This is a genomic window from Vibrio ouci, assembly GCF_004551525.1.
GTDB lineage: Bacteria > Pseudomonadota > Gammaproteobacteria > Enterobacterales > Vibrionaceae > Vibrio > Vibrio ouci.
In genome coordinates, this window is the sequence record NZ_SATR01000029.1 from 1 (window position 1) to 57,671 (window position 57,671).

At 45.6% G+C, this 57,671-nt stretch carries 52 protein-coding genes (1 of these 52 running past the window's edge); 19 read left to right on the top strand and 33 right to left on the bottom strand.

Annotation, left to right across the window (positions count from 1 at the left end):
• Positions 1-180 precede the first annotated feature (180 nt).
• Positions 181-684: a CpxP family protein gene (locus ELS82_RS16985; protein WP_134836532.1), complete on the bottom strand. Its 504-nt coding sequence runs from the start codon at positions 682-684 to the stop codon at positions 181-183.
• Between the two features lie 188 nt (positions 685-872).
• Between ELS82_RS16985 and ELS82_RS16990 the strand changes: the two genes are divergently transcribed.
• The 4 genes from ELS82_RS16990 to trmL all read left to right on the top strand — a co-directional run bounded on the left by ELS82_RS16990 (position 873) and on the right by trmL (position 4,218).
• A complete protein-coding gene (locus tag ELS82_RS16990) occupies positions 873-1,565 on the top strand; it encodes a response regulator (protein WP_134836533.1) in 693 nt (230 codons plus the stop codon).
• Positions 1,565-2,950, top strand: coding sequence for an envelope stress sensor histidine kinase CpxA (gene cpxA, locus ELS82_RS16995; RefSeq protein WP_134836534.1), 1,386 nt, complete (start codon positions 1,565-1,567; stop codon positions 2,948-2,950). Before ELS82_RS16990 ends, cpxA begins: the two co-directional genes overlap by 1 nt.
• A gap of 73 nt (positions 2,951-3,023) precedes the next feature.
• Positions 3,024-3,641, top strand: coding sequence for a superoxide dismutase (locus ELS82_RS17000; protein ID WP_134836535.1), 618 nt, complete (start codon positions 3,024-3,026; stop codon positions 3,639-3,641).
• A 100-nt stretch (positions 3,642-3,741) separates the two neighbouring features.
• Complete coding sequence (gene trmL / locus ELS82_RS17005; RefSeq protein ID WP_134836536.1) at positions 3,742-4,218, top strand: tRNA (uridine(34)/cytosine(34)/5-carboxymethylaminomethyluridine(34)-2'-O)-methyltransferase TrmL; 477 nt, start codon at positions 3,742-3,744, stop codon at positions 4,216-4,218.
• 217 nt (positions 4,219-4,435) lie between these two features.
• On the opposite strand, the gene trpS is transcribed toward trmL, so the two are convergent.
• From trpS to pilM, 12 genes are all read right to left on the bottom strand, one after another.
• Positions 4,436-5,473 (bottom strand): tryptophan--tRNA ligase, encoded by a 1,038-nt coding sequence (trpS, locus tag ELS82_RS17010; protein WP_134836537.1) that lies wholly within the window; start codon positions 5,471-5,473, stop codon positions 4,436-4,438.
• A gap of 124 nt (positions 5,474-5,597) precedes the next feature.
• Positions 5,598-6,284, bottom strand: a complete 687-nt coding sequence (locus tag ELS82_RS17015; protein WP_134836538.1) for a phosphoglycolate phosphatase — start codon at positions 6,282-6,284, stop codon at positions 5,598-5,600.
• A gap of 4 nt (positions 6,285-6,288) precedes the next feature.
• Positions 6,289-6,960: a ribulose-phosphate 3-epimerase gene (gene rpe / locus ELS82_RS17020; RefSeq protein WP_004415927.1), complete on the bottom strand. Its 672-nt coding sequence runs from the start codon at positions 6,958-6,960 to the stop codon at positions 6,289-6,291.
• A 106-nt stretch (positions 6,961-7,066) separates the two neighbouring features.
• Entirely contained in the window at positions 7,067-7,894 is an 828-nt protein-coding gene (locus tag ELS82_RS17025; protein WP_134836539.1) for a Dam family site-specific DNA-(adenine-N6)-methyltransferase, read from the bottom strand.
• A gap of 102 nt (positions 7,895-7,996) precedes the next feature.
• On the bottom strand, positions 7,997-9,478 hold the full coding sequence (locus tag ELS82_RS17030) for an SPOR domain-containing protein (RefSeq protein ID WP_134836540.1): 1,482 nt from the start codon (positions 9,476-9,478) through the stop codon (positions 7,997-7,999).
• A 75-nt stretch (positions 9,479-9,553) separates the two neighbouring features.
• On the bottom strand, positions 9,554-10,642 hold the full coding sequence (gene aroB / locus ELS82_RS17035; protein WP_134836541.1) for a 3-dehydroquinate synthase: 1,089 nt from the start codon (positions 10,640-10,642) through the stop codon (positions 9,554-9,556).
• 27 nt (positions 10,643-10,669) lie between these two features.
• Entirely contained in the window at positions 10,670-11,188 is a 519-nt protein-coding gene (gene aroK, locus ELS82_RS17040) for a shikimate kinase AroK (protein ID WP_134836542.1), read from the bottom strand.
• A gap of 176 nt (positions 11,189-11,364) precedes the next feature.
• Positions 11,365-13,056 (bottom strand): type IV pilus secretin PilQ, encoded by a 1,692-nt coding sequence (locus ELS82_RS17045; protein WP_134836543.1) that lies wholly within the window; start codon positions 13,054-13,056, stop codon positions 11,365-11,367.
• Positions 13,057-13,078: 22 nt separating this feature from the next.
• Positions 13,079-13,594, bottom strand: a complete 516-nt coding sequence (locus ELS82_RS17050) for a pilus assembly protein PilP (RefSeq protein ID WP_134836544.1) — start codon at positions 13,592-13,594, stop codon at positions 13,079-13,081.
• On the bottom strand, positions 13,584-14,174 hold the full coding sequence (locus ELS82_RS17055; RefSeq protein WP_134836545.1) for a type IV pilus inner membrane component PilO: 591 nt from the start codon (positions 14,172-14,174) through the stop codon (positions 13,584-13,586). Before ELS82_RS17055 ends, ELS82_RS17050 begins: the two co-directional genes overlap by 11 nt.
• Positions 14,174-14,743 carry a PilN domain-containing protein gene (locus ELS82_RS17060; protein WP_134836546.1) on the bottom strand — a complete coding sequence of 190 codons (570 nt, stop codon included), beginning with the start codon at positions 14,741-14,743 and terminating at the stop codon, positions 14,174-14,176. Before ELS82_RS17060 ends, ELS82_RS17055 begins: the two co-directional genes overlap by 1 nt.
• The gene (pilM, locus tag ELS82_RS17065; protein WP_134836547.1) at positions 14,733-15,728 is read right to left on the bottom strand and encodes a type IV pilus assembly protein PilM; all 996 of its coding nucleotides are present in this window, start codon (positions 15,726-15,728) and stop codon (positions 14,733-14,735) included. The genes ELS82_RS17060 and pilM overlap by 11 nt, the downstream gene beginning before the upstream one ends.
• Positions 15,729-15,868: 140 nt before the next feature.
• On the opposite strand from pilM, the gene ELS82_RS17070 reads away from it, so the two are divergent.
• Positions 15,869-18,400 (top strand): penicillin-binding protein 1A, encoded by a 2,532-nt coding sequence (locus ELS82_RS17070; protein ID WP_134836548.1) that lies wholly within the window; start codon positions 15,869-15,871, stop codon positions 18,398-18,400.
• 73 nt (positions 18,401-18,473) lie between these two features.
• Here ELS82_RS17070 and oxyR read toward each other — a convergent pair whose 3' ends face one another.
• The gene (oxyR, locus tag ELS82_RS17075; RefSeq protein WP_134836549.1) at positions 18,474-19,361 is read right to left on the bottom strand and encodes a DNA-binding transcriptional regulator OxyR; all 888 of its coding nucleotides are present in this window, start codon (positions 19,359-19,361) and stop codon (positions 18,474-18,476) included.
• Positions 19,362-19,534: 173 nt separating this feature from the next.
• Here oxyR and ELS82_RS17080 point away from each other — a divergent pair, with 173 nt between their 5' ends.
• Complete coding sequence (locus ELS82_RS17080; RefSeq protein ID WP_134836550.1) at positions 19,535-20,263, top strand: glutathione peroxidase; 729 nt, start codon at positions 19,535-19,537, stop codon at positions 20,261-20,263.
• A gap of 76 nt (positions 20,264-20,339) precedes the next feature.
• Here ELS82_RS17080 and ELS82_RS17085 read toward each other — a convergent pair whose 3' ends face one another.
• Positions 20,340-20,702 carry a RidA family protein gene (locus ELS82_RS17085; RefSeq protein ID WP_134836551.1) on the bottom strand — a complete coding sequence of 121 codons (363 nt, stop codon included), beginning with the start codon at positions 20,700-20,702 and terminating at the stop codon, positions 20,340-20,342.
• Positions 20,703-20,767: 65 nt separating this feature from the next.
• On the opposite strand from ELS82_RS17085, the gene ELS82_RS17090 reads away from it, so the two are divergent.
• The gene (locus tag ELS82_RS17090; RefSeq protein WP_134836552.1) at positions 20,768-21,025 is read left to right on the top strand and encodes a DUF3624 domain-containing protein; all 258 of its coding nucleotides are present in this window, start codon (positions 20,768-20,770) and stop codon (positions 21,023-21,025) included.
• Between the two features lie 287 nt (positions 21,026-21,312).
• Here ELS82_RS17090 and argH read toward each other — a convergent pair whose 3' ends face one another.
• From argH to argC, 4 genes are all read right to left on the bottom strand, one after another.
• Entirely contained in the window at positions 21,313-23,187 is a 1,875-nt protein-coding gene (gene argH, locus ELS82_RS17095) for an argininosuccinate lyase (protein WP_134836553.1), read from the bottom strand.
• A gap of 247 nt (positions 23,188-23,434) precedes the next feature.
• Positions 23,435-24,649, bottom strand: coding sequence for an argininosuccinate synthase (locus ELS82_RS17100; RefSeq protein WP_004415953.1), 1,215 nt, complete (start codon positions 24,647-24,649; stop codon positions 23,435-23,437).
• 115 nt (positions 24,650-24,764) lie between these two features.
• Positions 24,765-25,556, bottom strand: coding sequence for an acetylglutamate kinase (gene argB, locus ELS82_RS17105; RefSeq protein WP_134836554.1), 792 nt, complete (start codon positions 25,554-25,556; stop codon positions 24,765-24,767).
• Between the two features lie 22 nt (positions 25,557-25,578).
• On the bottom strand, positions 25,579-26,583 hold the full coding sequence (argC, locus tag ELS82_RS17110) for an N-acetyl-gamma-glutamyl-phosphate reductase (protein ID WP_134836555.1): 1,005 nt from the start codon (positions 26,581-26,583) through the stop codon (positions 25,579-25,581).
• A gap of 154 nt (positions 26,584-26,737) precedes the next feature.
• Here argC and argE point away from each other — a divergent pair, with 154 nt between their 5' ends.
• The 3 genes from argE (at position 26,738) to ELS82_RS17125 (ending at position 31,902) form a co-directional block, all read left to right on the top strand.
• Positions 26,738-27,874 (top strand): acetylornithine deacetylase, encoded by a 1,137-nt coding sequence (gene argE / locus ELS82_RS17115; protein WP_134836556.1) that lies wholly within the window; start codon positions 26,738-26,740, stop codon positions 27,872-27,874.
• A gap of 426 nt (positions 27,875-28,300) precedes the next feature.
• Positions 28,301-30,934 (top strand): phosphoenolpyruvate carboxylase, encoded by a 2,634-nt coding sequence (gene ppc, locus ELS82_RS17120; protein WP_134836557.1) that lies wholly within the window; start codon positions 28,301-28,303, stop codon positions 30,932-30,934.
• A 428-nt stretch (positions 30,935-31,362) separates the two neighbouring features.
• Complete coding sequence (locus ELS82_RS17125; protein ID WP_134836558.1) at positions 31,363-31,902, top strand: PadR family transcriptional regulator; 540 nt, start codon at positions 31,363-31,365, stop codon at positions 31,900-31,902.
• 62 nt (positions 31,903-31,964) lie between these two features.
• On the opposite strand, the gene cysE is transcribed toward ELS82_RS17125, so the two are convergent.
• From cysE to ELS82_RS17160, 7 genes are all read right to left on the bottom strand, one after another.
• The gene (gene cysE / locus ELS82_RS17130; RefSeq protein WP_134836559.1) at positions 31,965-32,786 is read right to left on the bottom strand and encodes a serine O-acetyltransferase; all 822 of its coding nucleotides are present in this window, start codon (positions 32,784-32,786) and stop codon (positions 31,965-31,967) included.
• Positions 32,787-32,840: 54 nt separating this feature from the next.
• A complete protein-coding gene (gpsA, locus tag ELS82_RS17135; RefSeq protein ID WP_134836560.1) occupies positions 32,841-33,872 on the bottom strand; it encodes an NAD(P)H-dependent glycerol-3-phosphate dehydrogenase in 1,032 nt (343 codons plus the stop codon).
• A 188-nt stretch (positions 33,873-34,060) separates the two neighbouring features.
• Positions 34,061-34,528: a protein-export chaperone SecB gene (gene secB / locus ELS82_RS17140; protein ID WP_053441434.1), complete on the bottom strand. Its 468-nt coding sequence runs from the start codon at positions 34,526-34,528 to the stop codon at positions 34,061-34,063.
• A 157-nt stretch (positions 34,529-34,685) separates the two neighbouring features.
• Positions 34,686-35,120 carry a rhodanese-like domain-containing protein gene (locus tag ELS82_RS17145; protein ID WP_004415969.1) on the bottom strand — a complete coding sequence of 145 codons (435 nt, stop codon included), beginning with the start codon at positions 35,118-35,120 and terminating at the stop codon, positions 34,686-34,688.
• 136 nt (positions 35,121-35,256) lie between these two features.
• A complete protein-coding gene (locus ELS82_RS17150; protein WP_134836561.1) occupies positions 35,257-36,219 on the bottom strand; it encodes a Wzz/FepE/Etk N-terminal domain-containing protein in 963 nt (320 codons plus the stop codon).
• A 50-nt stretch (positions 36,220-36,269) separates the two neighbouring features.
• Positions 36,270-38,876: an SLBB domain-containing protein gene (locus ELS82_RS17155; protein ID WP_440870481.1), complete on the bottom strand. Its 2,607-nt coding sequence runs from the start codon at positions 38,874-38,876 to the stop codon at positions 36,270-36,272.
• A gap of 52 nt (positions 38,877-38,928) precedes the next feature.
• Positions 38,929-40,221 carry a capsule assembly Wzi family protein gene (locus tag ELS82_RS17160; RefSeq protein WP_134836562.1) on the bottom strand — a complete coding sequence of 431 codons (1,293 nt, stop codon included), beginning with the start codon at positions 40,219-40,221 and terminating at the stop codon, positions 38,929-38,931.
• A gap of 190 nt (positions 40,222-40,411) precedes the next feature.
• Between ELS82_RS17160 and ELS82_RS17165 the strand changes: the two genes are divergently transcribed.
• The 4 genes from ELS82_RS17165 (at position 40,412) to ELS82_RS17180 (ending at position 44,324) form a co-directional block, all read left to right on the top strand.
• Positions 40,412-40,657, top strand: coding sequence for a hypothetical protein (locus ELS82_RS17165; RefSeq protein WP_134836563.1), 246 nt, complete (start codon positions 40,412-40,414; stop codon positions 40,655-40,657).
• Positions 40,658-40,733: 76 nt separating this feature from the next.
• Complete coding sequence (locus tag ELS82_RS17170; protein ID WP_244230800.1) at positions 40,734-41,390, top strand: YjbF family lipoprotein; 657 nt, start codon at positions 40,734-40,736, stop codon at positions 41,388-41,390.
• A gap of 4 nt (positions 41,391-41,394) precedes the next feature.
• Positions 41,395-42,132: a capsule biosynthesis GfcC family protein gene (locus ELS82_RS17175; protein WP_134836564.1), complete on the top strand. Its 738-nt coding sequence runs from the start codon at positions 41,395-41,397 to the stop codon at positions 42,130-42,132.
• Positions 42,129-44,324 carry a YjbH domain-containing protein gene (locus tag ELS82_RS17180; protein ID WP_134836565.1) on the top strand — a complete coding sequence of 732 codons (2,196 nt, stop codon included), beginning with the start codon at positions 42,129-42,131 and terminating at the stop codon, positions 44,322-44,324. The genes ELS82_RS17175 and ELS82_RS17180 overlap by 4 nt, the downstream gene beginning before the upstream one ends.
• Positions 44,325-44,367: 43 nt before the next feature.
• On the opposite strand, the gene epmA is transcribed toward ELS82_RS17180, so the two are convergent.
• Positions 44,368-45,339 (bottom strand): elongation factor P--(R)-beta-lysine ligase, encoded by a 972-nt coding sequence (gene epmA, locus ELS82_RS17185; RefSeq protein ID WP_134836566.1) that lies wholly within the window; start codon positions 45,337-45,339, stop codon positions 44,368-44,370.
• A gap of 414 nt (positions 45,340-45,753) precedes the next feature.
• Here epmA and frdA point away from each other — a divergent pair, with 414 nt between their 5' ends.
• Genes frdA through frdD form a run of 4 tightly spaced genes read left to right on the top strand, consistent with a single transcriptional unit; the run spans position 45,754 to position 49,110 of the window.
• On the top strand, positions 45,754-47,571 hold the full coding sequence (gene frdA, locus ELS82_RS17190) for a fumarate reductase (quinol) flavoprotein subunit (protein WP_134836567.1): 1,818 nt from the start codon (positions 45,754-45,756) through the stop codon (positions 47,569-47,571).
• Positions 47,571-48,335: a succinate dehydrogenase/fumarate reductase iron-sulfur subunit gene (locus tag ELS82_RS17195; protein WP_053441438.1), complete on the top strand. Its 765-nt coding sequence runs from the start codon at positions 47,571-47,573 to the stop codon at positions 48,333-48,335. The genes frdA and ELS82_RS17195 overlap by 1 nt, the downstream gene beginning before the upstream one ends.
• A 1-nt stretch (position 48,336) precedes the next feature.
• Positions 48,337-48,720, top strand: a complete 384-nt coding sequence (gene frdC, locus ELS82_RS17200) for a fumarate reductase subunit FrdC (protein WP_053441439.1) — start codon at positions 48,337-48,339, stop codon at positions 48,718-48,720.
• Positions 48,721-48,732: 12 nt separating this feature from the next.
• Complete coding sequence (frdD, locus tag ELS82_RS17205; protein WP_134836568.1) at positions 48,733-49,110, top strand: fumarate reductase subunit FrdD; 378 nt, start codon at positions 48,733-48,735, stop codon at positions 49,108-49,110.
• Positions 49,111-49,156: 46 nt separating this feature from the next.
• Here the strand turns inward: frdD and ELS82_RS17210 are convergent, their stop codons facing one another.
• The 6 genes from ELS82_RS17210 to priA form a co-directional block, all read right to left on the bottom strand.
• Positions 49,157-50,758 carry a BCCT family transporter gene (locus tag ELS82_RS17210; protein ID WP_134836569.1) on the bottom strand — a complete coding sequence of 534 codons (1,602 nt, stop codon included), beginning with the start codon at positions 50,756-50,758 and terminating at the stop codon, positions 49,157-49,159.
• A gap of 282 nt (positions 50,759-51,040) precedes the next feature.
• Positions 51,041-52,375, bottom strand: a complete 1,335-nt coding sequence (gene hslU / locus ELS82_RS17215; RefSeq protein ID WP_134836570.1) for an ATP-dependent protease ATPase subunit HslU — start codon at positions 52,373-52,375, stop codon at positions 51,041-51,043.
• Positions 52,376-52,426: 51 nt separating this feature from the next.
• Complete coding sequence (gene hslV / locus ELS82_RS17220; protein ID WP_004415984.1) at positions 52,427-52,969, bottom strand: ATP-dependent protease subunit HslV; 543 nt, start codon at positions 52,967-52,969, stop codon at positions 52,427-52,429.
• 131 nt (positions 52,970-53,100) lie between these two features.
• The gene (gene ftsN, locus ELS82_RS17225; protein ID WP_134836571.1) at positions 53,101-53,643 is read right to left on the bottom strand and encodes a cell division protein FtsN; all 543 of its coding nucleotides are present in this window, start codon (positions 53,641-53,643) and stop codon (positions 53,101-53,103) included.
• Between the two features lie 117 nt (positions 53,644-53,760).
• Positions 53,761-54,768, bottom strand: coding sequence for a DNA-binding transcriptional regulator CytR (gene cytR, locus ELS82_RS17230; RefSeq protein ID WP_053441444.1), 1,008 nt, complete (start codon positions 54,766-54,768; stop codon positions 53,761-53,763).
• A 354-nt stretch (positions 54,769-55,122) separates the two neighbouring features.
• A complete protein-coding gene (priA, locus tag ELS82_RS17235; RefSeq protein WP_134836572.1) occupies positions 55,123-57,324 on the bottom strand; it encodes a primosomal protein N' in 2,202 nt (733 codons plus the stop codon).
• A 281-nt stretch (positions 57,325-57,605) separates the two neighbouring features.
• Here priA and rpmE point away from each other — a divergent pair, with 281 nt between their 5' ends.
• Positions 57,606-57,671: the 5' end (the start) of a 50S ribosomal protein L31 gene (gene rpmE, locus ELS82_RS17245; protein WP_053410189.1), read on the top strand. The gene runs 153 nt beyond the window's last position; only the first 66 of its 219 coding nucleotides appear in the window; it begins with the start codon at positions 57,606-57,608; its stop codon lies beyond the right edge, outside the window.

The window sequence follows — 57,671 nt, forward strand, 5'->3', positions numbered from 1 at the left end:
ACCGAATTGCTTTTGCGCCCAAAGAGTTGGCTCTATATAAGTCATGGTAATCATCCTTGTCATTGCTTAGATGATCAGATCATGGAACATGCAATTAGTTCAAAAAAATCCCCAAGCTGTGGCTTGGGGAATTGTGTATAAGAGACAGGCGTATTGGCCGCCTTTTTTGTTTGCTACAGATTAGTTGTTTGCAAAGCGCTCTTGCATTTTCTCAGCACACTTGTCTGCACGCGCTTGAGATAACTCGACAAACTTCGCTTTCTGCTCTGGCGTTAGAATGCTTAGCATTTGGTGCTGCTTCTCAAGCATCTTCACTTTACGCTCGCTCTGTTTCTCTACCATCGCTTTAGCGAGCTCGTTTGCTTGTGCTTGGTCAAAGTTGTCAGCCAGCACTAGCTCTTGAACTTTCGCTTTGTGCGCTTGCATTTCAGCATGGCGCGTTTCAAAGTTGTCTTTGAAGTTAGCTTTCATCTCTTTCTTGCCCGCTTCACGCATCTCTTTAAGCTGATCTTTTTGTGCGTCAGTTAGGTCAAGCTTACGCATGATGCTACGGTCAAAACCGCCACCACATTCACCGTGGCCACCTTTCTTATGATCTTTACCACCGAATGCGAAGGCACTTGCAGTACCTAGAGTTAGTGGAACAACAACGGCTGCTAATACTAATTTTTTTGCTAATTTCATAATCGTACCTTTCACTTAATCTATTGGATTGTGCTGCGGTTCTCTGCAGCGCTTGAGTGTAGAATACGACCTGGGACGTAAAGGAACGTCTAGGGAGCGTAAAGATTCGTAAAGAGCTACATTGCCCCTAAATCTATTGCACAATTAGCAGTAATATAACCATATCAGAATTACCTAGAGACTTTGCTATGCCACACATTTTATTAATCGATGATGATACCGAGCTGACCAGCCTACTTAAGGAAGTGCTGTCGTTTGAAGGCTTTGAAGTCTCTGAGGCAAACAATGGCGAAGAAGGTCTCGCGCTATTAAGTGATCAAATCGACCTGATCTTACTCGACGTAATGATGCCCAAACTCAACGGCATGGAAACCCTGAAGCGACTGCGTGAAACATGGGAGACCCCAGTATTGATGTTGACCGCCAAGGGAGAAGAGATTGATCGCGTGATCGGCCTAGAGTTGGGTGCCGATGACTATCTACCCAAACCTTTTAGCGACCGAGAATTGATGGCGCGTATCCGTGCGATTTTACGCCGCACCCAATCATCAAATGGCAAAGCGACGAAAAACTCTGACTGCATTGAATACCAAGATATTCAGGTTTTTCCGGGCAAGCAAGAAGCCTATTGCCAAGGTAAACTGATGGACTTAACCACCACTGAGTTTGCTCTATTAGCGCACTTTATTCAGCATCCGGGTGACACCTTAACCAAGGAAGCCCTCAGTTTAGATGTACTAGGCAAGCGTCTAGCCGCTTTCGACCGAGCCATTGATATGCACGTCTCCAATCTACGTAAAAAGCTTCCTGAACGTAGCGATGGTAAATCTCGCATTAAAACTATTCGTGGTCGCGGCTACCTATTGGTTGAGGAGGGTTGATGCGCCTACCTAAGATCACCAGCTTATATGGCCGTATCTTTGCCATTTTTTGGTTCACGATGTTTTTGGTCTTGGTCGCCGTGCTATCACTACCTCACCTTGATCCGAGGAAAGCACGTGATATTCCAGCCGATCATTACGACCGACTGATCGATATAAAAACCAAAATAGAAAACAAATATCGTAACGCAGACAATCTCGCACGAGTGCTCTACAAGCTTGAAGGTCCAAGACACTCCCCGAAAGACCCTCGGCCACGCTTTTTTGTCACCGATCTTGAAGGCAATATTCTCACCACTCAAGATAGGAAAAATTATAAGTATCGTGCACTACAAAACTTTATCACCAGTGTTGAAGTGCCAGGACAACCTCAGCAAAAACTCTACGGTCACTATATGGTGGCTGGCCCGCTGCCGGTCACTTTGGCCAAAGAAGACCTGCTCCTGTATATCGGCGTTAAGTGGACCCAACCACCACCATTTTTACTGCGTATGTTTGATAAGCCGTTCCAGCTACTCTTTGCTGTAATGCTGGTCAGTACCCCGTTACTGCTGTGGCTCGCTTGGGCACTCAGTCAACCGGCGCGCAAATTAGAACGTGCGGCAAAGCGAGTAGCGAAAGGGGAATTTGTCGTCGATCCTGCGCTAGAAAAAGGCACCAGTGAGTTCCGTCAGGCGGGCGCGAGCTTTAACCAGATGGTTGAAGCAGTCAATCAGATGATTTCAGGTCAGCAGCGACTGCTTTCTGATATTTCTCATGAGCTACGTTCGCCGCTGACTCGCTTAAGAATGGCCAATGCCCTAGCCACTCGCAAACAAGGTGAGAGCCCAGAACTAACCCGCATCGACACCGAAGCACAGCGTCTGGAACAAATGATCGCCGAGTTACTTGAGCTCTCAAGAATGCAAGTCGACAGTCACCTCACCCGTGAAGAGCAACCAATGGTCAGCCTGTGGGAAGCGATCTTGTCCGATGCTCAGTTTGAAGCTGAGCAGATGAACAAGACCCTGACCTTTAACGCCATACCAGAGCAGGTCATCTCGGGTAATCCTAAACTGTTGATGAGCGCATTGGACAACATCGTGCGTAATGCGATCTATTACGGCAAAGATCGTATTGAAGTTGAGATGTCTACCTCTGAAGGCCACATTGTCATTGCTGTTGATGATAATGGCGAAGGGGTCCCTGAACAGGAGCTGGACGCAATATTCCGTCCGTTCTATCGCGTATCCACCGCCCGTGATCGACACAGTGGTGGTACCGGCCTAGGGCTTACCATAACGGAGAGTGCTATTCGCCAGCACAGTGGTAGCATCATAGCCAAGCGCAGTGAGCTTGGCGGTCTAAGAGTAGAAATCACTCTGCCTCTGGGTGGCCCTGAATAACCTTACAAACAGACAGTTGATAATAGATCTCATTATCATTTAAAGTAAGTCCTTCAATAATGGAGGATTTACTATGTCTCATGTTTTCCCAGAACTTCCCTACTCATACGATGCGCTAGAGCCGTATATTGATGCTAAGACAATGGAAGTCCACTACAGCAAGCATCACCGAACTTACTTTGATAAGTTTATTACTGCAATAAAAGGCAGCGAGCTAGAGTCCACCAGCCTCAATGACATCTTTGCTCAAATCTCTCAGCAATCTCCAGCAGTGCGCAATAATGGTGGTGGCTACTACAACCATATTCTCTACTGGAACTGCATGGCACCTAACGGCGGCGGCACACCAACCGGGGAACTCGCTGAAGCTATCATCACTACCTTTGGCAGCTATAAACAGTTCCAAGAGTTATTTGCTCAAGCCGCGATTAATACATTTGGTTCAGGCTTCGCGTGGCTAATCGTCAAAGATGGCGCCCTGCATATCACCTCTACTACTAATCAAGACAACCCGTTAATGGATGTGGCAGAGGCTCAAGGTGAACCGATCTTAGCACTTGATGTCTGGGAGCACGCCTACTACATCAGCTATCAAAATCGCCGCCCTGATTATATTGACGCTTGGTGGAACGTGGTCAACTGGGAAGCCGTCAGTGAAAACTATGCTATCGCGCTCACCCAAGGCAAATAGTGCCAACCATAGATAAAAACTCACAACGTCAGACTTGGCGGTTTATCTAAGCCGCCTTATACTTTCTAGCCTTTCTCCAATCAGCTAAAAAGAAATCAATATGTTTGATATTGCGCTATACGAACCTGAAATTGCACCGAACACCGGTAACATTATCCGCCTATGTGCCAATTGTGGGGCGAACCTTCACCTAATTGAACCTTTAGGTTTTGATTTAGAAGAGAAAAAAGTGCGCCGAGCTGGATTGGATTACCATGACCTTGCGCGAGTCACTCGCCATAAAGACTACCAAGCTTTTGTTGAGTATCTAGAAGAGAATCGTAAAGGCTATCGCATCTTTGCTTGTACTACCAAAACAACCGGCCACCATGTAGATGCTAATTTCCAAAAAGGCGATGTACTGCTATTTGGCCCAGAAACACGCGGATTACCTGCTGAGCTAATCGAAAGCATGCCGATGGAGCAGCGCATTCGTATTCCAATGATGCCGGATGCACGTAGCTTGAACCTGTCAAACGCAGTCGCGATTATTGCCTTTGAGGCATGGCGCCAAATGGGCTTTGAAGGCGCTCAGTAAGAACTATCTGAATATGAAAGGGCTGGCGTTTTTGCCAGCCCTTTTTTCTGCTGTCATCCTCAAGAGTGAGGAACGAATTGGGGAGCTCTTCAAGTAGTCACAAACCTTAAAAGATTCCCTACTCGCTCCTGCGTCACTCTATGGAATGACAAAATACTCAAACAAAAAAAACGGACTCTAATGAGTCCGTTTTTTTGTTTATTGAAAACAGCTAGGTCTATGGACGCGCCACAAAACCAACTGCTTCGTATGCTTTCTTCAGCGTTTCCGCTGCGCGAGCGGACGCTTTCTCTGCACCTTGCTTCATCACTTGGTCCATGTAAGCACGGTCAGCACGAATGCGGTGGTACTCAGATTGAATTGGCTCAAGCATGGCAACCAGTGCTTCACCGACATCTTTCTTAAATGGACCGTACATTTCAACGCCTTGGTACTTCGCTTCAATCTCTTCGAAGCTCATACCCGTCGCCGCTGAGTAAAGACCCATTAGGTTAGAGATACCTGCTTTGTTGTCCCAGTCGTGAGCAATACGCGGTGGCGTCTCTGCATCAGTTTGAGCTTTATTAATCTTCTTGATGATTGATTTCGGCTCTTCAAGCAGAGTAATCACGTTCTTACGATTATCGTCAGACTTAGACATCTTCTTCGTTGCATCTTGCAGGCTCATTACACGCGCATTCACTGTTGGAATGTACGGTTCTGGCACTTGGAAGATTGGCTGCTCTGGCGAATAGATATTGTTGAAGCGGTTAGCGATATCACGCGCTAGCTCAAGGTGTTGCTTCTGGTCACTACCTACAGGCACTTGATGCGCGCCGTATAGTAGGATGTCTGCTGCCATCAACACTGGGTAATCGAACAGACCTACGTTTACATCACCAAACTGGCTAGAGGTGTCTTTCGAGTAACGTGCTGATTTATCTTTAAACTGAGTCATACGGCCCAGTTCACCCATTTGGGTGTAACAGTTAAGAAGCCAACCAAGTTGAGCATGCTCTGGTACGTGTGACTGAACAAATAGCGTGCTCTTTTGCGGGTCAACACCAACAGCCAGACAAATTGCTAGTGCGTCTAGAGTCGCTTCATGCAGTGCTTTCGGATCTTGACGAACCGTAACCGCGTGAAGGTCTACGACACAGTATTGGCAATCGTAATCGTCTTGCATCTGCTGCCATTGACGTAGAGCACCCAAGTAGTTACCGATACTTAGTTCACCTGATGGTTGAACACCACTCAATACGATGGGTTTGCTCATGGGAATAGTTCCTTTGACTTCTTAATCTAAATAAATGAAAAAACCGTGTCGACTTAGGGATTAATCACCTAGAAACACGGTTTACTCAGTGTACTCATTAACGAGTATTTTGGAAGACCTTTTATTAGGCTTCAGTACAAACAGCGACAGCTTCCACTAAATCTGCGATGGTGTCCGCGACATAATCAGGTTGAGATGCCGAGATGGGTTCACCGTGGTTGTAGCCGTAAGTCAAACCAAACGAGTGACAGCCAGCATTTTTCGCCGCTTTGATGTCGTTGCTTGAGTCACCAACCATCATCATCTCTTGTGGCTGACAGCCATGTTTCTCTAGCAGCCAGTTTAGAGCCATCGGATTTGGTTTTTTCTCAGGGAAGGTATCGCCGCCAATCACATCAACAAAATACTTATCAATGCAGTGCTTAGCTAACACCTCTGGGACAAACTTCGATGGCTTGTTGGTCACAAGTGCCATAGTAAAGCCCGCTTTATCTAGCTCAGCTAGCGTCTCTTTTACCGCAGGGTAAAGGTGGCTAAGCTTGTGACCACTCTTTTCGTAGTAATCATCAAACATCACACGCGCTTTGGCATGCAGTTCAGGATCAAGCTCAGGAGATACCGTCAAGCTGCGGCTTAATGCGCGGCCGATTAAGATATCTGCGCCATTACCCACGTAATCGCGAACCTGCTCTTCTGTTACCGCTGGGTAACCCAGAGCTTGTACTGCTTGGTCCGCTGCAACCGCCAAATCTGGCACGCTATCAAGCAGCGTACCATCTAAATCAAAAGCGATAAGTTTAATACTGCTCATCGAATTACTTTACCTTTGCTAGCTCAGCGCGCATTTGGTCGATAACTTGTTTGTAATCCGGCTGATTAAAGATAGCTGAACCTGCAACGAACATATCCGCGCCCGCTTCTGCGATCTCTTTGATGTTATCAACCTTTACACCACCGTCGATTTCTAGACGAATATCGCGGCCAGACTCATCAATCATCTTGCGAACTGCGCGCAGTTTATCAAGCGTATTAGGAATGAATGATTGACCACCAAAACCTGGGTTTACTGACATCAGTAGAATCATGTCTACTTTATCCATGATGTACTCAAGGTGCGACAGTGGCGTTGCAGGGTTTAGTACCACGCCCGCTTTACAGCCGTGTTCTTTGATCAGTTGCAGAGTACGGTCAACGTGCTCTGAAGCTTCAATGTGGAAAGTGATCATCGACGCACCCGCTTTGGCAAAATCAGGAATGATGCGATCAACTGGCTTCACCATTAGGTGAACATCAATTGGAGCCGTGATGCCGTAGTCACGTAGCGCCTGACAGATTGGCGCACCGAAGGTCAGGTTTGGTACGTAGTGGTTGTCCATTACGTCGAAATGAACCACATCAGCGCCGGCTGCGAGTACTTTTTCTACGTCTTCGCCTAAGCGAGCCATATCTGCAGACAGAATCGATGGAGCGATAAGGAAATCTTTCATACCTGACCTCTAGGTTAAATTGGGCATCATTGCACACTGAAGAAACTTTGCGCGCAATTCTACCTAAGCTAGAGATCAGAAGATAGAGAAGTGTGATGAAATGTGATTATTTGCCTTCAACAGGCTTAAACAGCGCAAGAAGTTCATCAACTTTGTTGCGACCAGCGCCATTGCGGCTGATGGTTCGTTTCACCTTAACCACGTTAAGCTCAGCACCGTGGTACAAACGACGCGTCAAAGTGGTGTCGTGGTTTGAGATCAGCACTGGAATACCACGCTCTGTCGCCGCTTTCTCGGCTACATCAGCCAAGGCTGCTTGGTCATCTAAGCTAAAGCCATTACCTGCATAAGAGGTAAAGTTAGCTGTGTTAGACAGTGGCGCATATGGCGGATCGCAGTAAACCACACTGCCCTTACGCGCGCGCTTAAATGTCTCATGGTAACCTTCGCAGACAAACGTCGCCTTCTTGGCTTTTTCGGCAAAAAATTCTAATTCTGCTTCAGGGAAGTAAGGTTTTTTGTACGATCCAAATGGTACATTGAAGCCGCCTTTTTTGTTGTAACGACATAGGCCATTAAAACCAAAACGGTTCATGTAAAGGAATGCTAAAGAGCGATACATCACATCATCGGTAGCATTAAATTGCTCACGGATATGTAAGTAAGCTTCTTTACGATTGTTCTCTGGGCAGAACCAGCGCTTAGACTCAGAGATATACTCTTGCGGGTTCTCTTTAAGCAGGTTGTAGAGGTTAATCAGGTCTGGGTTGATATCAGCCAGTAAGTACTGCTCATAGTCAGTATTGAGAAAAACAGAACCAGCACCTACGAACGGCTCCACCAGCTTACGTGCTTCTGGCAAGTGACGCTGGATATCTTCGACAAGTCCGTATTTTCCACCTGCCCATTTCAGGAAGGCACGCTGCTTCTTCATCTACTGCTCTATTTATCAACCACAAATTAAGGCTGCGGAATGTAACATATTTTGTAATTAATCTCAGACTATTTTCTGGCTCAAAGGCAGAATCAAGCCTTCTTAGTTACCACGCTCAATTTCACGTTGAACTTGGTTAAGAGATTTAGCCCAAGGGTCAAGGTTTTGCAGCTCGCTAGAAAGCCCTTGTACGGCGTCACGAGCGACCTGAATAGTTGGGTAATTACTGTAAGTTACGATATACCAATCCACATCATTACGAATGGTTGGATAAATAAAAACTTGGTTGCTCAGCTGATATTGGTCAATGAACTTCTGCACCTCTTCCAGCGACTGCACCGCTGCAAGCTGTAAGGTGTAACTGCGCGGAGAAAAGCTCTTAAGCTCATCTTTAGTAAATGAGAATTTAATAACGGTTTCCGCTGGCTGTTCTTGAGTTGCTGGTTCGCCAGTCACTTCAGGCTCAGCTACGGGTTCGGTAACTGTTGACTGCTCAACAACAGCTTTAATCTCACTGGTATCAACCGTTTCTGGTTTATTCTCCAACAAGGCATCCACCACATCAGAAGTAATTACCACACGTTGGTGATCATCGTCAGCATTGCCAACACTCGATACCTGCTCGGTAACATCTGGCGGTAAGGCGCTAGAGTCATCTTCAGCACCAGCTAAACTCGGGTCAATGCTCGCCTCAGGTTCAACCACTTGCGAGGTCGCGTCCGCTGAAGAAACTTCAGGCAACGTTGGAATCACGGTTTGTTCCATCGTCTCTGTAATTTGCTGAGCTTTATCATCAGGTGATGGCTGAGACATCATCCACCAATATCCGCCACCGATAATCATCAGTAGTATCACCACTAACATAGCGATATTGGTAGGCGAGCCTACTATCGAGCGGATAATAATCCTTTTTTCCACTTTTTGTTCCCCTAATGCCATGATTTCGCCAGGGCGGCGCGCCACGGTTCGATATGCATTGCGAACCCGTTTTTCCATATCGTCTTCGACAAAACGAATCACCAAATGTTCAAAAAAACGGTCCGCTTCTTGTTGGCTAAGTGCTTCAATTTCCAGATCAATCGGCTTGTGTTCTTGACCATAACTCAGGCGAGTTAACAAGGCATCTAAACTGCTTGGTTGAGCAAACAGTAACACATTGATCGTCCAGCCCGGATGAATCTGCGCTTCCAGCACCAGCATCCACAGTTCTGAAATAAAGGACTCACTGAGCAGATGAGCATCATCAACCGCGATTACCACATCGCAATTTTCACCTTCCATCAAACGCGAAAAAGACTCCGCTATGGAGTCCGCAGGGTCGAATAACGGCTCTGAAAGAAGTTGAGTCAGAATGGTAGAACGGCGCTGTTGATCATCTTGATTGGGGTAACACATCAACAAAGATTGGTTTTTGTCTTGCGCCCAAGCTTCAAGGTAGTACTGCGCTAACCACGTTTTTCCCGCCCCTTTGTCACCACCAATAGTGACGAGGTTGGAACCAAAATTGGTCAGTAGTTGCAATCGCTCTAGCAGTTCAACCTGCGAGTCTAACTCCAACACACGTGGATCACGCGCTAAGCTCATTTCACAAAATCCTAATGATCAATTAAGTAGTATCAATCACAGCTAAATGTGGATTGATACTACAAACAAAAAGACTTAAACGGTGCGAGCGAAGTCGATGGCTTGTTCAATAATCGACTCTGGCACACCTTTCACTACGTCAGCTGTACCTATGCTGGTAGGTAAGACTAAGCGAAGCTCACCAGCTAACACCTTCTTATCGCGCATCATATGCTTCATAAAATCAGCAAAAGACATTTGCTCAGGTGTATGTACCGGCAGTTTTGCTCTCTTCAGTATAGAGAGAATTCGCTCAACTTGCTCTTCACTGATAAGCCCTTGAAGCTGCGCAGTTTTTGCGGCCATTACCGTGCCAGAAGAAACCGCTTCGCCATGTAGCCACTTACCATAACCCAACTCTGCTTCGATCGCATGACCAAATGTATGACCTAGGTTCAGTAAAGCGCGAATACCTGACTCTTTTTCATCTTTTGCGACCACTTCAGCTTTGATTTCACAGCAACGAGCGATGGCATAAGTCAGTGCTTGCTCATCGAGAGCGTAAAGCTTATCAAGGTTCTCTTCTAACCAAACAAAAAACGCCTGATCGTAAATGATGCCGTATTTGATCACTTCCGCAATACCAGCGGCAAATTCACGTTCAGGGAGTGTTTTAAGACAATCAGTATCAATTACCACCGCTTTTGGTTGGTAAAATGCGCCGATCATATTCTTACCCAATGGGTGGTTAACCGCAGTTTTACCACCAACAGATGAGTCTACTTGAGACAGCAATGTAGTCGGAATCTGAATGAAATCGACACCGCGTTGGTAACAAGCAGCTGAGAAACCAACTAAATCACCAATCACACCGCCACCAAGGGCAATCACCACCACATCACGGGCAAAATTACCTTCGAGTAGGTAGCTCATGACTGAGTTGAATGTCTCTAATGATTTGTATTGCTCGCCATCAGGTAGTTCCAGTAACGATGCGTCACAACCTAATTGCTTTAAGAGAGAGAAGATTTTATCGGCATAAAGAGGGGCAACAGTGACGTTAGAAATCACTACTACTTTTTGCTTGCTCGATAAGAAAGAAAGGTGGGCCGGATCATCAAATAATCCGGCACCAATTGAGATTGGATAGCTACGTTCGCCTAAGCTGACCGTAATCCGTTCCATGGGTATTCTCCAATTGCTAAAAAAGTCTTAACGTTCTTCTAGCATTTTTACGATCTGGTTGGCTACCACTTTTGCACTTTGATCGTCTGTACGTACTGTGTAATCCGCAATTTCTTCGTAAAGTGGGTTGCGTTCTCCAGCTAGAGACTCTAACACTTCACGTGGATCATCAGTTCGTAATAATGGGCGCTTCTTGTCGCGGTTAGTGCGAGCAAGTTGCTTTTCAATTGTTGTCTCTAGATAAACAACAATACCGCGCGCAGAAAGACGGTTACGGTTTTCTTTGCTCTTAATTGAACCACCGCCTGTTGCAAGTACGATACCTTGCTCATCAGTTAGATCATTAATTACAGATTCTTCGCGTTTGCGGAAACCGTCTTCGCCTTCAACATCAAATACCCAAGCGATATCTGCGCCAGTGCGTTCTTCAATAACGGTATCAGAATCAACAAACTCCATATGAAGTTGTTGAGCTAGGTGTCTACCGATTGTGCTCTTGCCGGCACCCATTGGGCCTACAAGGAAAATATTGCGTTTCTCAGCCATGTTTAGCAGTAATTTACAACGTTAATTCAATGACATCGCCACAAGAGAAGCCAGTTTATAACTAGCAGTAGAAATGCTTGTGGCACCTATTCCTCACAGATAATTCGTGATAAGACCCGAAATTATCTAGATAAGGTGCCCTTAATGCAAATTTATTTTTTCAAGTAAGGTAATTCTTACTCAATTACAACTTTGGGGGTAACGAAAATCAGCAGCTCGCTTTTACCCATTTGTTGGTAGGTTCGCCGAAAAAGTGCCCCAAGTAGCGGAAGGTCACCGAGCATAGGCACTTTCTCTACCGCGTCAGTCACACTGTGCTGGAAGATCCCGCCTAAAACCACAGTTTCACCGTTTTCCACCAACACTTGGGTGCCAATCCGCTGAGTATTAATCGCTACCGCTTCACCGGTACCCGTTTTGACGATATCACCTGGCCTATCTTGAGTAACACTGAGATCGAGTACTAGTCGGTTGTCTGGGGTGATTTGTGGAATCACTTTGAGACTTAATACTGCCTTTTTAAACGCCACACTGGTTGCCCCACTGGAAGAGGATTCTAAGTAGGGAATCTCGCTGCCTTGTTCAATGTAAGCGGGCTTTTTATTGGTGGTAATAAGCCGCGGGCTTGAAATTACTTCAGCTTTGGACTCACGCTGCAGTGCTGAGAGTTCTAAGTCGAGCAACATATCCGAACCCAGCTTAGCCACTTGAAAGGCGATGCTCGATGCATTGGCTGAGGTGGCAGCCAAGTTCACATTCAGCATGTCATCAATCGGTACCGAGCCAAACACGTTGTCTTCGATACTCGCGCCAAGCGTGGTACTGCCATTGGTGTTGTGATAACCCCAACGCACACCGAGCTCATCTAAGTTACCCTCATTAACGGTGACGATTCGCGCCTCTATCTGCACCTGTTTAACCGGAATATCCAGTTCATCAATGATGGCTCGAATAACATCAATATTGGGTTGTAAATCGCGGATAAGTAACGCATTGGTTCGTTCATCGACACTTAATGCCCCGCGCGAAGAGAGCATACTTATCGCCCCTTCCCCACCTATCATCTCAGCAATGTCCGATGCCTTGGCGAACTTTACTTTGACGAGCTCAGAACGTAGCTCCCCTAACTCTTCCTCCAGACGAGCCTTTTCTAGCCTCTCTCGTTGGCGTGCATCCAGTTCTGCTTTAGGCGCAATCAACACCACGTTGCCAGTCGTGCGCTTATCCAATCCTTTCACCTGCAAAATGATATCGAGTACCTGCTGCCAAGGCACCCCATCTAGACGCAAGGTTAAATTACCGCTGACAGAGTCAGAGACCACAAGGTTGAAGTCGTTATAGTCAGCAATCAGTTGAAGGACATGTCGCACCGGAATGTCTTGGAAATTAATTGATATCTTTTTGCCTTCCCGCTCCAGCTCACCAGTTTGCTTTGATAGCGATTGCTCAGTGCGCGCCATAACCTCAACGTGTAAATCATTGCCTTCGATTTTGTAGTCATAACTGTATTGACCATCAATCGTAGCTACCAAACGTGCACTCGTTTGGTGGCGAAACACTTCAATGGCGCCCACATTGGTCGAAAAGTCTGTTACATCGACAAGGTAGAGTTGTTCGTCTGGTACCTGAGTATTGAGCAGTTCTATTTGCAAGCCCTGCGGCGTTTTGCGTACATCCACCACAACTTGCGGATGTTGCAAATGAATAATGATCGTCGCTTGTTGCTCACTGCCGACTCTAAAATCAATCCCTTGCAATGCGTTCTGCATCTCTTGCTTGGCCATACTAACAACAGAATAACTGCTGCAGCACAGCAACAACATCATGTTCATATAGCAAGAATAGCGACGAATAAATCCCTTAATCATGTTCGTTTCTAACCTTTGATATCTACTTGAGCGCTAGCTTAACCTTGCGCTGATTCCAGCACCCTAGGCCATCGGGAAGGGGTTCGTTTATCTGCACATACTCTGCGGTGACCTTAGTGACCTTGCCGTTATTCACACCGATAAATTGGCCCGCGTTAACTTTTATCAGCTGACCGTTTGGTGTTTGTACCAGCGCCGACACTTTGTCATTGCGACTCATCACTCCCTTCAGGCGCAGCTTGGCTAACGGATAACGCTCTAACTCCCCCGCCTTTTCGGTCTTAGCAGGCTGCCAGCAATCTTTGTTGTGCTGAGATGGCGTCGATACGATTGCCTCTTGCGGTAAAACAAAGGGCTCGCGCATCTGATGAGCTTTATAACTACGAACATTCAATGTGACGCTTGGCATCAGAGCAACCACATCCCTATCCGCCTGACGTTCAATATCATCGATATAATCATCAAGTGCCCCTTGGTTAGCTTTGCAAGCACTCAGGCTTAGCACGAGCACGACTATGGCTAAGGATTTAAGGTTCATCTCTCACCTCTGGCTTGAGCTGATAAGTGTAGGCCTGCACGCGAAAATGCAGCGTGCTGCTCTCTTGGCTCACTCGCTGCCAATTAACATCGTCAAAATGAATCATGCGCGATAGCTGGGCAATCGCTTGACTAAAGTCACCGATGTTGTGATAGCTCCCGGTCAGCTCGATGTTGAGTGGTAATCGGTAGAGAAATGGTTGGCTTTGTTTCTGTCCCCAATCGATACGAGTAAACGTCAGTGAGTTCTTAAGCCCAACTTCGTTGACCGAGGCCAGCATGCTGGCCAACTCTTTTTGCGCGGGTAACTGCTGCGATAGGTAATCATATCGCTGTGACAACTCTGCTAACTGAGCCTGCAACTTGGGTATTACCGCCGCTTGATTGGCTTTTATCAATGCGGTCGCTTTCAAGGTTTGCTCTTGAGCCTTAAACTCTTCAATACGCTCTGTTTGAGGCATTAAGTAGAACCAGTAACCAAAACCTTGTAGCAACATAATTAATACTATCAGCGCAACAAGTTGAGCCTGCAGCGGCCACTCGGCTATCTCTTCAATATCTAAATCGGAGTAGTCCTTCATTACTGCACACCCACCGCTTGTGATGGTGATTGAAAATCGAATGAGACATTGAAGGTTTGAAACTTTTTACTAAAGCGCACCTGACCGTGGACGATGGAGTGCATTTCAATATTGCTCAGTAACGGTGAACTTTCTAACCTATCCAGCATGCTTGCCAGACGAGAGGTGGTCTCGCTGATCCCAGAGATTTGAATCTGTTGACCACTCATATTGATTTTATCGACGTAGACACCGTGAGGAATAAAGCTCGGCAGCGCATTCATAAAATCGGTGGTTGTATTTCTTAGCTGCTGTAACTGCTCAACTACTTGTAGTCGAGTCAGCAGCGCCTTGTGGTCCTGATCTAGTCCCTTGAGTTGATTGATGCGCTGATCGAGCTGAGAAATATAATCATTGAGATAGGTTAAGCGAGATTGCTGCAACTGCTCTTGACTAAATAAGTAGTGTCCAGCAAACCACTGGCTCAACACCGCGATGCTGAGTACAGCAATAACTAGTCCGAAAAATCGTTGCTTATGACGCCTCCTTAACTGCTCACGCCACGGCAACAAATTAATGTTATGCAGCATGCTTGCTCTCCAGCCATTCAATGCCTCTCATTGCTAAGCCAGCCGCTGTAGCATACGAATAACCTCGCAACAGCGACTCTTGTGACTGTTGGGTACTGTTTGCCAATAAAGTCAGTGGGTTCAGCAGCTCACAGGGGATAGCAAGACGACGAGCAATCTCTTCAGCCAACAGAGGGATCATTGCACCGCCGCCACACAACCACACGCCTTTAATTGCGGTGTCATGCATGGAAGTCATTATCTGCATTTGGCGTTTGAGCTTATCAATCAGTGTGTAGATAAACTGCTCGGTACTTTGATGGCGCAAACCTTCGCTACTGGTTAACGTTTCTATCATCTGCGTACCAATCGGCAGCTCTTTATACAGTGGGGCTTTATTATTAAAGTCGATAATCAGTGAAGATTGGCTAAGCCCTACATCCAGTATTATCCACTGTTGCTGCTGGTACTTGTGTGCCGCTTGCTGCCACAGTTGAGCTAAGCAGTGGGCTTGAACATCGATCAACACTGGCGTATAACCCGCTTTGCTCACCGCTTCGATTCGACTCTCGATTAACTCTTTTCGGGTCGCATAAACTTGATAGCTGCAGGCACTCTCCTGCGCTGATGAACTCTCTACAGGCACAAAATCAAGGCTCAACGCCTCGATTGGGAAGGGGGATTGGTGAGAAAATGCCTCAAAGATGGCGAACTCTCTTTCTTGTCCCTCTAGGTCTCTATCTATTTGTAATTGTTTACTTATTACAGCGCTATCAGGGACAGATAAAGCAACTTTGTGGCTAAATCGCGGCAAATACTTCCTTAGTTCTTTGAGTTTCTTTACAATTTTCTGATAATTTAACATGTGGTTATCAGAGAAAATGCCCGACTCGATTGGCAGTTCTTGATAATCTACCAGCACAAATGTGCCTTTGTAGGGCTTGAGAACAACCGCTTTAATACTGTGGTGGCCAATATCAATGCCTGTAACTAATGATTTACCCATGCAGCTTGGCTCCGTACTTTTTGCTTCGCTCATATGTTTAAATTGATGGTTAGATAAACACATAGAAAAGTGAGCTAAAATTTTTAGCTTAAAGTACAAGGGTTTACATATCGTGAATCCTATTAATCAGGGAATATCCGGTGAAGTTCATAAAGCGACTGTTTATATTCACATTGATTTGCATAATTCTTGGGGTCGGTACCATTTTCGGCTTCTACCTTTATGTCAAACCAGAGCTACCAGACGTAGCAACGTTAAAAGATGTCGAGCTACAAACACCCATGCAGGTGTACAGCCAAGACGGCAAGCTGATTTCTCAATTTGGTGAGAAACGCCGTATCCCTGTTGCTTATGATGATATTCCTCGTCACCTAGTGGAAGCACTGATCGCAACCGAAGATAGCCGCTTTTATGATCACCCGGGTATCGACCCAATTGGCATTACTCGTGCTGCTGTTGTTGTTGCCCTATCAGGTTCAGCAAAGCAAGGCGCAAGTACCATTACTCAGCAGCTAGCACGTAACTTCTTCCTTTCCAATGAGAAGAAGATCATGCGTAAAATTAAAGAGATCTTTATTGCAATCCATATTGAACAGCTTCTAAGTAAAGAAGAAATCATGGAGCTTTACGTCAATAAGATCTTCTTAGGCTACCGCTCTTACGGTTTTGGCGCGGCTGCTCAAACCTACTTTGGTAAAGATCTGCAAGATCTCTCGCTAAGCGAAATCGCGACGCTGGCAGGTATGCCAAAAGCACCATCAACCATGAATCCGATTTACTCGCTAGAGCGTGCTACTCACCGTCGTAACGTGGTTCTACTGCGTATGTTGGATGAGAAATACATTACTCAAGATGAGTATGACCAAGCTCGTGCAGAAGAGATCGTTTCACGCTACCACGGTGCTGAAATTGAACTAAGTGCTCCATATGTAGCAGAGCTAGCTCGTGCATGGATGGTGAGCCGTTACGGTGAAGAAGCGGCGTACACCTCAGGTATGAAGATCTACACTACGGTTGACTCTAAGCTTCAAGCAGCAGCCAACGACTCTGCAATCAGCAACCTGCTTTCTTATGACGAGCGTCATGGCTACCGCGGCGCTGAAAAAGTGTTGTGGAAGAAAGGTGACACCGCTTTTGACGAGCAAAAGATCGATAAGACTCTCGACAATGTTCCAAGCTACCGACCACTGATTCCTGCGGTTGTGACCAAAGTGGACGGAAAACAGGCAACAGTCTTCGTTAAGAATAAAGGCGAACAAACTCTTGAGTGGGACGGCATCAAGTGGGCACGTAAATTCCTAACTGATAACCGCCAAGGCTCTGTACCAAATAGAGCCTCTGATGTATTGGCCGTCGGCGAACAAATTTGGGTCCGCCCAGTAGAAACAAAAACGGATGGTGAAGAAAGCACTGTTGCTTGGCACTTAAGCCAAGTACCTAATGCCAACACTGCGTTTGTCGCGATGAATCCAGACAACGGCGCGGTACTTTCACTGGTTGGTGGCTTTAACTTTATCCATAACAAGTTCAACCGTGCGACTCAGTCAGTGCGTCAGGTTGGTTCAAGTATCAAACCGTTTATCTACTCAGCGGCGATCGATCAGGGCCTAACCCTTGCTACTCTGGTCAACGATGCACCGATTAACCAATGGGATAAGAGCCAAGGTACAGCGTGGCGTCCTAAGAACTCACCACCGACTTATACTGGCCCTACGCGCCTACGCATCGGTCTGGCTCAATCGAAAAACGTAATGGCAGTTCGTGTATTACGTGAAGTGGGTCTGGATGAAACGCGTGAATACCTAACTCGCTTTGGTTTCAATATTGACCAAGTACCGCGTTCAGAAACAATTGCTCTTGGTGCTGGTAGTTTAACGCCGATCAAAATGGCCCAAGGCTACTCTGTTTTCGCCAACGGTGGTTACTATGTTGAACCTTTCTATATCAGCAAAGTAGAAACGCCATTTGGTGAACTTGAGTACCAAGCTAACCCGAGCATCATTTGTCATCAAAACTGTACGCAGCAGCCAGCGACTGAAACAGTAAGTAACGAGTTCGCTGAGCAAGATGTCGACATGACAGCTGACGACAGCGCACCTCACTATGCACCGCAGGTAATTTCTGAACAGACCGCCTTCTTGGTCCGTGAAATGATGTACAGCAACGTATGGGGTGGCGGTGACTGGAGTAAAGGCACTGGCTGGAATGGTACAGGCTGGCGAGCACAGAAACTTGAACGCCGCGACATTGGTGGTAAAACCGGTACCACCAATGACTCAAAAGATGCTTGGTATAACGGCTATGGTCCAGGCATGGTTGCGATTGCGTGGGTTGGTTTCGATGACCATAACCGTAATCTAGGTAGAACTAAGCCAAACAGCAACTTAGCTAACAATCAAATTTCTGGTGCTGAAGCTGGAGCGAAAACCGCTCAACCAGCATGGGTCGATTTTATGCGTGATGCGCTGGCAGGGACTCCTCAGCACGAGAAAGTGATTCCTGAGGACATTGTTCGAGTACGTATCGACCGTGACTCAGGCTTGTTAACCAACAAGTTTGATTCAAGCTCAATGTTTGAGTACTTCCGCGCAGGCACTGAGCCAACAGAATACGTTACCCGCGAGCTTACCGACAGCATCTACACCTCTGAAGATGGTGAAGACCTGTTCTAATTCGCTCAAACAATAAATACGAAAAAGGGTTGATACTGAGGTATCAACCCTTTTTTCTTTTCAGTAGCGGGTCTTAAACTTGTAGCTGCTGAGTGATCGCTTGTGCAAGCTGCTCAAATCGAGCACGCAATGGTGAACCTGGACGATAAGCCAAAACGATACTGCGTGACGGGACAGGGTTAATTGCACGCACATAGCAAACGCCATCTTTTTGCTTCTCTTTTGGCAAAGAGAGCTCCGGTAATAAAGTGATACCCGCACCTGCCGCGACCATGTTACGCAGTGTCTCTAGGCTGGTTGCTTTAAAACGTTCATCATCTTTCGCACCAGCAGCGAAACAGAAGCCCAACGCTTGATCTCTTAAGCAGTGGCCATCACCCAGCGCCAACACAGTTTTGCCATTCAGATCGAGCATGTCGACTTCATCAAGCTCTGCCCACTCATGGTCACAAGGTACTGCAACACTCATTGGTTCGTTATAAACTTCAATTTCTTTGAATGCAGCGGTTTCAGCCACAGAAGCCAACACTAAACAATCTAACTTACCGTCTTCTAACTGACGCACCAGCTGATGAGTTTGCGCTTCATGTAGATAGAGCTCTAAATCAGGAAAGGCCTCTTTAAGCATAGGGACGATCTTCGGCAACAGATACGGCCCAACGGTTGGAATAAAACCAATATGCATCGGACCAACCATCTCCCCGGCTTGACCGCTAGCCATATCTTTAAAGGTTTTCACTTCAGTCAAGATACGCTTAGCCTGGTCAACCAACTGTAAGCCTGCATCGGTAAAGAGTACTCGGCGACTACTTCGCTCCAATAATGCTGTCCCTAGCTCATCTTCTAGTTTGCGAATTTGCCCACTCAAGGTCGGCTGGCTGACAAAACACGCTTCGGCCGCTTTTCGAAAATGTTTATGCTCAGCTAGCGAAACCAAGTATTCAAAATCTCGGATATTCATTATTGGTGTTCTCCCCACACTTTGTAGATAGAAATAATCTATCAAAACCATAGCATCAAACGATTAGAGCTATCAAAGGATTTCTTTAATAATAACTTCATCGAAACAGAGCACAGTGAATATGCTGCTAAGTCTCAAAAAAATAATTATATAAAATCAAAAAGGAAATCATTATGTTTGCATCTAAAGAAGGTCAAAATGTCCCTCAAGTTACTTTCCCAATCCGCCAGGGCGACGCATGGGTAAACGTCACGAGTGATGATCTATTTAAAGATAAAACCGTTATTGTATTCAGCCTTCCAGGCGCGTTTACTCCAACGTGTTCGTCTAGCCACCTACCTCGTTACAACGAGCTATTCCCAGTATTCAAAGAGCACGGTGTGGATGAAATCCTATGTGTCTCAGTTAACGATACTTTCGTAATGAACGCTTGGAAAAATGACCAAGAAGCAGAAAACATCACCTTCATTCCTGATGGTAACGGCGAGTTTACTGATGGTATGGGTATGCTAGTTGAAAAAAATGACATTGGTTTTGGTAAACGTTCATGGCGCTACAGCATGCTAGTGAAAAACGGCGTGGTAGAGAAAATGTTCATCGAACCAAACGAGCCAGGCGACCCGTTCAAAGTGTCAGACGCAGATACTATGCTAAAACACATTGCGCCGGACTTCAGAACTCAAGAATCAATCACGGTATTTTCTAAACCAGGTTGCCCATTCTGTGTTAAAGCAAAACAGAACCTAATTGATCACAATCTTCAGTATGAAGAGATTATTCTAGGTAAAGACGCAACAACAGTAAGCCTACGAGCAATTACTGGCCGTACAACGGTTCCGCAAGTCTTCATTGGTGGTAAGCACATCGGTGGTAGCGAAGAGCTAGAAACTTACTTAGGTTAATTAGGTAAACAAGTTCAATCAGCCCAAACAAAAAAAGGAAAGCACTGTGCTTTCCTTTTTACTTTCAATCAGAGAATTAGCAACAGTTGCCATTCTTCTCAGCTGCAATCACTGAGATTTCCACCAGCAGCGCTTCACGGGCCATATCGCCAGTAACACAAGCGCGTGCAGGCGCGTGACCTTCAGGTACCCATGCATCCCATACTGCGTTCATCTCTTGGAAGTCTTTCATATCTTTCAAGTAGATAGTTGCAGATAGCATATGCTCTTTATCACTGCCTGCTTCAAGCAGTAGTTGTTCAACCTTATCAAGCATAGTTTGAGTTTGTTCAGTGATGTCTTTGGTAGCATCGGCACAAACTTGTCCACATAGGTAAATCGTACCATTGTGCTTAACAATACGGCTCATGCGCTGTTTGGTATGTTGGCGTTCGATCATTTTTCTCACTTTCAAATTAGATTGCGATATTCTATAGCAAGTTATGTTACCGAATTCGTACCACTATGACATGCCCTCACTGTAAAAATAATGGCTGGTTTTGGAAAAAAATTGGCCGCTGTAAGCGCTGTATGGATCAGCTCACTGTGTTATCGGTGTTGTGTTGGATAGTGTGGTGGTTTCTGTTCAAAGACGATCCGAAGAGTATTGAATCTATAACTTTGATCATCGCAGGGTTTGCGTTTAATGGTTTGCTGGCTTTGCACTTATGGATGCGCTTTGTCATCTCGCCATGGCGAAAACGCAAAAAAAACAATAGTTAAAACGGACTTGCTCAAAATAATCGGTGTCAGAGCAAGGAGGATAAAAAACGAATCCTATGAGCATAGCCCGTCTATTCGATTAGGTGAGTTTTTTTGACAACGAAGCTATGGCATCGATTATGAAGAGCAAAAAAGAAAAAAGCCCCAAAACCAATTATGGTTTGGGGCCTTCTTAGATTCTTCTAAGAAAAAGCAGTGGTACTTTAATAGACTCTGCCTTTTCTAATTAGTTCCAAAAGTTGCTCGATCTTTTTTGATCTTTTTTAGCACCTTTGAAATTCAATTGGTTACGCGACGTTAACTCGAGCAATTGATTGCTCAACCAAATTCACTTCCAACGCGACCTCATCACAAGCATGTTGACGCGGACACTGGTCGCAATCTTTTAGCACTTTCTCAGGCAGTAATGACTTCGATGTTGGCAAGAAGGATTGCTTCATAAAGAACTCTGGTGTGCGTGTCAGGACGAACACTTTCTTAATCGCCATTTGGCGCGCCTTATCCACCAAGTATTGCACGATCGCACTGCCTTGCCCTTGGCCCTGCCAGCCCGCTTCAATACCTAACGAACGAATTTCAGCTAGACCAGAGTCATAAACATACAGTGATGCACAACCAGTCACCTCACCATGGTGTTCAGCAACGGCAAACGAGCCAATATCACGCACTAGTTCACTACGCGAGCGCGGAAGGTTCTCACCCATATTGGCCCAGTAAGTGACCATGCCTTCGAGTGACTCAATATCAGTTAGGCGCGCAGGACGTACGTTAACCGCCGAAGTATCACGCTTAATTAAACGCCCTTCCGCTTGTTCAACCGCATGCGCAACTTGCTTAGGTGACACACCGCCTAAAGCACTACGCTTTTCAAGACATGATTCAATGGTCAGGATGTCATACACATCAGACTCAATCACTTCTGAGAACTCTTTCAATTCCGCAATCGACAGTTCTTCGAGTGCGCAGCCTTTTGCTATCGCGCCGACAACTGCGACACCCACAATATGGTGTGCTTCACGGAATGGAATGCCTTTCGCTACTAGGTAATCAGCTAGCTCAGTAGCGTTAGCATAACCTTGCTTAGCCGCTTCTAGTGTACGCTCACCATTGACTTTGATGCCATCAAAACAAAGCGCGGCCATTTCCATACAGTCGTTCCACGTATCTAACGCATCGAACAGACCTTCTTTGTCTTCCTGCATATCTTTATTGTACGCAAGAGGTAGCGCCTTAACTGTCATCATCATGCCAGCTAATGAACCATAAACACGGCCGGTCTTACCACGGATTAGCTCTAACGCATCTGGGTTTTTCTTCTGTGGCATCAGCGAAGAACCGGATGTCACGGTATCGGCCAACTCAATAAAGTTAGATTCACCAGAGTTGTAGAAGATCATATCTTCAGCAAGACGCGATAGGTGCAGCATCGAAATCGAAGCGACAGACATTAGCTCCATCACATGGTCACGATCCGATACAGAGTCTAAAGAGTTGCGCGTAGCACGGCGAAAACCTAGGTTGTGCGCCACTTGTTCACGGTCAATCGGATACGCAGTACCTGCCAATGCGCCAGAGCCTAGCGGACAAGTATCTAAACGATGAATCGCATCATGCAGGCGAGAATAGTCACGCTCAAACATTTCAACGTAAGCTAAACACCAGTGAGCAAACGTTACTGGCTGGGCACGTTGTAAGTGAGTGTAGCCCGGCAGCACTGTATCTTGATGAACTTTCGCCACAGAGACCATTTGAGCTTGCAGGCGATCGAGTGCCATTAATAGCTGCTGACCTTGCTGACGACACCAAAGCTTAAGGTCTGTCGCCACCTGATCGTTACGTGAACGGCCAGTATGAAGCTTCTTACCTAAATCGCCGACTTTGCTGATCAGTTGCTGCTCAACCCAAGAGTGAATATCTTCGGCATCAGAACGTAAAATCTGATGCGGGTCTTCCATCACTTCAAGTTTAAGTTCATTCAATGCTAGCTCGAGCTTTTGTTGCTCTTCTTCGTTCAATACGTCGACAGAAAGCAAGGCTTTTGACCAAGCAATCGAACCTACGATATCTTGTTCAGCTAGTCGGTAATCGAAACGCAATGAGTCGTTAAAATCTTTGAATCTCGTATCTGCCGCTTGGGTAAATCTTCCGCCCCATAATGCCATTGCGTATCTCCTGATTACCTATGCTCACTGTAAAGAGTGAATTGCTGTTATTGCTTAGATTGACTCTGAATCGTATTCAGTATTTTATGATGGTTCAAAGTTACGGCAAATCAAAACAAAAAGAAAGTATTAATTCACTTTTTTAACATATTTATTCACAGCTAGTTTCCCAGTTCCTATCCTATGAGAATCAAAAAAGCCCGTTTGCTTTCACAAACGGGCTTTTACTATCTCAGTCTAACTATGATTATTTTTTCAAGCTGTTCAGTGCACGAATACGGCTTGATAGTGAGTAAAGACGGATAAAGCCTTCTGCATGACTTTGGTCATACACTTCATCTTCGCCAAAGGTTGCAAACTCTTCACAGTACAAGCTGTTGTCAGAACGTTTCTGAGTCACTGTTGCATGGCCTTTATACAGCTTAACAACCACTTCACCGTTAACATCTTGAGCCAGCTCTTCTGACGCCGCTAGAATAGATTTACATAGCGGAGTAAACCAACGACCATCGTAAACTAAGTGCGATGCTTTCACGCCTAACTCTTCACGGAACTCAAATGCTGTTTTATCCAGAACCAGTTGCTCTACTGCACGTAGTGCTTCCATCATGATGGTGCCCCCTGGAGTTTCGTAACAACCACGAGACTTCATACCGACTAAACGGTTCTCAACGATATCGATACGACCAACACCGTGTTTCACGCCTTTGTCATTTAGGTATACCAGTGCGTTGTATGGCGTCATTGTCTCACCATCTACTGCAACGACTGCGCCTTTTTCAACTTTTAGCGTTACGTATTCCGCTTCGTTTGGTGCTTGCTCAGGGTCAACTGTCCACGCCCAACAATCATCGTTTGGCGCATTCCAAGTATCTTCTAGTACGCCACCTTCTGTTGAGATATGCCACGCGTTAGCATCACGAGAGTAAATCTTAGTTAAAGATGCGCTACATGGGATGTTACGCTCTGCTAGGTAATCTAGACACTCTTCACGACTCACTAGATCCCACTCACGCCATGGTGCGATGACATGTAGGTCCGGTGCTAGTGCTGCGAATGCGCCTTCAAAACGTACTTGGTCGTTACCTTTACCTGTACAGCCGTGACATAGAGCGTCTGCGCCCACTTTACGTGCCACTTCCACTTGAGCCTTAGCAATGATTGGACGCGCCATTGAAGTACCTAATAGGTATTTACCTTCGTAGTAAGCACCTGTTTTTAGCGTTGGGTAGATGTAATCAGCAACCATCTCTTCTTTTAGGTCTGCGATATAGCACTCAGATGCACCTGACGCTTTCGCTTTTTCCTCGATGCCTGCTAGCTCCTCTTCGCCTTGACCAACATCGGCGACAAACGCAACCACTTCACAGTCATAGTTTTCTTTCAGCCATGGAATGATCACTGATGTATCCAGACCGCCAGAGTATGCGACAACTACTTTATTTACTTGAACTTTGCTCATTTTACTTCTCCAAATTCCCGGCGCTGCGCTTGGCGGTCAGTGCTACGGGTTACTTCCTGTTAATTCTTATTTAGTTCAACGCAGGTGCATTGAAACGAAATTGTTTATTCCATCTTTACTGAGGTAGAAACTGGGTACCAATGCTTTGACCGGCAAATAGGTCTGTAAGCTTATCTGGGTAACGCCATGTTGCGACTTCAATTGGTCGACCAAGGTCATTGGCTGCTTCAAGTGCCGCTTGTACCTTAACGATCATGCCGTCAGTGATAACATGGCCATCAATCAAGCTTTGCGCTTGTTTCTCATCGAGGCTTTTAATCAAATGACCTTTGCCATCCAATACGCCACTCACATCAGAAAGCAGCACTAACTCAGCATCCAAACTGCCCGCAACCGCTACTGCAGCTTGGTCAGCATTGACGTTCATCATCTGGCCTTGCTCAGTCAAACCAATCGAACTAATGATTGGCAGTGCACCTGCAGCCAATACCGCTTGAAGCACTGATGAATCACCTGGGGTCGCTTTACCTACCGCACCTAGCTCTGGATCAAGCTCTTCGATATGACATAGGCCACCATCGGCAAGGCTTAGACCAACAGCGTTAAGGCCATCCTTAATCGCTTGCCCTTGCAGCATCTTATTTGCGGTACCAGCCAGTGCACCTGCAATCACAGGGACCTGCTCGTAAGGGGTCACTCGTAAACCATTTTTCTTAACGGTTTCCAGTTGTAGCTTCGCCATAAGATCGTCCACTAGATAACCTCCTCCATGGACGATCACAATTCGTCGCTGAGCTTGTTGTTGGTAGTTGGCAATCGCACCAAATACCTGGCTTAACGTCTCAGTACACGACAGTGCAGCACCGCCTAATTTGATCACTAATGGAGTTTGTTTGTTATCTGTCATCACTTATTCCTTCCCTGCCCAATTAAACAAGAGCAGTCAGCTCTGGAAATCCGTAGTGGATGTTTACACATTGCATCGCTTGACTTGATGCACCTTTAAGTAAGTTATCAATCGCTGAAACAACAATGATATGCTCACCTTGAACCTTCCAGCCAATATCGCAGAAAGGCGTATTCTCTACATTCTGTAGTGTTGGCAATGTAGACTCTGTAAGTCGCACTGCCGGTTTATTTTGGTAAGCCGACGTAAATGCTTCTGCAATCTGAGCTTCTGTTACGCCTGCTTTGAGTTTCATCGTGATAGTGGCCAAAATGCCACGCTTAAAGTTGCCAAGATGGGGAGTAAAAATCACATCGGTACCCAGATGAGAAGCAATCTCTGGCTGATGACGGTGATTAAACACACCATAAGCTTGTAAGCTCACTTCGCAAAAGCTGTTGGTCATTGAGGCTTTTCTGCCAGCTCCTGACACACCGCTCGTAGCATTAATCACTGGCCACTGGTTGGTATCGAGCAAAGCTTCATCAAGTAACGGTTTGATCGCTAGCTGAGAAGCGGTTGGGTAACAGCCCGGAACGGCAATCAGCTGGCTCTGCTTGATCCCTTCAGCATTCCACTCAGCAAGCCCGTATACCGAATTATCTAGCCAAGCTTCATGTTGATGCGCAAAACCATAGAATTCATCGTAAAAGCCTTCCTTCTTAACGCGGAATGCACCGGATAGGTCGAAGACTTGGCAGCCCTCTGCTAAGAAGATAGGGGCTAAGTCATGGCTTACTTCATGAGCGGTGGCTAGAAACACCACATCACTCTGCTTAGCGACTTGAGCGGGGTCTTTTAACGGCTCGACCGAATGACTAATAATGCCCGCGAGCTTACCGTGCAGCTCAGCGATGCTCTTACCAGCATCTAGACTATTGGCGGAAACATACAAACCTGATAGCGTAAGTTCAGGGTGTTTGTGCACCATCAGAGCGAGTTCCGCTCCTGTGTAACCGCTTGCGCCTATGATTGTGGTTTTAAGCATCTCTAACATCCATTTTCGACTTAAAATTGCCACTCTAGTTGTGACTATAAATTTAAATTATTTGCTCTTTATTGGTTTTTTATTCAATAAAAGTGATTTAATATGTGTTTTACCTTCTTAACCCAAATCTGTCAACAGGGAAAGTAAACTAAATATGCAATTACCAAGTTTTCTAGAGGTCTACAGCGGCCTAATCTCCACCTCATCGATCAGCTCGACAGATCCAAGTTGGGATGAAGGCAATGCGCAAGTAATTGAAAAACTCGCCACTTGGCTCAAAGATATCGGTTTTGAAGTAAATCTGACGGAAGTAGAACCGGGTAAATTCAACCTCATCGCCAAAAAAGGTTCTGGTGAAGGCGGTTTGCTGCTTGCAGGACACAGCGATACCGTGCCGTTTGATGAAGGGCGTTGGAACTACGAGCCTCATGCACTCACTGAAGCGAACAACCGCTTTTACGGTCTAGGGACAGCGGATATGAAAGGTTTCTTTGCCTTTATTATTGAAGCGGTTAAAAAAGTAGACTGGAGTAAACAGACCAAGCCGCTCTGTATACTTGCGACTTGCGACGAAGAGACCACTATGCTCGGCGCTCGCCATTTCACTGAAAGTGCCCCATTTAAACCTGATTACTGCATCATTGGTGAACCAACCAGCCTAGTGCCCATTCGCGGCCACAAAGGTCATGTGGCCAATGCCGTGCGTGTGACGGGTAAATCAGGTCACTCTTCAGATCCTGCGTTAGGGGTTAACGCGATTGAGATTATGCATGAAGTGTTGTTCGCTCTGATGCAGCTGCGCGACAAACTGATCAAAGAGTACCACCACCCAGGGTTTGCTATCCCAAGCCCTACGCTTAACCTTGGTCATATTCATGGTGGTGACAGTGCCAATCGCATTTGTGGCTGTTGTGAGCTGCACTATGATGTGCGACCACTACCGGGGATCAGCCTAGATGGACTCGATAACATGCTGCGTGGTGCGCTGAAAGAAGTAGAAGCAAAATGGCCGGGACGTATTGCTATTACCCCGCTGCACGAACCGATTCCAGGTTACGAATGTCAACATGACCATCCATTTATTGGTGGCGTAGAAGAGATTTGTGGCGTTGACTCTGAAACAGTCAACTACTGTACGGAAGCACCGTTCTTGCAACAGCTCTGCCCAACACTGGTACTAGGACCAGGTTCGATTGACCAAGCCCACCAGCCTGATGAGTTCCTAGCGTTTGACTTTATCGACCCAACCATCGATGTTCTGTCAAAAGCGATGCATAAGTATTGTTTTTAGCTTCTGAATGGCTAAGAAAAGGGTTGGTGTCGTATACCAACCCTTTTTTAATTTGTCATCCTCAAGAATAAGGGGCGGGGGGAATCGGGGGTATCTTGAAGTGAGTCGAAAGTTTTAAGAGATTCCTTACTCGCTCATTCTTCTCTCTAAGGAATGACACAATCTAGATATGCCCCTCTGATAAAGCAAACCTCTAACTCACTTATCAACGGGGGCATTGTGCGGAACGAAGTGCGAATTCTCAGCCCAATTCTGTAATAAAATTTCAACATAATTAGTCAATCACATAGCTCGCTATGCGTTACATTCACTTGCACAATATTTGCAAACTTAACCTACAGTAATTGACTCCAGGCGACATTTTTCGCTAGATTGTTTACCTAACAAGGAACATTGGATGTAATTTTTTTACAAGGCAGGATGACAATGAACGAGAAATACTCTGCTCTCAGAAGCAATGTGAGCATGCTAGGACACTTGCTCGGCAACACCATCAAGGACGCACATGGTGACGTACTTCTAGAGAAAGTAGAAACCATTCGTAAACTTTCTAAGTCCGCCCTCGCAGGCAATCAAAAAGATCGCGACAGCTTAATCGAAGAGATTAAAAGCCTGCCAAATGAACAACTCACCCCTGTTGCTCATGCATTCAACCAATTTCTAAACCTTACTAACATGGCAGAGCAGTACCATACGATCTCTCGCCATTGTGATGCTCACGTTTGTGAACCTGATGCGATTAACTCGCTTTTCTCTAAGCTGGCACAAAATGACATCAGCAAGCTAGATACTGCGCAAGCCGTCCGTGATCTCAACATTGAGCTGGTACTGACCGCTCACCCAACAGAAATCACTCGTCGCACCATGATCAACAAGTTGGTCAAAATCAATGAGTGTCTATCTAAGCTTGAACTTGGCGAGCTATCAGTGAAAGAGCGCGCGAAAACAGAACGCCGCCTAGAACAACTTATCGCCCAAAGCTGGCACTCAGATACCATTCGCCAACAGCGACCAACGCCGCTTGATGAAGCGAAATGGGGCTTTGCGGTTGTAGAAAACTCACTATGGGAAGCGGTACCAGACTTTTTGCGCGAACTCGATCAACGCCTAGAAGGTCACCTTGGTGAAGGCCTTCCTATCGATGCACGCCCAGTACACTTCTCTTCTTGGATGGGCGGCGACCGTGACGGCAACCCATTTGTTACTCATACCATTACCCGTGAAGTGTTACTGCTTTCTCGCTGGAAAGCGGCTGACCTTTACCTAGGCGACATTAACGAGCTGGTTAGCGAACTGTCGATGACCCAGTGTAATGATGCCGTTCGCGCACTAGCGGGTGAAGATGAGCACGAACCATACCGTGCGGTTCTTAAACAGCTTCGCGCACTACTGAACGAAACCAAAGAAATCCTAGACGCTAAGATTCACGGTCAAAAGCTGGCAGTGAAAGCACCACTACAACGCATTGAGCAACTATGGGAACCACTGTACGCGTGTTACCAATCACTGCATGAGTGTGGCATGGGCATCATCGCTGATGGTTCGCTACTGGATACACTTCGCCGTATTAAAGCGTTTGGTGTGCACCTAGTTCGTCTTGATATTCGCCAAGAGAGCACGCGCCATTCAGATGCCCTATCTGAGCTAACTCGTTACCTAGGCATTGGAGATTACGATCAGTGGAGCGAACAAGATAAAGTTGCCTTCCTAACCAATGAGCTGGCTTCTAAGCGCCCTCTTCTTCCGCGTGACTGGGAACCATCAGAGTCAGTTAAAGAAGTACTCGATACCTGTAAGATTGTTGCAGCGCAGCCTCGCGAAGCATTTGGTGCTTACGTTATTTCTATGGCGCGTACTGCCTCTGACGTATTAGCTGTTCACCTTCTGCTACAAGAATCAGGTTGCCCTTACCGCATGGACGTGTGTCCTCTGTTCGAAACGTTAGACGATTTGAACAACGCTGAAGCGGTCATCAAACAGCTAATGGGTATCGACTTATACCGCGGCTTCATCCAGAACCACCAAATGGTCATGATCGGTTACTCTGACTCAGCGAAAGACGCAGGTGTAATGTCTGCAGGTTGGGCGCAGTACCATGCGATGGATTCACTGGTAAAAGTTGCTGAAGAAGAAGGCGTAGAACTAACGCTATTCCACGGCCGCGGCGGTACTATCGGTCGTGGTGGTGCACCAGCGCATGCGGCACTGCTTTCTCAGCCACCGAAGAGCCTCAAAGGCGGTCTGCGTGTGACCGAGCAAGGCGAGATGATTCGCTTTAAGCTAGGTCTACCAGATGTTGCCGTAAACAGCTTTAATCTGTACGCGAGTGCAATCCTAGAAGCGAACCTACTGCCACCACCAGAGCCTAAGCAAGAGTGGCGCGACCTAATGGACGTACTGTCTGAAGTGAGCTGTGAAGCTTACCGTAAGGTTGTACGCGGCGAACCTGACTTCGTTCCTTACTTCCGCCAAGCAACGCCTGAGCTAGAGTTGGGTAAACTACCGCTAGGTTCTCGCCCTGCTAAGCGTAATCCGAAAGGTGGTGTAGAAAGCCTACGTGCGATTCCATGGATCTTCTCCTGGAGCCAAAACCGTCTGGTTCTGCCTGCATGGCTTGGCGCTGGTGAAGCAATTCAATACTCAGTCGACAAAGGTCACCAAGCACTACTAGAAGAGATGTGTCGTGAGTGGCCATTCTTCTCGACTCGCCTAGGTATGCTGGAAATGGTTTACACCAAGTGTAACCTAGAGATTTCTCGTTACTATGATGAGCGACTCGTCGACAGTGAGCTACTACCACTGGGCGACCGCTTACGTGATCAGCTACAGCAAGATATCAAAGCGGTACTTAACGTAGAAAACAATGAGAACTTGATGCAAAGCGACCCTTGGGGCTTAGAATCAATTCGCCTACGTAACATCTACGTCGAGCCATTGAACATGCTGCAAGCAGAGCTGCTATACCGTACTCGTCAGAATGAAGAGTCGGCACCAGAGCTTGAAGAAGCATTAATGGTGACCATAGCAGGTATTGCCGCTGGTATGCGTAACACAGGTTAATGCCTCCAGCGCCGACACAAGAAAAGGTTGATGTGTAAAAGCATCAACCTTTTTATATGGCAATCAAACAAAACACCAGATACAACCCCCAACCAAAGCGACAAAACGACATTTTAGATAGCATAAAATACCATCCAATTATCATTATTGAGATTTTTGTCAGTTTTTCGGGCTATTTTGTCCTTCTATTCCACTTTATGCTTATTATTTAGATATACTACTCAACCTCTACAGCGATACATATATAATTTACAGGCTGTAGACCTCGATAATTCACTTATCGATCCTAGGTGATAAACCGGCTTTTCAAGGTGACATGACCAACATTGGTTGGTGCTGCTTTCTTATACGATAAAGAGTGCCTCAAGAAGCACGAGAGTAATTAAGCAGTTGTATTTAGTAGTTTATTTACCTTTTGGATTGAAGACATGTCATTACCACACGTTATCTTAACCGTTCTAAGCACACGCGACGCAACCGGATACGACATCACTAAAGAATTTTCTGCCACTATTGGCTACTTCTGGAAAGCGAGCCACCAGCAAGTTTATCGCGAGCTGAACAAAATGGCTCAAAATAACTTAGTGACTTGCGTACTAGAGCCTCAAGAAGGCAAACCAGACCGTAAGGTTTACTCAATTACGGATTCAGGCCGAGTAGCCCTTGGGGAGTGGTTTGATCAACCAACCGCGCACCCAACCGTTCGTGACGAGTTCTCTGCAAAGTTAATGGCTTGTGCCGTACAACCTTCAGCGCCATACCGAGTTCAGCTTTCTGAGCTAGTTGAAGAGTCACGTAAGCTAGTTGCGCACTACCAAGAAATTGAAAACGCATACTACCCTGCAACAACGACATTAGATAAGCAACAGCGCCTTGAGCGTCTAACGCTACGTAGAAACCTACTGATCCGCCAAGCTTGGATTACGTGGGCAGAAGAGGTATTGGTTGAGCTAGAAGAGCTAGCATAACTGACCACCAAAACGAAAAAAGGTTGGCGATAGCCAACCTTTTTGTTTTTAAAGCGTAGCGATTAAATCCCATCACCACCAATAAAGCTTTGCGAGCGACCATTAAACTGCTGGTCCATATCCAATGAGGGTTTGTCTGTTTTAGGTCGACCAACAATCTTAGCCGGAACCCCAGCAACCGTGGTATGTGGTGGAACAGGCTGAAGTACCACAGAACATGAGCCAATCTTAGCCCCTTCGCCGACTTCGATATTGCCTAAAATCTTAGCACCAGCACCAATCATCACGCCTTCACGGATTTTCGGGTGACGATCACCGCACTCTTTACCAGTACCACCTAGGGTTACATCCTGCAGAATCGAAACATCATTTTCGACAATGGCCGTTTCGCCAATCACGATCCCGGTCGCATGATCGAGCATGATACCGCGACCAATTTTTGCCGCTGGGTGAATGTCGACCTGACAAGCCACTGAAATTTGGTTCTGCAAATAAGTCGCCAGTGCGATTCGGCCTTGCTTCCATAGCCAGTTCGCCACTCGGTAGCCTTGCAGAGCGTGATAGCCTTTTAAATACAGTAATGGCATTGAATACATCGCAACCGCCGGGTCACGATTCACTGTCGCACAGATATCGCATGCTGCCGCTGCACTGATGCCCGGATCGGCGTTCAACGCTTCTTCAACGACTTCCCTGACTGCCATGGCTGGCATAGATGCAGTATTTAGCTTATTGGCTAGAATATAGCTCAGCGCTGCACTCAGGCTATCATGCTTAATAATCGTCGCATGATAGAAGCTTGCTAACATTGGCTCTTGCTCTGAAAGCTCACGCGCTTCCTTCACAATAGTTTGCCAAACTTTCTGTTTCTCACAATGTTTCATTTAAATACCTAGTACTGAATCCCTATAGTCTCTAGTACGATGTTAGCGCTCAAATTAAGCTTCTGCTTTCTTATCGCGTGCTAACAAATCTTTTGCTGCTAAGTGTGCATCCTTCCCTTGATACAATACTTGATAAATTTGGTCAACAATTGGCATCTCAACACCCATACGTTCAGCCAATAAGTAAACCTCTTTGGTGTTGCGATAACCTTCAACAACCTGACCGATTTCTTGTTGGGCAGTATCGACATCTTTACCCTTACCTAGAGCAAGACCAAAACGACGGTTTCGCGATTGGTTGTCAGTACAAGTCAGCACAAGATCGCCTAAACCCGCCATGCCCATAAAGGTTTCTGGTTGCGCACCTAATGCCGCACCTAGACGCGTCATCTCAGCAAGACCGCGGGTGATAAGTGCCGTGCGCGCGTTAGCACCAAAACCAATACCATCAGACATACCGGCGCCAATCGCAATCACGTTCTTCACTGCGCCGCCAAGCTGCATACCGATGAAATCACTGTTAGCGTAAACACGGAATGTTTTGCTGCAGTGGATCTTCTCTTGAAGGTCAGCGACAAATTCAGCATCCGGTGATGCCACCGAAATCGCCGTTGGCATCCCCATCGCCAGCTCTTTAGCAAATGTTGGTCCAGACAGAACCGCTAATGAGTAACCTTCACCAATGGCATCAAAAGCCACTTCTTTGAGTAGACGACCAGTTTCAGGCTCAAGACCCTTAGTCGCCCAACAAATACGGGTATCTTCACGTAGGAAAGGCTTAACGTTATTCAGTACGATGCCAAACACGTGGCTAGGAACAACCACCAGCAAATCGCGGCTAGATTGCACCGCTTTTTCTAAATCGGATTCAACGATTAGCGACTCAGGAAAATCAATACCTGGTAAAAATTCATGGTTGGCACGATCCGCTTCTAGTTGAGCCATATGCTCTGGATCATGACCCCAAATTACTACATTTGCACCATTGCGTGCCAAAGAGATTGCCAGTGAAGTACCGTATGAACCAGCACCCAGTACTGTCATTGCAATATCTTTACCGTAGGCATTATTGGTCTTATCTTTCATTGTTCCGCCTGATTGTCATTCGGGTAACTAGAATCTTATCGTTAAGTTCTACATAAGATTAAAAATTAACACTAAGCGCCCAGTTTTAGGTTGGCTATTGATGCCTCTAAACAAAAAATGCACATCGCGTCGATAATAGACACTCTGTGCATTTTTTACAGCTCCCCTGCTTAACAGAGGAAAATTAATTATGCTTCAGCTTGGCCTTCTTGCTGAGCTTGCTGCTGTAGGTAGTTCATAAACAGAGCATCAAAGTTAACTGGTGCTAGGTTTAGTTGAGGGAACGTACCTTTAACCACTAGGCTTGAGATAGTTTCACGAGCGTATGGGAATAGGATGTTCGGGCAGAATGCACCTAGGCAGTGTGCAAGTTGACCAGCTTCCATCTTATCAGCAGTGAAGATACCACCTTGTTGAACTTCACATAGGAATGCGTTTTCTTCAGCGTTCTTAACCGTCACTGTTAGACGTAGAACCACTTCGTATACACCTTCACCTAGTTCGCGGCTTTGAGTGTCTAGGTCCAGTTTTACATCTGGGTTCCACTCTTTTTGGAACATGTCAGGAGAGTTAGGCGCTTCAAAAGATACGTCTTTTAGGAAAATACGTTGAATTGCGAAGTTCTGTGCTTCTTGTTGTGGTGCTGCTTCAGCCATTTTAAAAATCCTTTAATCCTGCATTAAATAGTCTTACTGGAGACTAACCGAGAGACGTTGCTATGACTAGGTTTCCGATAAAATTCGTGGAACTCTTCACATCTCTCTAAAACAAACGCTGATTTTTCAATCAGCGTTTCGATATCGGGCGTTGGAATTACTTCTTGCCTTTAACTAAAGGCATGTTTGCTTCACTCCAAGCAATCAAACCGCTTTTCAGCAAGTTAACGTTTTCAAAACCTGCTTTTGCAAGAAGGTTTGCACTCTCTTGCGCAGTTTGACCAGTCTTACATACCACAATGATTGGGTCAGATTTGTGGTTTTCAAGGCTACCGAAGTTACCCGCTTTAATGTCTGACGGTAAAATGTGAACTGCATCCGTAATATGGCCTTTACGGAACTCATCTTTACTACGGATATCAACCACAACACCGCTTTCACGGTTCATTAGTTGCGTTGTTTGTGCTGCTGTGATCTCTTTGTAAGCCGCTGTAGATGACTTAACGATGTTCATGATCAAGGCGACAACAAGACCTACCCAAACCACAGATAGAATCATGTTCTCTTGAAAAAATGCGATGTACTCTTGCATGTCCTGTGCTCTTTGATGATAGAACCGCAGCTTCAAATATGAAGGATATAGCAGCTCTAGGCTAAAAATTCAGATTGGAAGTATAGCGAGGTTGTTGACTCAAGGCGAGTTACGCCTTGAGTTATTTTGCGGAGGGTTAATCTGTATCTCGTTTGAAAGCAAAACGAACTAGCACAATTGCAACACCAAGCATCCCGCCCAACAATGTTGCCAGTACACAGATTAAGGCTCGTTTAGGCCCCACTTTTTCTTCAGCAACAATAGCGGGATCTATTGTTTTAAAGGCAAATTCGTCTTTAACTTCAGCAAGCATCAAGCTCTTAGTTTGCTCTTCAATAAGCTGGTAGAAAACACTGTGCATTTCAACTACCTTTGTTTTATCCAACTGCCTCTGAAGATAGTCAATATTACGGTGTGTCTCAGTTAATGTTTCATCCTTTACCCATAGATTCAATTCACTGACCAGTAACTCAACCCATTGTTGGGCAATTATTGGAGAAAAATGCGTGATACTTAAAGTCACTAGGCCTGTATCTTTAGCTTTAGAGACCGTTAGAATTGCCTTTAGAGCTTTATGCGCTTCCCATAAAGTTGGCTCCAGAGTAGAACCGGGGGTATCAGGGTCATCTAACCAAATACCATCGTAGTAAATTTCGGTATTGTAATTTATCAGACCACTCTCTTTATCCCATGATTTCACAGCCACCAGATTAGGAGCCATATTGTACTTTTCAATCATCGTTGAAAGAAATAGTCGTGATTGCAATGTCGCTAATGCCAATGCTTCAGCATCAGCATTTCCTCCACCTATATTTATTCCTGCTAGCGATGCTAGACCACCGAATTGACTTGCCATTGCAGCTAATCCACCACTGCTCTCTCCGTTTGCAGAAACCAAAGTTGCCGAGGATTGGTAGGTGTTAGGCTTGGACAGTGCGAATAGCACGCCAGCAATAGCAAACAAGAAAGTTGTAACGATAATCACCCATTTCCCGCGCCAAAGAGCAACAAAGAGCTCTCTCAAATCAATTTCATCACTTGGCGCTGGAATCTGCTGAATTTGCGCAAAGCTCGCACTGTTTGTTAGGGGGTTGTTCATAATATTCCAGTTTTAAAAAGAGCCTTGGTAGCAAGGCTCAAGATTCTAGATTAGTTTTTGATTGCACTCCAAGCGACACCAATTTGATACAGTATTTGTGTTGCTGAAGTCAGAGTGCTCAATCCATCAAGATAATCCGTATCAAGAGGAACAATAATCGTGTCACCAGGCTCTAAAGGCTGAGACTTTCGGCTAAACCAAAAGGAACTATTCGGTAACATAACCGACCCATCCGCTCGGACGATGTAGACTCGATCGGTATCAGCCTGTTTTTTTGTGCCTCCCGCAGACTGAACATACTCCTCAATAGACATACCTGGTTGATATGTATGGTTAGAAGCAAACTGAACTTCTCCTATAACGCTGATAATTGGCTGTTCAGCAGGTATGTACAGCTTGTCACCTTTTTCAAGCATTAAGTCAGAGCTCTTATTGCCAGCTAAAGCTTGAGGTAGGTTAATAACTAATCGCCCCATAGCCTTTGTAGAAGCAAGTGCATCAGCAATACTCAGGGCCTCTGAAGGACTTGTGGTATATCTAGCACTACTACTTTGTCGACGTAATGCTAAATTGCTTATCTCTTGCTTAAGCTGTAAGTTCAACAGCTTAAGGCGCTCTTCTTCTTGACGTTTTAAACTTTCTCGACTGAATACTGCGCCCTGAGGGTAAGCGTATTTTGTTAAACCACCAGCACGTTCAATTACATCCTGTAGCGTTTCACCACGCTGAAAAGTGTATGTACCAGGAAAAACGACTTCACCTTGAAGCTCTATAGCATAGTCTCTCTGCCAATTGGGTTGCGTTTTAATGATCAAATGATCAAGTGGAGCAATACTTAATTCTTCTGCCCCCTGTAAGACATCTTGAGGAGAAAAGTTGAAATGTTTAACAGCGAAATCATGCTTCGTCTTTTCAGTTCGACTCAGCTCGGCATTATATAGATAAGCCTGCTCAGAAAAGCCACCAGCAGCCTCAATTACTTGCGAAAATGTAGCATTATTAGCCAAGGGGTAAACACCGGGGAACTTGACCGCACCGGATATTTCAACAATTCGTGCAGACTTTTTAAGAGCTGCTTGAGCTTTTAATCGCTCGATAATTGGCTTTAGTAAGACTTCACGACTTGATAACCTTATATTGTCAGCGATAGCATAGCTATCAGCATCTGCCGTTGAAAGGCGCTTTTCTTGCTCCGTGACAGTCAAAGCTCCTGTGTCTTCATCAAGAACTTCAACACCTTTTAAACCTAGTGACTCTGAGACAGACTTCTTATTCGCTTCACGCTTTCGGTACCAATATTCAAGGTCAAGTCCATTATCAAAAATAAAAATCTGATCGCTTTTTCTAAGTTTAAGGTTACTGCTTGATTCCGGTTCTTGAAGTGCCTTGGCCAGATTGAATTGCAGAATGTCTATGTCTCTATGGACATTTGTTTCCCGAACTATAAGACCGTAATTTAAGTCTGCGTTTTCTTTGAGATCCTTTTTACGGATGACGTCGGTGATGCGAGAGTTCGCTTTAAACTCAAAAGCGCCTTGGTTCACAAACTCACCTCGCAGCGCAATTGCGTTTTTTATTTCCAGACTTGCAGGGAATAACGTCACCTCATCTCCCGCCTGTATTCTAAATTTTCGCGATTTATCAGATGCCAAGTCAATTGTTAACTGCTTAATGCCTTGAGGTGATTGACGCTGAATATTCACTTTGGAAAGAGAAGCTGTTGCTACTGGCCCACCTGAGATATTCAAAAGATCATCAATTGTGGTTGTCCCTTTTAACTCATAGTGGGCTGGTCGACGGACCTCTCCACGAATAGTTGCCGATAACTTCTTAAGTGGCACAAATATGGTGTCACCTGCTTGTAACCTGACGTCATTACTGGAGTTGCCTTCAATTAACATATCGTAAGCATCAAAACGAGTAACAGTATTCCCCATTCGCTTAACTTGAATATTTCGCAAGCTTCCCGTTTGTTTGATTCCTCCAGAGGCAATTAAAGCCTGCGATAGAGAAGTGAGTCCATTCACGTTATATGCGCCCGGCTTTGACACATCGCCAGTAATAAAAACTTGCATGGTGCGAATTTCACTCAGGGAAACAACAGCATCTACACCAATAGCTTTTCGCTTTATTAGAGAGTCAATATACAGTTTTAATTCGCCAAACGTTTGCCCTGCTACATATTCTGGACCGAATTTGGGGATATTGATCTTTCCATCACGATCAACTTTAAGCTTATAATCATGATAGGTTTTACCAAACAATTGCACTCGAATCTCATCTCCTGGTGCAATTTGATAATCTATAGGCACAGGTAAGTTATCGATTGGCGTAAAGTCAAGAGCTTCCCCTGCAAACACATCGTAACCAAAAAAAGGCAGTTCGTTCTCGTGACTCTCAGACTTTTCCTGAGGCCCCTGAAGCTCTGTCGCCCTCTTTGCTTTAGGAGCTTCAGTCACTGCTGTACTTTGGTTTTGAGGACGATCTGAACCTGCAATAGCTGTTAAATCAACACCCATTTGCTTAGCTAGCATTTCTTGCTGCGCAGCTGGCAACGATTGAAATTGTTCGATTTGAGCTTGAGTCGGCGTTGCAGCCATTACTTGCGTTGATGTTAATAGAAGAAATGATAATAAAATTAACTTACTTTTTGAAATAGAAGGAGTTATCGAGTTCATTCTGTATAAGCCTATCGCCTTTAAGCTTCCGTTAAAATCTAAATTCATATTGTGACCATACGTTCCACGTACCATCTTCGGCATGTGTCGACGCATAATCAGTTGTTAGGGTTAACATTCCTGCCAAAACTGGAAGCCCATAAGAAAGTTGATACACTTGTCTTTTCTTTTCGAAAGAATCAAGCGCTGTTGTTTCTGAAGTAATGACTGATACTTTATGATCATTGTAGAACTGGAAGTATGTGCCGAAAGACCAACTATTTACTAATTCATAACTACTCGCCAAATAATTTCCAATACCTTGGGTATTAATCGCTTGCCGCTCTTTTTCATTCATTCCTTGATACTCTACGACAACTCTTATCGAGTTATGCCACAGAGATTTATGCGCGGTCCATCCTAGTACATAGGCTCCATTTAGGGCGGCCTCTGACACTTGGCTCGAAGCGACTTCACCATAAATCGCTTGCTGAGTATCCAAAATATCTGAAAAAGAGATTCGCAGGTCACCTACTGTCTGAGTTGCACCTTTAACAGGAGACGCAGACTTTTCACCATGCCAAAGGTGTTGAGTCAGCCCGACCTCTAGCCAACTTGCGAAACGACTTACCATCCTAAATGACGTGCGATATTCATAATCCTGTTCATACAGTTTGGAAACCATGGCATTAACGTTCCAAACTCCTAGCCAAGAGTTGTCTCCCATAACCGATATATTGACGTCTAAGTCATCACCTTGGGAAACCAAACTGAGATTATGGTGCCATCCGGGGCCCCACCACTTTACTGTCATCCCTACATCGAGCAATACATTCCCTGCATTCAGGGCCAAATAGCTGCCGTTCCAATCAAGCTCAGGATTGCCATCATTTTCATCATAAGCAGTATTAAGTCTAAACGCGTAACTATTCGAAATATGTTCGTAACTGGCAGAGAGCGACCATTTATCGCGTTCAACATTCCCAAACCACTTATTTTCTGTATTGGAACTTCCAGCAGAGAAAGAAGCACGGCGATTACCTCGACTCAACCTAGCACTTTGCATGGCATAACGAAACTGAGCCAATTCAGTATTCAATACAGTAACAGATTTAAGGCTAACTTCATTAATTAACGACCAACGTAATGGGTATATATTCGAAGGGCCATTCAAAACACCACCATCGGTCAGTGCAACAATACTAGAGCGAAGAAAAGGGTCACTCGCCTCTAACCAAGGAGACGCATCACTCGAGTTTACATATAACAAAAAAACAGAGGCAATTTTATAAAAATCAAGAAATTTTTTAAAAAACTTCAAACTCATCACAAAGTCTACCAACATTCAATTGGTCAAAACTATAAAGAATTGGAATTATAAAGAACCGCTAAAAGATAGCAATCTATTAATTAATCATATTAGAATTAAATCAATAACCTTTTACAGTTTCTACATTCTAAAATACAATATTTATTGAGGCCTATTATTTGGCTTCAAAATCGATGTTAATTTGTAAATCTACAAGGAACAATTCATGAAGAAAATTGCTCTAGCTTCGCTAGTTGCACTGTGTGCATCTACTTCAGCCTTTGCTGCAGAGTCAACTACTGCAACGGCTGGTAGCTCTGCGGGCGGCACTGCTGCAGGCTCAACTGCAGCAGCATCTACAGCAGCTGCGGGTGTAGCAACTACAACAGCTGTGGCTGTTGGCGCTGCTGTGGCTGTCGCAGCTGTCGCTGTCGCTGCATCTGATAGTGATGGTACAGACGGCACTAACTAATCCGTTTACAACCTGTCACGCAAACACCCTTATTTTCTTAAGGGTGTTTTTTTAGCAATCAATTATGGATATGATCATGATTTCTTTTCGAAGTATACTCTTAGTAGTATGCGTCTTGTTATCGGGATGCACGCAAAAGTTTTCGGATACAAATGCAACGATTAAAGAAGCATTATTCGGCTTTGAAGATACACGACTTTCAGCAGCTAATATTGAAGCTATTCCATACGCATCGAGCTACTTTAAAATCAACGATGGCCCGCAAATTTTCATGGTTTTAGCATTCGTTGAAAATAGTCCTACGACTGGAAAAGAACAGTTAAAATGGCTTTCAAATGATAAAGCTATGATTGTCACTGAAAATGGAAGAATAATTAAAACGGTAAACCTACCAGGTGCTAATCTAGAAGGGATTACAACAAACCCTAAACAAAAACATTTTCATACATCTAATTACTCTTGGTCTGCAATATATGATTGGCAACCTAACTATCGCTTTAATATCAAATCAAACAATAATACCCAGCCTATTCGTGAATTAACTCACAACTCTTTACTATGGTCTGAAATGTTAACCATTTGGGAGGAAAAAGTAACTTTTAACTCTCTCAGCACAACAATGACTAATCATTTTTGGGTTAACAGTGAAGGTTCGATTTTAAAATCTTCTCAATGGTTAATTCCAGGAAAGCTATATATAGAGCAAGAAGTCTTGAAGCCATACAAAGGATAGTTCCATGCGTAAACTGATCTACTGTATTTGTCTTGGTGCATGTGCTCCAGCAATAGCAAATACAACTATCGTTAATTACTCAGATAATCCCCCCCTCAAATACAGCAACTCTGTTAGATTAGAACAGATTATGTTGGACTTGGTGGCTTCAGAGGATTCTGCTTCTTTTACCAATTACCCTGTAGCTAATCGTATTTTTAACTTAGATAAACAGCGCTTGGCCAACAACCAAAAACAGTCTGTGATCAACCAGATAGACAACTCAAAAAGCAACAATAAAAGTCTATATCAGAGCCTAACTCTATTGGCTGAGCAAATTCAGGCTTGGGATGTATCTTATCGAGAGAGCATTATCTTAGATCTCGATAGAGTACGCTTAACACCATCAATGAATCCAATGCTTAATGGTCGCTATACGATAGAACTTCCCAAAAGGACGAATACCGTCGACCTCTTGGGGCTATTCTTCTCACCATCTCGAAAAGAGTTAAAGCCAAATAGTACAGTTAGCGATTACATTCATTCCACGATGCACCTCTCTAGCGCAAGTGATAGCTATGCTTGGATTGTTTATCCTGACGGGCACTCAGAAAAGGTAGGCTACGCATACTGGAATAATCAACGCACCCTAATCCCTCCTGGCAGCTCTATTTTTCTGGGATTTAATCATCCCTCTAAAGAACTAGAACAACTAGAAAAAGAAATCGTATCTCTGATTGCTTGGAAAAGAGACCCATTATGAAGCTATGCCTCCCTATCATTTTATCCATCTCACTTGGAACGACTTTCTATGCTTATGCAGAAACAAATCTGAAAGTTTCCCAAACTGACTTTGGTGGCACAGGCTTAATGCAAATGCCTTCAGGTCGCATGGCCGAACCAGGAGAGTTCAACATTGGTGCTAGTGTCAACGATGATTACCATCAATATACTGCGTCTATCCAGTTGATGAGCTGGCTAGAATCAACGGTTCGCTACACTCGCGTACCTGACCTTTATTTCAGCGATGATCCTGAATATAGCGGCGATAATTTGTATACAGATAAAGGCATCGACTTCAAGATTCGCTTATGGCAAGAAGGGTACTGGCTACCCGAGACCTCTGTAGGTGTCCGTGACTTTGGTGGTACGGGACTCTTCGATGGTGAATTCGTGGCCGCAACAAAGCGCTTTGGCAATCTTGACGTGACCTTAGGGGTTGGCTGGGGATACTTAGGCCAACGTGGCAACGTAGCCAACCCATTTTGCAAGGCAAATGATGAATACTGCTCACGCCAAGGGGATTACAAAGGCACTGGAGGTAGCGTAGATTTTGAACGCTGGTTTAAAGGCCCTGCCGCTATTTATGGCGGCTTTGAATATCAAACACCTTATGACCCTTTACGACTCAAAGTTGAGTATGATGGTAATGATTACAGTCAAGACTTCCCCGTAACCAGAGGAGGCAAAGATTTAACTCCCCACACACCTTGGAACATCGGCCTAAATTACCGACTGGGCGATTGGGGTGATGCTAAGGTCAGCTACCAGCGTGGCGATACTTTAACGCTTGGATTTAATATCTATACCAACTTCAATCATATGAGTGCTACATGGCGTGATGAACCTAAACAAGAAATTAACGAACAAGCTATTGAGAATACCGAGTGGAATAAAGTAGCGAAACAAATAGAAACCAATGCCGGTTACCACAACAACACCATTTATGTTGATGGCGATACTGTCATCGTATCAGGCGAACAAAAAAAATATCGTGACCGCGAAGAGGCCCTCGACCGCACAGCCGCAATCCTAAGCAATAATACCAACCCAAATATTCGGGTATTTAAAGTCGTAGAACAAACAGATGGAATGAATTTAAAACAAACGGCTATAGATAAAGAGAAGTACCTTGAAGCGGCCAATTACTTATCGACAGAAGCAACAGTGAAAGATAGCTTTGTAGATACCGAGCCAGAGCACTCAGACAACACATCAGTAGCAGATACGAGGGACCGCTGGAGCTACGGTGTTGAGCCAGTATTAAATCAAGCAATTGGTGGACCGGAAGCTTTCTATCTTTATAGCTTAGGGATGAATCTAAATTCAGACTATTGGTTAACGGATAACATTGAACTGGGTGGATCAGTGTATGTTAACTTTATCGACAACTACGATAAATTTAACTACGTAGACTACTCACCTCACGTACGAAACTATGCAACGCCACGCGTTCGTACTATGTTCCGAGCCTATGTGCATGATAACCCAGTAAGGTTGAACCATTTACAGCTCACGTGGTTTGAGCAGCCATTAGAAGAAGTCTACACACAGATGTATGGTGGATACCTAGAAATGATGTTTGCAGGTATAGGTGGTGAAGTGCTTTATCGACCAATGAACCGCAATTGGGCGATTGGCTTTGATGCAAATTTGGTAAGCCAACGAGAACCTGACTCATGGTTCGGTGTCTACAACGAAGATTTTTTCTATTATGACAGCTATAACCCTAATGACTGTGGTGCAGAGCCGTGGAAGTGTCAAGGCTATGTATTGAATAAGGGGACCACCGGCCATCTAACTGGCTATTACATGCCACAATGGGCCATGTTTGAAGATACGCTGTTTAAAGTAAGTGCTGGTAAGTTCTTAGGTGGAGATGTCGGTGCCCGTGTTGACTTCTCTAAACAGTTTAAATCAGGTGTCATCGTGGGAGCTTACGCGACCTTTACTGACTTGACGGCAGAGGAGTATGGTGAAGGGAGCTATAACAAAGGGTTTTATATATCCATTCCACTTGACATCATGACGATTAAACCAAGCACTAACCGTACTCAAATATCATGGCAACCAATCACTCGTGACGGTGGTCAAATGCTCAACAAGCAGCACTACTTGTTTGAAAAAACAGATGCTCGCTCACCTTGGTATCAAAAGCCAAGCAGTACAAAATAGAATTAAAGGCTTGGTTTCCCAAGCCTTTTTGTTATCTGTCAATTTATGCGCGTGGAAACGGAAACGCCGTTACTTGATCGATATGATCACAACCGATCGCTAGCATAATCAATCGATCGATACCAAGTGCCACCCCTGCACATTCTGGTAAACCTGATTCTAATGCTGCAATGAGGTGATGATCGATCGGTTGAGGAGACAGTCCCATCTCTAGACGTTTTGCGTTGTCTGACTCAAAGCGATTCAATTGTTCTTGTGGGTTATCCAGTTCATGGAAGCCGTTCGCCAGCTCAATACCTTTGAAGTAGACTTCAAAGCGATCGGCAACGCGAGAGTCTTGCGGATTAATCTTCGCCAACGCCGCTTGTGATGCCGGAAAGTCGTAAACAAATGCAGGCACACGCTGACCGATTTTATTTTCGACACCAATACTGAACAGTAACTGCAGTAAGGTATCACGGTCTTGTTCCGGCTCTGCGATATCACTTAAGCCCAGTGTCGCCGCGACGGCTTTTAGCTCAGTCATCGAACCTTCCAGCGGACACACTCCGAGAACATCAATAAAGGCCTGCTGATAGCTCATGCGCTCAGCCTCGCCACATTCAAGCACTAACCGCAGCAACGAATCCATTTCATCCATTAACTTATGATGATCAAACCCCACTCGATACCATTCCAGCATAGTGAACTCTGGGTTGTGATAACGGCCGCTCTCTTCATTACGAAAGGCTTTATTGATTTGATAGATACAGCCACTACCCGCAGCAAGTAGACGTTTCATATGGAATTCTGGGCTGGTCATAAAGTAGAGCTTGCGCCCATCCGCGTAGCCAGGACCAACAAATTCCGTTTGAAAGGTATGCAGGTGAATGTCTGTCACTGTGGCATGACTCATCGCTGGAGTGTCGACCTCCAGCACATCACGCTGTGCAAAGAATTGGCGGATTTTCGCAATAATATCGGCGCGTTGGCGAAGTTGCTTAACCGACGCGGTTGGTTGCCACTGGTTGTTCATCTTAAAAGATCTCATCTCTATGTCTGGCGAGGAAAATAGCAAGTTTATTGATATTTGCCTAGCTTAATACTGCCCAGCAGCGGCATAAGAGATTGTTCATAATTGAAGCAAGCAATTTACGTAGCACAGTACAAAAAACATCCTTCATTAACGCTACTATCAATGCCAGTAATGTTACGTAACAGAGACTTAACAAGCACTCTGTCCAGCAAAGACCTGAAACTATTCTTGCCGTGATTGCAGTCACATAACCTATATTTTTTATGCCCTTTGATGCACTACCGGAGCAAAAAGCTAAATAAATCAATTTTTCTGTAAATTAGCTCTTCTACACTAACCCTACCACTTTTGGGGTGTTTCCCCATTTAATTATAACAAGCGGAAGATTCCGCAATTTCACACTGGAGGATAACTGTGCAAATTATCACCACAGATATCGCAGTCATCGGCGCAGGCGGCGCTGGTCTTCGTACTGCTATTGCAGCAGCTGAAGCAAACCCTGACTTAGAAGTAGCACTGATTTCTAAAGTTTACCCTATGCGTTCTCATACAGTCGCAGCGGAAGGTGGCTCAGCAGCAGTTATCAAGGATGAAGATAGCCTAGACAACCACTTCAACGACACTGTTGGCGGTGGCGACTGGCTATGTGAACAGGACGTTGTTGAATACTTTGTAGAAAACGCGACTCGCGAAATGATCCAAATGGAGCAATGGGGTTGCCCATGGAGTCGTAAAGAGAACGGTGAAGTCAACGTACGCCGCTTTGGCGGTATGAAAGTTGAACGCACTTGGTTCGCAGCCGATAAAACCGGCTTCCACATGCTTCACACCCTATTCCAGACATCAATGAAGTACGACAACATCAAACGTTTTGATGAGTACTTTGTGGTGGATCTACTTGTTGATGAAGGTGAGGTCCAAGGCCTGATCGCGATTCACATGTCAGAAGGTGAATTAGTCACAATCAAAGCAAAATCAGTTGTTCTTGCAACTGGTGGCGCAGGTCGTGTTTACCACTGTAACACTAACGGCGGTATCGTAACGGGCGACGGCATGGCGATGGCTTACCGTCACGGCGTTCCTCTACGCGACATGGAGTTCGTTCAATACCACCCAACCGGTCTTCCTGGTACAGGCATCCTGATGACCGAAGGTTGTCGTGGTGAAGGCGGTATCATCGTCAACAAGAATGGCTACCGCTACCTACAAGATTACGGCATGGGTCCTGAAACTCCAGTGGGCCAGCCGAAGAACAAATACATGGAACTGGGTCCACGTGACAAAGTTTCGCAAGCTTTCTGGCACGAACAACAGAAAGGCAACACCATCAAGCACCCTCTTGGTGATGTCGTACATCTAGACCTTCGCCACCTAGGTGAAGAGTACCTGCAAGAACGTCTACCGTTTATCTGTGAGCTTGCAAAAGCGTACGTAAACGTTGACCCTGCGAAAGAGCCGATTCCAATTCGTCCAACGGTGCACTACACCATGGGTGGTATTGAAACCAACGGTGAATGTGAAACGCGCATTAAAGGTCTATTCGCCGTTGGTGAATGTGCTTCTGTTGGTCTTCACGGCGCTAACCGTCTCGGTTCTAACTCACTGGCTGAGTTCGTAGTATTCGGCCGCGTTGCTGGTGAACAAGCAGTGAAACGCGCAGCAGAATTCAAAGGCTGGAACGAAGAGTCTATTGCGGCTCAAGTTAAAGCAGTTGAAGAGCGCATCGCAGCACTAATGAACCAAGAAGGTGATGAAAACTGGGCTGATATCCGCACTGAAATGGGTCACACCATGGAAGCTGGCTGTGGTATCTACCGCCAAGAAGATCTGATGCAAGCAACGATCGATAAGATCACTGAGCTAAAAGCACGCTACAAAAACATCAGCATCAAAGACAAAGGCAAAGTGTTCAACACTGACCTTCTTTACGCTATCGAAGTGGGTTACGGCCTAGAAGTTGCGGAGGCGATGGTTCACTCAGCAATCTTGCGTAAAGAGTCACGCGGTGCGCACCAACGTCTTGATGACAACTGCACTGAACGTGATGACGTGAACTTCCTCAAACACTCTCTGGCATTCTTCAAAGAAGATTCAGCACCAAATATCGACTACAGCGGCGTGAAGATTACTAAATCTCAGCCAAAAGCGCGTCTATACGGTGAAGCGGCTGAAAAAGCGGCTGCAGAAGAAGCGGCGAAAGCGGCAGAGAAGAAAGCAGAGGAGCAAGCATAATGTCAGCGAATCGCATCCAAAAAGTAGAAGTTCTGCGTTACGACCCAGAGCAAGATGCAGAACCGCATTTTCAAACCTTTGAAGTGCCGTTTGATGAAACCATGTCAACGCTTGATGCACTTGGCTACATCAAAGATAACCTAGATAAAGACCTGTCTTACCGTTGGTCTTGTCGTATGGCGATCTGTGGTTCTTGCGGCATCATGGTCAATGGCGTGCCGAAGCTAGCGTGTAAGAGCTTCCTACGTGATTACCCAAATGGCGTTAAAATTGAGCCACTAGCAAACTTCCCAATTGAGAAAGACTTAATCGTCGATATGACGCCGTTTATCGAGCGTCTAGAAGCGATCAAACCTTACATCATTGGTAACGACCGCAAGCCTGAAGATGGCACTAACCTACAAACACCTGAGCAAATGGCGAAGTACAAGCAATTTGCTGGTTGTATCAACTGTGGTCTTTGCTACGCGGCATGTCCTCAGTTTGGTTTAAACCCTGAGTTTATCGGTCCTGCAGCACTAACGCTTGCTCACCGCTACAACCTAGACAGCCGTGATAACGGTAAAGCTGAGCGTATGTCACTGATCAACGGTGAAAACGGCGCTTGGGGTTGTACGTTCGTCGGTTACTGTTCTGACGTTTGTCCGAAGAACGTTGATCCAGCGGCAGCGGTTAACCAAGGTAAAGTTGAGTCTTCAATGGACTTCGTTATCTCAATGTTCAAGCCTGACGGCACACCAACGAAAACAGCAGAGGAGGCGTAAGATGAGTAACCGTAAACCTTACGTTCGTGAAGTAAAACGTACTTGGTGGAAAAATCATCCGTTTTACCGCTTCTACATGCTGCGTGAAGCAACCGTACTGCCATTGATCCTATTCACACTGTTCCTAACCTTCGGTTTAGGCTCATTAGTGAAAGGACCTGAAGCGTGGCAAACCTGGCTAAACTTCATGGCCAACCCAGTGATCATCGCGATTAACATCGTGGCACTCGCTGGCAGCCTACTTCATGCTCAGACTTTCTTTAGCATGATGCCGCAAGTTATGCCGATCCGCCTTAAAGGTAAGCCAGTGGACAAAAAAATCATTGTGCTGACTCAATGGGCTGCAGTGGCATTTATTTCACTAATCGTCTTAGTCGTGGTGTAAGGAGCGTTAACGATGAAACCTAATTACTCTGTTGATAGAGCTCCGAAACGTTCTGATGAGCCAATCTGGTGGGGCCTATTTGGCGCTGGTGGTACTTGGTTTGCGATGATCACACCAATCACTATCTTAGTGCTTGGCGTACTAGCGCCACTGGGCGTGATTAATGCAGAAGCACTTAGCTACGAACGCGTATCTGAGTTTGCAACTAGCATCATCGGTGCGCTGTTTATCATTGGCACACTAGCACTACCAATGTGGCATGCAATGCACCGTGTCCATCATGGTATGCACGATCTTAAGTTCCATACAGGTCTAGTCGGCAAAGTGGCGTGTTACGCATTTGCTGGTTTGATTACAGCGCTAGCGGTTATCTTCATCTTCATGATTTAAACCACCATTTGATATAAAAATCCCTCGCCATGGCGAGGGATTTTTTTTATTTCAGTAAGCTTTGTTGCTTCGCCATTTGATGAGCAAACTTGGGCGCCGCCCACAATGAAGGCAAAATAATGAATGACGCGGGAACGGCAGTGATCACGATGAAAGATTGCAAAGCAGAAATGCCCCCTTCTCCCATTGAGATTAACACAATCGCAATTGCCCCCATCACGATGCCCCAAAAGGTACGAATCAGCGCGTTTGGTTGGCTATCACCTGTCATCACCATGCTAATGGTGTAAGTCATCGAGTCGCCTGTAGTGACGATAAAGGTGGTGGTCAAAATCAAAAACAGTACCGCCAGTAACATCGAGAACGGCAGCTGTTGGGTAATCGCCAATAATACGCCCGGCAGATTAAAGCCTTCAAAGCCGGCCTTGATACTGCCTGGATTAGCCAGTTCGAATGCTAGGCCACTACCGCCAACAATGCTAAACCAGAAACAGGTAATAAGCGGAGCAACGATACTGATGGCCAAGATCAATTGGCGAATGGTTCTTCCGCGTGAAATTCGAGCGATAAAGATCGCCATCATCGGTGCATAGCCGATAAACCATCCCCAGAAGAACACCGTCCACCAGCTAAGCCAGTTGGTATCACCACGATATAAAGCCATCGGCACAAAGTTATCGATCATTTGGCCCATGCCTTGGATGTAACCATCGACAATGAAGCTTGTTGGGCCAGCGATCAAAATAAACACCACCAACACCAGCGATAGAATGATGTTATAGCGGCTAATAAGTTGCATGCCTTTGCTCAGGCCACTCAGTGCCGATAAGGTATAGGCTGCCATCGCCAGTAGCACAACCAGTGTCTGGGTCATCAACCCATCCGGAATGCCAAATAGCGCATTAACCGCATAGCTAATTTGCAAACCAAGGAAACCGATCGGCCCAATCGTACCCGCAGCCACAGCGATAATACTTAGCGCATCGACCGTATTACCAAACCAGCCATGCAGTGCACGTTCACCAAATAGCGGATAAAGCAAAGTACGAGGTTTAAGAGGCAAGCCTTTCTCGTAGTGAAGATACATTAAGACAATTGAAGACAATGAGCCTAAGATCGCCCAAGCCAGAAATCCCCAATGCATAAACGATTGAGAAAGTGCATTGATGGCCATATCGCGAGCTTCAGCTTGACCATAAAATGGCGGCGGCGAGACAAAGTGTGCGATAGGCTCTGCCGCAGCCCAAAATACACCGCCACCTGCAAGCAAAGTACACAACAAGATTGACAGCCATTTGAATGTGCCCACTTCCGGTTGCTCTAACCCACCTAAACGCACGTAACCGGTCTGGCCTAATGTTAGGAATAGGCCAATCACGAAGTTAGCAAGAATTAACAGCTGCCAATAACCGCCGAAAAGTTGTGTCGCGTAACCAAAGCCGAGGTTGACGAGGTTCGTCAATAGCTGGGTATCAAACAGTGCTAGCAGCACAAAGATGGTTAGGAAGCTTCCGCTGATCCACAGTACTGGGTTAGACAGCTCTAGCTGAGAGCGGATGTTTACTTTGTTAGGTAGATGAAGTGAAGTGGTCGAGTTATCGACATCAGAAATGCAGGGGTCACCTGCCGCCAAACTGGCTCTAGACATTAGAGTCTCGCTTTTGCTGGCCCGATATTTCGGGTTAGGCGTGTTTCCCTCCCATTACAAAATAATGTGAGGACGATCATAAAAGCGCGCCATCATACAGAGAAAAAAGCTAATTGCACACCACATTCTCGATGTTTTTATATACAGATAGCTCTGATATAAAACAAAACACTATTCACCCCACGCGCAGCAGAATAAAATAATAACTGTAAAAACAGCACCTTACGTCGCAACAATAAAAAAGCCCGCTCAATTGAGCGGGCTTGTAAATTACATTGAGTACTAAAGAATAAAGCGGCTTAAATCTTCATCTTCGATCGTGTCACCAAGTTTGGCTCTCACGTACTCAGCATCAATTGTCAGTTTAGAACCGGCTTTATCCGTCGCTTCGAATGAGATCTCATCCATTAAGCGTTCCATAACAGTATGCAGACGACGTGCACCAATGTTCTCTGTGGTTTCATTAACTGTCCATGCAGCTTCCGCGATCTGAGTGATACCTTCTTCAGTAAACTCGATATCAACCTCTTCGGTCTTCATTAGCGCAATATATTGCTCAGTCAAAGACGCTTTAGGCTCAGTCAGGATACGTTTAAAGTCATTGCTTGATAGCGCCTCTAGCTCAACACGAATTGGCAGACGACCTTGCAGCTCAGGGATAAGATCCGATGGTTTTGCCACTTGGAATGCACCTGAAGCAACAAATAGGATGTGGTCAGTCTTCACCATACCGTGTTTCGTCGATACTGTGCTACCTTCAATCAAAGGCAGTAAGTCACGCTGAACACCTTCACGCGATACGTCAGGACCCGAGCTTTCGCCGCGCTTACAAATCTTGTCGATCTCATCAATAAATACGATACCGTTGTTTTCAACGTTGAAAATCGCCTGCTCTTTAAGCTCTTCTTGGTTAACGAGCTTAGCGGCTTCTTCTTCGGTTAACGCTTTAAACGCATCTTTGATTTTTAGCTTACGCTTCTTCTTCGTGTCGCCAGCTAAGTTTTGGAACATACCTTGTAGCTGGTTCGTCATCTCTTCCATGCCTGGAGGAGCCATGATTTCCACACCCATTTGCGGTGCAGCAACATCGATTTCAATCTCTTTATCGTCTAGTTTGCCTTCACGTAGCTTCTTACGGAAAACCTGACGCGTGTTTGATGAGCTTTCATCTTGCTGTTCATTCTGACCCCAAGCATCGCGTGCTGGCGGCAGCAGAGCATCAAGAATGCGCTCTTCTGCTTGCTCTTCCGCGCGGAATTTTACTTTTTCCATCGCTTGCTGGTGGGTCATCTTAATCGCAGCGTCAGTCAAGTCACGTATGATGGTTTCTACTTCCTTACCAACGTAACCCACCTCGGTAAACTTAGTCGCTTCAACCTTGATGAAAGGTGCATTCGCCAGCTTAGCTAGACGACGAGCAATTTCGGTTTTACCCACACCCGTTGGACCAATCATTAGGATGTTCTTTGGTGTTACTTCAACACGCAGGCTCTCTTCAAGCTGCATACGACGCCAGCGGTTACGTAGCGCGATCGCTACAGAACGCTTTGCATTTTCTTGGCCGATGATATGGCGGTTAAGCTCATGAACAATTTCGCGAGGAGTCATTTCAGACATAATTCAATTCCTTAAATTCGATTAGCACTATCTTTGCTTTTAAGCCGTTACTTACTCTGCTTGAGCAGCCGGGATTTCTAGTTCTTCGATAGTGTGGTGATGGTTAGTGAATACACAAATATCACCGGCAATAGTCAGTGATTTCTCTGCAATTTCACGTGCATCTAATTCTGTATTTTCAAGCAGCGCAGTTGCGGCCGCTTGGGCAAAGTTACCACCTGAACCGATCGCAATAAGATCATTTTCAGGCTGAACCACATCGCCATTACCGGTAATGATCAAAGAGGCGGTTTCATCAGCTACGGCCAGTAGCGCTTCTAGTTTGCGCAGGGCACGGTCACTGCGCCAATCTTTAGCCAGCTCCACCGCTGCTTTGGTTAGGTGGCCTTGGTGCATTTGTAGCTTGCTTTCAAACTTCTCAAACAGGGTGAAGGCATCAGCTGTACCACCAGCAAAACCCGCTAGAACTTTGTTGTTGTAGAGGCGACGCACTTTGCGCGCATTGCCCTTCATTACTGTGTTACCCAGAGATACTTGTCCATCACCAGCGATGACGACTTTGTTATTACGACGTACAGATACAATGGTAGTCACGAGTAGGGCCTCATAGTTATTTTAATCTCAGTGTTAAAAACTATATGAGGTTAAGAAGAAGGGAATTCAAGGGGTGGAATGGGGATACGGCGCGATCAAAAAAGCGAGCCATATAGCTCGCTTTTTTCTAATTACTGCGTCTCTTTCCAAATCGCACAAGGCTCGATTTTAGCACGCTGCAGTTTATGCTTATCTCGCTCAGCATCACGCTTGAACTTATAAGGTCCTAGTACTACGCGATACCAACTGCTGCCTTCTTTCTTACGAACTTGGCTGTTAATACCTTGGAAGGCAATATCCAGTTTACGTGCTTCAGCTTGCTGGGCGTTTTTGTACGCACCACACTGCATGATGTATGGAATCTCCGATACAACTTGCTCTTTCGCCTTCACTTCAACTTCACGGCTCGGCAAGCTATCGACGTAATCCCACTTCTCTTCAGGAGGTGGTGGCAATTTCGCTTGAGGCTTCGGCTTAGGTTTGACCGGTTGTGCTACCGGAGCCGGTGGCTCAGGATCCGTACTGAGAAGATATAAACCATAGCCAAAAACACTCACAAGGAGTAGAGCAAGCAAACCACTACGCCAAGGTTTACGGCGAGGAGCACTCTTCTTCTTTGCTGGCTTGCGGCTATTACCACCACGGCCTCTTTTTACGTAATCTCTATTTGCCACGACTAAACATCAATAAAGTTGGTTACTACTTCCGATATGTTAATCCAGATTGTCGTTGGATGACAGCGTAGATATGGAAGCGGCGCATCAAAATGCGCCGCTTGAAAACATCTAAGATTACAGAACTCTAGGCGGAGCTGCACTCTCTCTGACTACTAACTTAGTCTCAAGTAAACGCGAACCCGCACGTACATCATGACCACGTAGTAGCTCAAGCATCATCAACATGGCTTGGCGGCCAATCTCATAACGCGGTTGTGAGATCGTCGTTAATGGTGGATCACAGTATTGAGCAAAGTGAATATCATCGAAGCCAACAATAGAAAGATCTTGAGGAACTCTTAAGCCAAGCTTCTTCGCTTCTTGGATTGCGCCAATGGCCATCGCATCGTTATGACAGAATACCGCGGTTGGTGGCTCAGGCAGCGCAAGCAATTGGCGAATCGCCTTTGCTCCAGCTTCAAAGGTAAAATCACCATAAGTACAGTAACTGGTCGTCATGGTGATACCAGCACGGCGCAACGCTTGCTGATAACCTTGGTGACGGAACTGACATAATGTTGCAGATTCAGGCCCCGAAATTTGCGCGACGCGCTTGTGGCCCATCTGAGTTAAGTAATTAACCGCTTCAAATGCAGATGTGAGGTTATCGATGTGCACCGTTGGTAGTTCTAGCTCGGGTGCAAACTCACAAGCCATAACCATAGGTGGCAGATTCTTCTGCTCAGGCTTACTAACATCAAAAGGAAGGTCAGTGCCTAGCAGTAGCATGCCATCAGCTTGCTTAGTAAAAACTAAGTTCACAAATGAGCTTTCTCGTTTCTTTTGTTGCCCACTATCGCCCAGTAGAACAATGTAGCCATGTTCCATAGCAGCGTCTTCGATACCACGAATAATCTCGGTATAGTATGGGTCACATATATCTGGAATGATTGCGATAATTGTTTTGGACTCATTGCGGCGTAAGTTACGCGCCAGTGAGTTTGGTGAATAACCAGCTTCTAAAACAGCGTCTTCGACTCTTTTCCGTGTTGCTGAAGATACCTTTTCTGGATTCATTAGCGCACGTGAAACCGTCGCTGTTGAAACTCCCGCAAGCTGGGCAACATCCTTCATTGTCGCCATATTTTCTTAACCCTCTTCATTTCCTAAATTAGCAGCCTAGTTGTCACCTAAACCTAATGAATTGCATCTAAATCGTTCAGCGAACGACTTGACGTTACGTAGGCTAAAACACCTATCTTCTGTATTTAATTACAACGCAAACGTTTTACTCGCCAACTATCGTTGAAAAATAAACTATTTGCACATGACCTAGTGTATTCATTTCAAGGAGTAAAGTTACGGGAGATTTAACAAAATAGGCAGCCAGTGAGAGATGTTAATCACAAATAAATGAAAAAATTCTGCATATACATTTATCAAAAGCCAAAGGAGAGCGGTTTAGCACCATTCTCCTTCCAACTCGAACTGACTTGATCAGCTGAGATCTTGTGGCTCAATGTCGAGTGTCCAACGTACTTTTTTCGCATGCGGGAGCATTTGAATCACAGGCTTAGCGCTTGCAAGTAACTTTTGCATCGTCGGGCGACTTTGGGTCTGAAGCAATAACTGCCAACGGTACTTACCTGCCCTTTTCGCGAGCGGTGCTGGTGTTGGGCCTAGCACCTGACAAAAATCATCAAATAACGGATGGGCTTCTAAGGTATGGCGAACTTGGCGCAAAAATTCTTCCACCATTTCTGATTGGTTGGCTTCCGCTCTAAACAGAGTTAAAAAACTGTACGGTGGTAATTGCGCTAGTTTTCTTTCTTGCAAGGCTGTGTCGGCAAAGTGGCGATAGCTCTTAGTCAATAAAGCTTGCAATAAGCTGTGTTCTGGATGGTGAGTTTGTAATACCACCTCACCCGGTTTGCTCGCACGCCCAGCTCGACCTGCAACCTGAATAAATAGCTGAGCTAAACGTTCAGAAGCGCGAAAATCACTACTGTAGAGCGAGCCATCAACATCAAGAAGTGCCACTAAGGTAACATCAGGAAAGTGGTGACCTTTGGCCAGCATCTGGGTACCAATCAGGATCTGATATTCCCCATTTCGGATCGCACCAAGCGCACTCTCTAAACTGCCTTTACGGCGCGTGCTATCACGGTCGATACGAATGGTTTTGTATTCAGGGAACAACTCAGCTAGCTGGGTTTCTAATTGCTCCGTGCCAACACCGACCGTCACTAGATGCGTCGAGCCACAACCTTGGCACTGGTGAATAATCGGCTGCTGAGACCCACAGTGATGACAACGAATTTCATTGCTGTATTGGTGGTAGGTGTAATAGGCATCACAGCGTTTACACTCTGCAATCCAACCACATTCATGACACATCAAAGCAGGTGAGAAGCCACGTCGATTGAGAAACAGCATCACTTGGTTGCCCGCTTTAAGGTGCTTACGCATTTCGGCAATTAAAGGGGCAGACAGACCACTTTCAAGGTAGAGACCTTTCACATCGAGGACTTTATTAGTGGTCGGTGTCGCATTACCAGCGCGAGATGAGAGCACCAAATGATGATACTTACCCGCTAAGGCGTTATGCAGCGTTTCTAACGCTGGTGTTGCAGAGCCTAATACAATTGGGATCTGCTCTTTATTCGCCCGCATCACCGCCACATCGCGCGCATGATAACGTAAGCTGTCTTGCTGCTTGTATGAGGCGTCATGTTCTTCATCGACGATAATGATGCCGAGATTAGCAAAAGGGGTCAGCAGCGCAGAGCGGGTACCAATCACGATGCCGCAGGCATTATCACGCGCGCTAAGCCAAGCATTAAGACGCTCGGTATCATTCAGCCCCGAGTGGATCACCTCGACGGGAACATCAAAACGTTTTCTAAAACGGTTAATCGTTTGTGGGGTTAGACCTATTTCAGGCACAAGAACCAAAGCTTGCTGACCTTTTTCCAAAACAGGTTTAATCAGGTTTAAGTAGACCTCAGTTTTACCCGATCCTGTCACCCCTTCTAGCAGGTAACAGCCAAACCCTTCACCACTATTTACTGTGGCAATTGCAATGGCTTGTTCCGAGTTGAGTTTAGGTTTGTCAACATTGGCTTCAACGTGCTGACGCCAATCCCGAATAACGGGCTTAGTTTCAAGCGACTCAATCCAACCTTTTTCACTGAGTGATTTCAGCACCGAAGAGGAAACTTCCTCATCAATAAACCTTTGGTGCGGTAGCTCGCCCGCTTCAAGCATATGCATCACCTTGGCCTGCTTAATCGCTCGACCAAAGCCTTGCATTAACTGATCTCGCCCTGCAGGGGTCAGTTGCCATTCCACCAGCGTAGCAAAGTCAGCTGGCTTGCCTTTACGCAGTGCACTTGGCATCGCATTGAGTAGCGTGTCACCCAATGGGTACTGATAAAACTGACTGCACCAAAGCAATAATGAGTAGAGCTTTTCAGGCCACACAGGTTGGCTATCGAGAACTTGCTTAATTGGTTTGAGCTTATCAAGACTAAACTCAGACTCATTGGCAAACGCGGTCACCACGCCCACTAACGTCTGACGACCAAAAGGCACCGACACTCGCCCACCTATTACCGGAAATAGGTGACTTGGAATCTGGTAATCAAACTGTTTATCGAGTGGCACAGGTAACGCTACTCGGGCTATCAAAGGTCGCATTGTTTGGCAAAAAAGCTCGCTGGAAGGAATCGATAATTAGTCTAAGGGAAAAGCCTTGCAGTGGAAAGAGAGGCGCAAAAGTCTGCCAAAAACAATAATGGCTAAAAAAGTAGCAAGTTTGTTTCCAAATCGGTTGATCCTAACGCACGTATTCATTACTATATCGCGCCTTAGGATATGGCTCGCTTTATGGCAGCGGTATCCAAGAAAATTTTTTATTAACTACGTGTGGTGTCCGGCTTAGACTCGGATAGCGACACGGCCTATTTAGAGGTTCTCCCATGAAAACTGGTATCCACCCAGAATACAAAGCAATCAAAGCTACTTGTTCTTGCGGTAACTCTTTC

What these genes read in the sequence shown, in the direction of transcription:
- ELS82_RS16985 (WP_134836532.1), bottom strand. Translation starts at nt 684, where the DNA reads ATGAAATTAGCAAAAAAATTAGTATTAGCAGCCGTTGTTGTTCCACTA.
- ELS82_RS16990 (WP_134836533.1), top strand. Translation starts at nt 873, where the DNA reads ATGCCACACATTTTATTAATCGATGATGATACCGAGCTGACCAGCCTA.
- cpxA (WP_134836534.1), top strand. Translation starts at nt 1,565, where the DNA reads ATGCGCCTACCTAAGATCACCAGCTTATATGGCCGTATCTTTGCCATT.
- ELS82_RS17000 (WP_134836535.1), top strand. Translation starts at nt 3,024, where the DNA reads ATGTCTCATGTTTTCCCAGAACTTCCCTACTCATACGATGCGCTAGAG.
- trmL (WP_134836536.1), top strand. Translation starts at nt 3,742, where the DNA reads ATGTTTGATATTGCGCTATACGAACCTGAAATTGCACCGAACACCGGT.
- trpS (WP_134836537.1), bottom strand. Translation starts at nt 5,473, where the DNA reads ATGAGCAAACCCATCGTATTGAGTGGTGTTCAACCATCAGGTGAACTA.
- ELS82_RS17015 (WP_134836538.1), bottom strand. Translation starts at nt 6,284, where the DNA reads ATGAGCAGTATTAAACTTATCGCTTTTGATTTAGATGGTACGCTGCTT.
- rpe (WP_004415927.1), bottom strand. Translation starts at nt 6,960, where the DNA reads ATGAAAGATTTCCTTATCGCTCCATCGATTCTGTCTGCAGATATGGCT.
- ELS82_RS17025 (WP_134836539.1), bottom strand. Translation starts at nt 7,894, where the DNA reads ATGAAGAAGCAGCGTGCCTTCCTGAAATGGGCAGGTGGAAAATACGGA.
- ELS82_RS17030 (WP_134836540.1), bottom strand. Translation starts at nt 9,478, where the DNA reads ATGAGCTTAGCGCGTGATCCACGTGTGTTGGAGTTAGACTCGCAGGTT.
- aroB (WP_134836541.1), bottom strand. Translation starts at nt 10,642, where the DNA reads ATGGAACGGATTACGGTCAGCTTAGGCGAACGTAGCTATCCAATCTCA.
- aroK (WP_134836542.1), bottom strand. Translation starts at nt 11,188, where the DNA reads ATGGCTGAGAAACGCAATATTTTCCTTGTAGGCCCAATGGGTGCCGGC.
- ELS82_RS17045 (WP_134836543.1), bottom strand. Translation starts at nt 13,056, where the DNA reads ATGATTAAGGGATTTATTCGTCGCTATTCTTGCTATATGAACATGATG.
- ELS82_RS17050 (WP_134836544.1), bottom strand. Translation starts at nt 13,594, where the DNA reads ATGAACCTTAAATCCTTAGCCATAGTCGTGCTCGTGCTAAGCCTGAGT.
- ELS82_RS17055 (WP_134836545.1), bottom strand. Translation starts at nt 14,174, where the DNA reads ATGAAGGACTACTCCGATTTAGATATTGAAGAGATAGCCGAGTGGCCG.
- ELS82_RS17060 (WP_134836546.1), bottom strand. Translation starts at nt 14,743, where the DNA reads ATGCTGCATAACATTAATTTGTTGCCGTGGCGTGAGCAGTTAAGGAGG.
- pilM (WP_134836547.1), bottom strand. Translation starts at nt 15,728, where the DNA reads ATGGGTAAATCATTAGTTACAGGCATTGATATTGGCCACCACAGTATT.
- oxyR (WP_134836549.1), bottom strand. Translation starts at nt 19,361, where the DNA reads ATGAATATCCGAGATTTTGAATACTTGGTTTCGCTAGCTGAGCATAAA.
- ELS82_RS17080 (WP_134836550.1), top strand. Translation starts at nt 19,535, where the DNA reads ATGTTTGCATCTAAAGAAGGTCAAAATGTCCCTCAAGTTACTTTCCCA.
- ELS82_RS17085 (WP_134836551.1), bottom strand. Translation starts at nt 20,702, where the DNA reads ATGATCGAACGCCAACATACCAAACAGCGCATGAGCCGTATTGTTAAG.
- ELS82_RS17090 (WP_134836552.1), top strand. Translation starts at nt 20,768, where the DNA reads ATGACATGCCCTCACTGTAAAAATAATGGCTGGTTTTGGAAAAAAATT.
- argH (WP_134836553.1), bottom strand. Translation starts at nt 23,187, where the DNA reads ATGGCATTATGGGGCGGAAGATTTACCCAAGCGGCAGATACGAGATTC.
- ELS82_RS17100 (WP_004415953.1), bottom strand. Translation starts at nt 24,649, where the DNA reads ATGAGCAAAGTTCAAGTAAATAAAGTAGTTGTCGCATACTCTGGCGGT.
- argB (WP_134836554.1), bottom strand. Translation starts at nt 25,556, where the DNA reads ATGACAGATAACAAACAAACTCCATTAGTGATCAAATTAGGCGGTGCT.
- argC (WP_134836555.1), bottom strand. Translation starts at nt 26,583, where the DNA reads ATGCTTAAAACCACAATCATAGGCGCAAGCGGTTACACAGGAGCGGAA.
- argE (WP_134836556.1), top strand. Translation starts at nt 26,738, where the DNA reads ATGCAATTACCAAGTTTTCTAGAGGTCTACAGCGGCCTAATCTCCACC.
- ppc (WP_134836557.1), top strand. Translation starts at nt 28,301, where the DNA reads ATGAACGAGAAATACTCTGCTCTCAGAAGCAATGTGAGCATGCTAGGA.
- ELS82_RS17125 (WP_134836558.1), top strand. Translation starts at nt 31,363, where the DNA reads ATGTCATTACCACACGTTATCTTAACCGTTCTAAGCACACGCGACGCA.
- cysE (WP_134836559.1), bottom strand. Translation starts at nt 32,786, where the DNA reads ATGAAACATTGTGAGAAACAGAAAGTTTGGCAAACTATTGTGAAGGAA.
- gpsA (WP_134836560.1), bottom strand. Translation starts at nt 33,872, where the DNA reads ATGAAAGATAAGACCAATAATGCCTACGGTAAAGATATTGCAATGACA.
- secB (WP_053441434.1), bottom strand. Translation starts at nt 34,528, where the DNA reads ATGGCTGAAGCAGCACCACAACAAGAAGCACAGAACTTCGCAATTCAA.
- ELS82_RS17145 (WP_004415969.1), bottom strand. Translation starts at nt 35,120, where the DNA reads ATGCAAGAGTACATCGCATTTTTTCAAGAGAACATGATTCTATCTGTG.
- ELS82_RS17150 (WP_134836561.1), bottom strand. Translation starts at nt 36,219, where the DNA reads ATGAACAACCCCCTAACAAACAGTGCGAGCTTTGCGCAAATTCAGCAG.
- ELS82_RS17160 (WP_134836562.1), bottom strand. Translation starts at nt 40,221, where the DNA reads ATGTTGGTAGACTTTGTGATGAGTTTGAAGTTTTTTAAAAAATTTCTT.
- ELS82_RS17165 (WP_134836563.1), top strand. Translation starts at nt 40,412, where the DNA reads ATGAAGAAAATTGCTCTAGCTTCGCTAGTTGCACTGTGTGCATCTACT.
- ELS82_RS17170 (WP_244230800.1), top strand. Translation starts at nt 40,734, where the DNA reads ATGATTTCTTTTCGAAGTATACTCTTAGTAGTATGCGTCTTGTTATCG.
- ELS82_RS17175 (WP_134836564.1), top strand. Translation starts at nt 41,395, where the DNA reads ATGCGTAAACTGATCTACTGTATTTGTCTTGGTGCATGTGCTCCAGCA.
- ELS82_RS17180 (WP_134836565.1), top strand. Translation starts at nt 42,129, where the DNA reads ATGAAGCTATGCCTCCCTATCATTTTATCCATCTCACTTGGAACGACT.
- epmA (WP_134836566.1), bottom strand. Translation starts at nt 45,339, where the DNA reads ATGAACAACCAGTGGCAACCAACCGCGTCGGTTAAGCAACTTCGCCAA.
- ELS82_RS17195 (WP_053441438.1), top strand. Translation starts at nt 47,571, where the DNA reads ATGTCAGCGAATCGCATCCAAAAAGTAGAAGTTCTGCGTTACGACCCA.
- frdC (WP_053441439.1), top strand. Translation starts at nt 48,337, where the DNA reads ATGAGTAACCGTAAACCTTACGTTCGTGAAGTAAAACGTACTTGGTGG.
- frdD (WP_134836568.1), top strand. Translation starts at nt 48,733, where the DNA reads ATGAAACCTAATTACTCTGTTGATAGAGCTCCGAAACGTTCTGATGAG.
- ELS82_RS17210 (WP_134836569.1), bottom strand. Translation starts at nt 50,758, where the DNA reads ATGTCTAGAGCCAGTTTGGCGGCAGGTGACCCCTGCATTTCTGATGTC.
- hslU (WP_134836570.1), bottom strand. Translation starts at nt 52,375, where the DNA reads ATGTCTGAAATGACTCCTCGCGAAATTGTTCATGAGCTTAACCGCCAT.
- cytR (WP_053441444.1), bottom strand. Translation starts at nt 54,768, where the DNA reads ATGGCGACAATGAAGGATGTTGCCCAGCTTGCGGGAGTTTCAACAGCG.
- priA (WP_134836572.1), bottom strand. Translation starts at nt 57,324, where the DNA reads ATGCGACCTTTGATAGCCCGAGTAGCGTTACCTGTGCCACTCGATAAA.